This is a genomic window from Streptomyces erythrochromogenes (assembly GCF_040684695.1).
GTDB classification, from domain to species: domain Bacteria; phylum Actinomycetota; class Actinomycetes; order Streptomycetales; family Streptomycetaceae; genus Streptomyces; species Streptomyces erythrochromogenes_C.
In genome coordinates, this window is record NZ_JBFBGM010000006.1 from 1 (window position 1) to 57,671 (window position 57,671).

General features: G+C 71.3%; 48 protein-coding genes and 1 pseudogene (1 of these 49 running past the window's edge). 30 read left to right on the plus strand and 19 right to left on the minus strand.

Features of this window, described 5'->3' with window-relative positions; genetic code table 11:
- Positions 1 to 426 precede the first annotated feature (426 nt).
- The 15 genes from AB0O53_RS11915 (at position 427) to hypE (ending at position 15,585) form a co-directional block, all read left to right on the plus strand.
- Entirely contained in the window at positions 427 to 2,196 is a 1,770-nt protein-coding gene (locus AB0O53_RS11915) for an enoyl-CoA hydratase-related protein (protein ID WP_365194859.1), read from the plus strand.
- A gap of 76 nt (positions 2,197 to 2,272) precedes the next feature.
- Positions 2,273 to 3,328 carry an NADH-quinone oxidoreductase subunit B family protein gene (locus AB0O53_RS11920; protein WP_350992481.1) on the plus strand — a complete coding sequence of 352 codons (1,056 nt, stop codon included), beginning with the start codon at positions 2,273 to 2,275 and terminating at the stop codon, positions 3,326 to 3,328.
- A 71-nt stretch (positions 3,329 to 3,399) separates the two neighbouring features.
- The gene (locus tag AB0O53_RS11925) at positions 3,400 to 5,184 is read left to right on the plus strand and encodes a nickel-dependent hydrogenase large subunit (RefSeq protein WP_365194862.1); all 1,785 of its coding nucleotides are present in this window, start codon (positions 3,400 to 3,402) and stop codon (positions 5,182 to 5,184) included.
- Complete coding sequence (locus tag AB0O53_RS11930; RefSeq protein ID WP_365194865.1) at positions 5,181 to 5,708, plus strand: NifU-related iron-sulfur-binding protein; 528 nt, start codon at positions 5,181 to 5,183, stop codon at positions 5,706 to 5,708. Before AB0O53_RS11925 ends, AB0O53_RS11930 begins: the two co-directional genes overlap by 4 nt.
- A complete protein-coding gene (locus tag AB0O53_RS11935; protein ID WP_350992475.1) occupies positions 5,705 to 6,364 on the plus strand; it encodes a DUF5947 family protein in 660 nt (219 codons plus the stop codon). Before AB0O53_RS11930 ends, AB0O53_RS11935 begins: the two co-directional genes overlap by 4 nt.
- Positions 6,361 to 7,062 carry a DUF6084 family protein gene (locus AB0O53_RS11940; protein ID WP_365194868.1) on the plus strand — a complete coding sequence of 234 codons (702 nt, stop codon included), beginning with the start codon at positions 6,361 to 6,363 and terminating at the stop codon, positions 7,060 to 7,062. The genes AB0O53_RS11935 and AB0O53_RS11940 overlap by 4 nt, the downstream gene beginning before the upstream one ends.
- Complete coding sequence (locus AB0O53_RS11945) at positions 7,059 to 8,477, plus strand: hypothetical protein (protein WP_365194871.1); 1,419 nt, start codon at positions 7,059 to 7,061, stop codon at positions 8,475 to 8,477. Before AB0O53_RS11940 ends, AB0O53_RS11945 begins: the two co-directional genes overlap by 4 nt.
- Positions 8,474 to 9,052: a hydrogenase maturation protease gene (locus tag AB0O53_RS11950; RefSeq protein WP_365194873.1), complete on the plus strand. Its 579-nt coding sequence runs from the start codon at positions 8,474 to 8,476 to the stop codon at positions 9,050 to 9,052. The genes AB0O53_RS11945 and AB0O53_RS11950 overlap by 4 nt, the downstream gene beginning before the upstream one ends.
- Positions 9,049 to 9,153, plus strand: coding sequence for a DUF6893 family small protein (locus AB0O53_RS38345; protein WP_403137193.1), 105 nt, complete (start codon positions 9,049 to 9,051; stop codon positions 9,151 to 9,153). Before AB0O53_RS11950 ends, AB0O53_RS38345 begins: the two co-directional genes overlap by 4 nt.
- Positions 9,154 to 9,270: 117 nt before the next feature.
- Complete coding sequence (locus AB0O53_RS11955) at positions 9,271 to 9,666, plus strand: hydrogenase maturation nickel metallochaperone HypA/HybF (RefSeq protein ID WP_350992467.1); 396 nt, start codon at positions 9,271 to 9,273, stop codon at positions 9,664 to 9,666.
- Between the two features lie 3 nt (positions 9,667 to 9,669).
- Positions 9,670 to 10,620 (plus strand): hydrogenase nickel incorporation protein HypB, encoded by a 951-nt coding sequence (gene hypB / locus AB0O53_RS11960; RefSeq protein ID WP_365194876.1) that lies wholly within the window; start codon positions 9,670 to 9,672, stop codon positions 10,618 to 10,620.
- Positions 10,620 to 13,058, plus strand: a complete 2,439-nt coding sequence (hypF, locus tag AB0O53_RS11965) for a carbamoyltransferase HypF (protein ID WP_365194879.1) — start codon at positions 10,620 to 10,622, stop codon at positions 13,056 to 13,058. Before hypB ends, hypF begins: the two co-directional genes overlap by 1 nt.
- Complete coding sequence (locus AB0O53_RS11970) at positions 13,027 to 13,386, plus strand: HypC/HybG/HupF family hydrogenase formation chaperone (RefSeq protein ID WP_365194881.1); 360 nt, start codon at positions 13,027 to 13,029, stop codon at positions 13,384 to 13,386. The genes hypF and AB0O53_RS11970 overlap by 32 nt, the downstream gene beginning before the upstream one ends.
- Positions 13,383 to 14,525: a hydrogenase formation protein HypD gene (gene hypD / locus AB0O53_RS11975; protein ID WP_350992457.1), complete on the plus strand. Its 1,143-nt coding sequence runs from the start codon at positions 13,383 to 13,385 to the stop codon at positions 14,523 to 14,525. The genes AB0O53_RS11970 and hypD overlap by 4 nt, the downstream gene beginning before the upstream one ends.
- 70 nt (positions 14,526 to 14,595) lie before the next feature.
- Positions 14,596 to 15,585: a hydrogenase expression/formation protein HypE gene (gene hypE / locus AB0O53_RS11980; RefSeq protein WP_350992664.1), complete on the plus strand. Its 990-nt coding sequence runs from the start codon at positions 14,596 to 14,598 to the stop codon at positions 15,583 to 15,585.
- Between the two features lie 95 nt (positions 15,586 to 15,680).
- On the opposite strand, the gene AB0O53_RS11985 is transcribed toward hypE, so the two are convergent.
- From AB0O53_RS11985 to AB0O53_RS11995, 3 genes are all read right to left on the minus strand, one after another.
- Entirely contained in the window at positions 15,681 to 15,884 is a 204-nt protein-coding gene (locus tag AB0O53_RS11985) for a hypothetical protein (protein WP_350992455.1), read from the minus strand.
- Positions 15,885 to 15,961: 77 nt separating this feature from the next.
- Positions 15,962 to 16,369 carry a hypothetical protein gene (locus AB0O53_RS11990; RefSeq protein ID WP_350992453.1) on the minus strand — a complete coding sequence of 136 codons (408 nt, stop codon included), beginning with the start codon at positions 16,367 to 16,369 and terminating at the stop codon, positions 15,962 to 15,964.
- A 56-nt stretch (positions 16,370 to 16,425) separates the two neighbouring features.
- Entirely contained in the window at positions 16,426 to 18,033 is a 1,608-nt protein-coding gene (locus tag AB0O53_RS11995; protein ID WP_350992451.1) for a hypothetical protein, read from the minus strand.
- A 178-nt stretch (positions 18,034 to 18,211) separates the two neighbouring features.
- Between AB0O53_RS11995 and AB0O53_RS12000 the strand changes: the two genes are divergently transcribed.
- Entirely contained in the window at positions 18,212 to 18,454 is a 243-nt protein-coding gene (locus tag AB0O53_RS12000; RefSeq protein WP_350992449.1) for a hypothetical protein, read from the plus strand.
- Between the two features lie 51 nt (positions 18,455 to 18,505).
- Here the strand turns inward: AB0O53_RS12000 and AB0O53_RS12005 are convergent, their stop codons facing one another.
- The 9 genes from AB0O53_RS12005 to AB0O53_RS38350 all read right to left on the minus strand — a co-directional run bounded on the left by AB0O53_RS12005 (position 18,506) and on the right by AB0O53_RS38350 (position 27,369).
- Positions 18,506 to 19,462 (minus strand): MAB_1171c family putative transporter, encoded by a 957-nt coding sequence (locus tag AB0O53_RS12005; protein WP_350992447.1) that lies wholly within the window; start codon positions 19,460 to 19,462, stop codon positions 18,506 to 18,508.
- Positions 19,463 to 19,468: 6 nt separating this feature from the next.
- Positions 19,469 to 19,963, minus strand: a complete 495-nt coding sequence (locus AB0O53_RS12010) for a hypothetical protein (RefSeq protein WP_350992445.1) — start codon at positions 19,961 to 19,963, stop codon at positions 19,469 to 19,471.
- Positions 19,960 to 20,418, minus strand: coding sequence for a hypothetical protein (locus tag AB0O53_RS12015; RefSeq protein ID WP_350992444.1), 459 nt, complete (start codon positions 20,416 to 20,418; stop codon positions 19,960 to 19,962). The genes AB0O53_RS12010 and AB0O53_RS12015 overlap by 4 nt, the downstream gene beginning before the upstream one ends.
- Complete coding sequence (locus AB0O53_RS12020; protein WP_350992442.1) at positions 20,415 to 21,260, minus strand: aldo/keto reductase; 846 nt, start codon at positions 21,258 to 21,260, stop codon at positions 20,415 to 20,417. Before AB0O53_RS12020 ends, AB0O53_RS12015 begins: the two co-directional genes overlap by 4 nt.
- A gap of 88 nt (positions 21,261 to 21,348) precedes the next feature.
- Positions 21,349 to 21,696 (minus strand): ArsR/SmtB family transcription factor, encoded by a 348-nt coding sequence (locus AB0O53_RS12025; RefSeq protein WP_350992440.1) that lies wholly within the window; start codon positions 21,694 to 21,696, stop codon positions 21,349 to 21,351.
- A gap of 194 nt (positions 21,697 to 21,890) precedes the next feature.
- The gene (locus AB0O53_RS12030) at positions 21,891 to 22,817 is read right to left on the minus strand and encodes an alcohol dehydrogenase catalytic domain-containing protein (protein ID WP_365194890.1); all 927 of its coding nucleotides are present in this window, start codon (positions 22,815 to 22,817) and stop codon (positions 21,891 to 21,893) included.
- Positions 22,814 to 24,064 carry an MFS transporter gene (locus AB0O53_RS12035; protein ID WP_365194893.1) on the minus strand — a complete coding sequence of 417 codons (1,251 nt, stop codon included), beginning with the start codon at positions 24,062 to 24,064 and terminating at the stop codon, positions 22,814 to 22,816. Before AB0O53_RS12035 ends, AB0O53_RS12030 begins: the two co-directional genes overlap by 4 nt.
- Complete coding sequence (locus AB0O53_RS12040) at positions 24,061 to 26,286, minus strand: prenyltransferase/squalene oxidase repeat-containing protein (protein WP_365194896.1); 2,226 nt, start codon at positions 26,284 to 26,286, stop codon at positions 24,061 to 24,063. Before AB0O53_RS12040 ends, AB0O53_RS12035 begins: the two co-directional genes overlap by 4 nt.
- Positions 26,287 to 26,427: 141 nt before the next feature.
- On the minus strand, positions 26,428 to 27,369 hold the full coding sequence (locus tag AB0O53_RS38350; protein WP_435886647.1) for an acyltransferase: 942 nt from the start codon (positions 27,367 to 27,369) through the stop codon (positions 26,428 to 26,430).
- Between the two features lie 424 nt (positions 27,370 to 27,793).
- Here AB0O53_RS38350 and rfbB point away from each other — a divergent pair, with 424 nt between their 5' ends.
- The 7 genes from rfbB (at position 27,794) to AB0O53_RS12085 (ending at position 36,569) form a co-directional block, all read left to right on the plus strand.
- Positions 27,794 to 28,846 carry a dTDP-glucose 4,6-dehydratase gene (gene rfbB / locus AB0O53_RS12055; protein WP_350992662.1) on the plus strand — a complete coding sequence of 351 codons (1,053 nt, stop codon included), beginning with the start codon at positions 27,794 to 27,796 and terminating at the stop codon, positions 28,844 to 28,846.
- A gap of 87 nt (positions 28,847 to 28,933) precedes the next feature.
- Positions 28,934 to 29,803, plus strand: coding sequence for a glucose-1-phosphate thymidylyltransferase RfbA (gene rfbA / locus AB0O53_RS12060; protein WP_365194898.1), 870 nt, complete (start codon positions 28,934 to 28,936; stop codon positions 29,801 to 29,803).
- A 151-nt stretch (positions 29,804 to 29,954) separates the two neighbouring features.
- On the plus strand, positions 29,955 to 31,265 hold the full coding sequence (locus AB0O53_RS12065) for a glycosyltransferase family 28 protein (protein ID WP_365194901.1): 1,311 nt from the start codon (positions 29,955 to 29,957) through the stop codon (positions 31,263 to 31,265).
- 110 nt (positions 31,266 to 31,375) lie between these two features.
- Positions 31,376 to 33,076 carry a 3-deoxy-7-phosphoheptulonate synthase gene (locus tag AB0O53_RS12070; protein WP_365194903.1) on the plus strand — a complete coding sequence of 567 codons (1,701 nt, stop codon included), beginning with the start codon at positions 31,376 to 31,378 and terminating at the stop codon, positions 33,074 to 33,076.
- A gap of 158 nt (positions 33,077 to 33,234) precedes the next feature.
- Positions 33,235 to 34,557, plus strand: coding sequence for an MFS transporter (locus AB0O53_RS12075; RefSeq protein WP_365194906.1), 1,323 nt, complete (start codon positions 33,235 to 33,237; stop codon positions 34,555 to 34,557).
- Between the two features lie 111 nt (positions 34,558 to 34,668).
- A complete protein-coding gene (locus tag AB0O53_RS12080; protein WP_350992422.1) occupies positions 34,669 to 35,322 on the plus strand; it encodes a DUF6357 family protein in 654 nt (217 codons plus the stop codon).
- A complete protein-coding gene (locus tag AB0O53_RS12085) occupies positions 35,319 to 36,569 on the plus strand; it encodes a DUF6357 family protein (RefSeq protein WP_365195224.1) in 1,251 nt (416 codons plus the stop codon). Before AB0O53_RS12080 ends, AB0O53_RS12085 begins: the two co-directional genes overlap by 4 nt.
- 18 nt (positions 36,570 to 36,587) lie before the next feature.
- Here the strand turns inward: AB0O53_RS12085 and AB0O53_RS12090 are convergent, their stop codons facing one another.
- The 3 genes and pseudogenes from AB0O53_RS12090 to AB0O53_RS12100 form a co-directional block, all read right to left on the minus strand.
- Positions 36,588 to 37,289: a hypothetical protein gene (locus AB0O53_RS12090; RefSeq protein ID WP_365194909.1), complete on the minus strand. Its 702-nt coding sequence runs from the start codon at positions 37,287 to 37,289 to the stop codon at positions 36,588 to 36,590.
- Positions 37,286 to 37,882 carry a hypothetical protein gene (locus tag AB0O53_RS12095; RefSeq protein WP_365194912.1) on the minus strand — a complete coding sequence of 199 codons (597 nt, stop codon included), beginning with the start codon at positions 37,880 to 37,882 and terminating at the stop codon, positions 37,286 to 37,288. The genes AB0O53_RS12090 and AB0O53_RS12095 overlap by 4 nt, the downstream gene beginning before the upstream one ends.
- 129 nt (positions 37,883 to 38,011) lie before the next feature.
- Positions 38,012 to 38,197 (minus strand): annotated as a pseudogene (locus AB0O53_RS12100) (CorA family divalent cation transporter); the annotation flags it as partial.
- A 319-nt stretch (positions 38,198 to 38,516) separates the two neighbouring features.
- Here AB0O53_RS12100 and AB0O53_RS12105 point away from each other — a divergent pair.
- From AB0O53_RS12105 to AB0O53_RS12115, 3 genes are all read left to right on the plus strand, one after another.
- Positions 38,517 to 39,125, plus strand: a complete 609-nt coding sequence (locus tag AB0O53_RS12105; protein ID WP_365194915.1) for a hypothetical protein — start codon at positions 38,517 to 38,519, stop codon at positions 39,123 to 39,125.
- On the plus strand, positions 39,119 to 40,546 hold the full coding sequence (locus AB0O53_RS12110) for a hypothetical protein (RefSeq protein ID WP_365194918.1): 1,428 nt from the start codon (positions 39,119 to 39,121) through the stop codon (positions 40,544 to 40,546). Before AB0O53_RS12105 ends, AB0O53_RS12110 begins: the two co-directional genes overlap by 7 nt.
- A 348-nt stretch (positions 40,547 to 40,894) precedes the next feature.
- On the plus strand, positions 40,895 to 42,421 hold the full coding sequence (locus AB0O53_RS12115) for a serine/threonine-protein kinase (protein WP_365194920.1): 1,527 nt from the start codon (positions 40,895 to 40,897) through the stop codon (positions 42,419 to 42,421).
- A 794-nt stretch (positions 42,422 to 43,215) separates the two neighbouring features.
- Here the strand turns inward: AB0O53_RS12115 and AB0O53_RS12120 are convergent.
- Entirely contained in the window at positions 43,216 to 48,447 is a 5,232-nt protein-coding gene (locus tag AB0O53_RS12120; protein ID WP_365194923.1) for a sacsin N-terminal ATP-binding-like domain-containing protein, read from the minus strand.
- A gap of 1,069 nt (positions 48,448 to 49,516) precedes the next feature.
- On the opposite strand from AB0O53_RS12120, the gene AB0O53_RS12125 reads away from it, so the two are divergent.
- A complete protein-coding gene (locus AB0O53_RS12125) occupies positions 49,517 to 50,410 on the plus strand; it encodes a DNA-processing protein DprA (protein ID WP_365194926.1) in 894 nt (297 codons plus the stop codon).
- A 497-nt stretch (positions 50,411 to 50,907) separates the two neighbouring features.
- Here AB0O53_RS12125 and AB0O53_RS12130 read toward each other — a convergent pair whose 3' ends face one another.
- Both AB0O53_RS12130 and AB0O53_RS12135 read right to left on the minus strand, forming a co-directional pair.
- On the minus strand, positions 50,908 to 52,158 hold the full coding sequence (locus AB0O53_RS12130; protein ID WP_365194928.1) for a hypothetical protein: 1,251 nt from the start codon (positions 52,156 to 52,158) through the stop codon (positions 50,908 to 50,910).
- A 333-nt stretch (positions 52,159 to 52,491) separates the two neighbouring features.
- On the minus strand, positions 52,492 to 53,118 hold the full coding sequence (locus tag AB0O53_RS12135; protein WP_365194931.1) for a hypothetical protein: 627 nt from the start codon (positions 53,116 to 53,118) through the stop codon (positions 52,492 to 52,494).
- Between the two features lie 13 nt (positions 53,119 to 53,131).
- Here AB0O53_RS12135 and AB0O53_RS12140 point away from each other — a divergent pair, with 13 nt between their 5' ends.
- Positions 53,132 to 53,497: a hypothetical protein gene (locus AB0O53_RS12140; RefSeq protein ID WP_365194934.1), complete on the plus strand. Its 366-nt coding sequence runs from the start codon at positions 53,132 to 53,134 to the stop codon at positions 53,495 to 53,497.
- A 474-nt stretch (positions 53,498 to 53,971) separates the two neighbouring features.
- On the opposite strand, the gene AB0O53_RS12145 is transcribed toward AB0O53_RS12140, so the two are convergent.
- Positions 53,972 to 55,135, minus strand: coding sequence for a magnesium and cobalt transport protein CorA (locus AB0O53_RS12145; protein ID WP_350992406.1), 1,164 nt, complete (start codon positions 55,133 to 55,135; stop codon positions 53,972 to 53,974).
- A 153-nt stretch (positions 55,136 to 55,288) separates the two neighbouring features.
- Here AB0O53_RS12145 and AB0O53_RS12150 point away from each other — a divergent pair, with 153 nt between their 5' ends.
- Complete coding sequence (locus tag AB0O53_RS12150) at positions 55,289 to 56,407, plus strand: winged helix DNA-binding domain-containing protein (protein WP_350992404.1); 1,119 nt, start codon at positions 55,289 to 55,291, stop codon at positions 56,405 to 56,407.
- A 67-nt stretch (positions 56,408 to 56,474) separates the two neighbouring features.
- Positions 56,475 to 57,671, plus strand: the 5' portion of a protein-coding gene (locus tag AB0O53_RS12155) for an AMP-binding protein (protein WP_350992402.1). Its footprint extends 507 nt past the window's final position; the window shows 1,197 of its 1,704 coding nt (coding positions 1-1,197); the start codon lies at positions 56,475 to 56,477; its stop codon lies beyond the right edge, outside the window.

The window sequence follows — 57,671 nt, forward strand, 5'->3', positions numbered from 1 at the left end:
TGTCCCCGCAGGACGAGCGCGCAACCACCGGGTACAGCCGAGACATGCCCGCACGCGCCGAGCCGAGGAGACACCCCTCGGCGGCACCGCGACCCGGCCGCCACCGAGCCCATCCCGCCCCGCCTCCCGCGAGGGGAACCGCACCGCGACCCACCCGCACGATGCCGGATCCCCCCCGGCCAGGGCATGGCCCCGCAGCCGGATCCCGTACCGCCCGGCCAGGGCAGCCGTACCGCCCGGCCAGGGCAGAGGTAGGGCCGAGCGGCCGTGCCCGTCGGCGCTTTCGGGTGACATCGCCGCTCCGCTTCGGCCGCCCCCCGCCCCGAGGGGACGAGCATCGCAGGCGGCCGGCGTGCTCCGGTCACCAGCCGCCGAACAGGCCCGGCCCCGCGACGCGGCGGCTCCGGTCCGCCGCCGGGAGACCACGTGTACGTCCTGCTCGTCGCGAGCGCGTTCAACAGCCTCACCCAGCGAGTGCACGCCGAGCTGCGCGACCACGGCCACCGGGTGGCCGTCGAACTGGCCCTGCCCGGCGTCGCCCTGGGCGACACCGTGCGCCGCCACCGGCCCGACCTCGTCCTCGCGCCGATGCTGCGCACCGCCCTCCCCGAGGACGTCTGGGCCGCGTACACCTGCCTCGTCGTCCACCCGGGGCCGGTCGGCGACCGCGGCCCCTCCTCCCTCGACCACGCCGTCCAGGACGGCGAGACCCGTTGGGGGGTCACGGTCCTGCAGGCCAACGCCGAGATGGACGCCGGGGACGTCTGGGCCGCCGCCGACTGCCCGGTGCCCCCCGTCGGCAAGAGCGACCTCTACCGCGGCGAGATCGCCGACGCCGCGCTGGAGGCCGTCCTGCTCGCCGTGGAGCGCTTCGCCTCCGGTACGTACGTCCCGCGCCCCCAGACCGCCGGCCGGGCCCGGCCACCCGTGCGCCAGGACGAGCGCCGGATCGACTGGACGCGGGACGGCACCGAGCGCGTCCTGCGGATCCTGCGCGCCGCCGACTCCCGGCCCGGCGTACGCGACCACCTGCTCGGCGCCGACTGGTACCTGCACGGCGGTCACCGCGAGGACGGCCTGCGCGGCCGCCCCGGCGAACTCCTCGCCACCCGGGCCGGCGCGGTCTGCCGGGCCACGGCCGACGGGGCCGTGTGGATCCCGGAGCTGCGCGCCCCCCGGGTGGCGGGCCGGCCCGCCACCCCCCGGCTGCCCGCCACGCTCGCCCTCGCGGACCGGCCCGGCGGACTGCCCGCACTGCCTGCGCTGCCCCCGCTGCCGGAACTGCCCGCACCGCCCGACGCCGGCCCGTACCGCCCCGCCTGGTCCGACATCGGCTACCACGAGCAGGGCCGGACCGGCTTCCTGACGTTCTCCTTCCCCGGCGGAGCCATGAGCACCGCGCACTGCCGCCGGCTGCTGGACGCGTACCGGACCGCCTGCACCCGCCCCACCTCCGTCCTGGTCCTGGGCGGCGGCCGCGACTTCTTCTCCAACGGCATCCACCTGGGCGTCATCGAGGCCGCCGCGGATCCGGCCGAGGAGTCCTGGGCCAACATCAACGCCATGGACGACCTGGTCGAAGCGGTGCTGACGACCACCGACCGCCTCGTGGTCAGCGCCCTCGGCGGCAACGCCGCCGCCGGCGGCGCCATGCTCGCCCTCGCCGCCGACGAGGTCTGGTGCCGCTCCGGCGTCGTCCTGAACCCGCACTACCGCCTGATGGGGCTGTACGGCTCCGAGTACTGGACCTACACCCTGCCCCGCCGCGTCGGCCCCGTCCTCGCGGACCGCCTCACCACCGAGGCCCTGCCGCTGGGCGCCGCCGCCGCGCACCGGCTCGGACTCGTCGACCGTACGGTCCCCTGCGCGCCCGGCGACTTCTCCCGCGAGACGCAGCGCCTCGCGGTCCGTCTCGCGGCCCTGCCCGCCACCGACTCCCGGATCGCGGCGAAGAAGGCCGCACGCGAGCGCGACGAGGCGCGGCGCCCGCTGGCCGCCCACCGGGAGGCCGAGCTGGCCCGGATGCGGCGGACCTTCTTCGACCCGCACGCCCCCTACCACGCCCTGCGCCGCGCGTTCGTCCGCAAGGAACGCCCCGCGGCGACCCCGCCCCACCTCACCCGGGCCGCCGCGGACCGGCGCGGCGTCACTGGACTGGCGGAACCGGACGCGGCACCCGGCCCCGGCACCTGTTAGCAAGAAATGTGGAGCCGAGGCGCACCGCCCCGCCGCCCCACCCCCCACACCTGATCCCTCCCCGAGGAGGCAGCGCATGGCCGCAGTGACGAAGGACCCGGTCGAAGACCCCGTGATCCACATCCTCTGGATCAACGCGGGTCTCAGCTGCGACGGCGACTCCGTGTCCCTGACGGCGGCGATGCAGCCGAGCATCGAGGAGATCGTCACCGGCACCCTGCCCGGTCTCCCCAAGATCGCCGTGCACTGGCCCCTGATCGACTTCGAATGCGGCCCGGTCGGCGGCGCGGACACCTTCATCGAGTGGTTCTTCAAGGGCGAGCGCGGCGAGATCGACCCGTTCGTGCTCGTCGTCGAGGGCTCGATCCCCAACGAGTCGATCAAGCCCGAGGGCTACTGGTGCGGGTTCGGCGACGACCCGGCGACCGGCCAGCCCATCACCACCAGCGAGTGGATCGACCGGCTGGCCCCCAAGGCCCTCGCCGTCGTCGCCATCGGCACCTGCGCCACCTACGGCGGCATCCACGCGATGGAGGGCAATCCGACGGGCGCCATGGGCGTGCCCGACTACCTGGGCTGGGACTGGAAGTCGCAGGCCGGCATCCCCATCGTGTGCGTGCCCGGCTGTCCGATCCAGCCGGACAACTTCTCGGAGACCCTGACCTACCTGCTCTACCAGGCGGCCGGTTCGGCCCCGATGATCCCCCTCGACGACAAGCTGCGCCCCACCTGGCTGTTCGGCGCGACCGTGCACGAGGGCTGCGACCGCGCCGGCTACTACGAGCAGGGCCAGTTCGCCGAGACCTACGACTCCCCGAAGTGCATGGTCAAGCTGGGCTGCTGGGGTCCCGTCGTGAAGTGCAACGTCCCCAAGCGCGGCTGGATGAACGGCATCGGCGGCTGCCCCAACGTCGGCGGCATCTGCATCGCCTGCACCATGCCCGGCTTCCCCGACAAGTTCATGCCCTTCATGGACGAGCCTCCCGGCGCGAGGGTCTCCGTCACCGCGAGCGGGGCGTACGGGGCGCTGATCCGCAAGCTCCGCTCGGTCACCGCCCACACCGTGGACGAGGAGCCGAAGTGGCGGCGCGCCGGCCGCAGCCTGACCACGGGCTACCGCCCGCCCTGGTGACGGCCCGCCCCTCCCGCCCCCTCCCGCAGACAACGCCCCGCACGCACCGAAGAAGGGTCACGGCAGACACGATGGCACCGAACACGAAGGCGGCCGGAGACGGCAGCGGCCTGGTGGAGATGGCCTGGGATCCGATCACCCGGATCGTCGGCAGCCTCGGCATCCACACGAAGATCGACTTCAAGCAGAAGCGCGTCGCGGAGTGCTACAGCACCTCGTCGGTCTTCCGCGGCTACAGCGTCTTCATGCGCGGCAAGGACCCCCGCGACGCGCACTTCATCACCAGCCGCATCTGCGGGATCTGCGGCGACAACCACGCCACCTGCTCCGTCTACGCGCAGAACATGGCCTACGGGGTGAAGCCGCCGCACCTCGGCGAGTGGATCATCAACCTGGGCGAGTCCGCGGAGTACATGTTCGACCACAACATCTTCCAGGAGAACCTGGTCGGGGTCGACTACTGCGAGAAGATGGTCCGCGAGACCAACCCGGGCGTCCTGGAACTGGCCGAGCGCACCGAGGCCCCGCACGCCGGCGAGCACGGCTACCGCACCATCGCCGACATCATGCGCTCCCTCAACCCCATCGAGGGCGAGTTCTACCGCGAGGCCCTCCAGGTCAGCCGCTACACGCGCGAGATGTTCTGTCTGATGGAGGGGCGCCACGTGCACCCCTCCACGCTCTACCCGGGTGGCGTCGGCACGGTCGCCTCCGTCCAGCTCTTCACGGACTACATGAGCCGGCTCATGCGGTACGTCGAGTTCATGAAGCGCGTCGTCCCGCTCCACGACGACCTCTTCGACTTCTTCTACGAGGCCCTGCCCGGCTACGAGGAGGTCGGCCGCCGCCGGGTGCTGCTGGGCTGCTGGGGCGCGCTCAACGACCCCGAGCACTGCGACTTCACCTACGCCAACATGACCGACTGGGGACGGAAGATGTTCGTCACCCCGGGCGTCGTCGTGGACGGCAAACTCGTCACCAACGACCTCACCGAGATCAACCTCGGCATCCGCATCCTGCTCGGCAGCTCGTACTACGACGACTGGCAGGGCCAGGAGCAGTTCGTCACGCACGACCCGCTCGGCAACCCGGTCGACCCCCGCCACCCGTGGAACCAGCACACGATCCCGGCCCCGCAGAAGCGCAACTTCGACGACAAGTACAGCTGGGTGATGTCGCCCCGCTGGTTCGACGGCAAGGACCACCTCGCCCTCGACACCGGCGGCGGCCCCATCGCCCGCCTGTGGTCCACGGCCCTGTCCGGCCTCGTCGACGTCGGCTACGTCAAGTCCACCGGGCACAGCGTCGTCATCAACCTGCCCCGCACGATGACCAAGCCCGAGACCCGCTTCGAATGGAAGATCCCGAAGTGGTCCAACGCGCTGGAGCGCAACCGCGCCCGCACCTACTTCCAGGCGTACGCGGCCGCCATCGCCCTGCACTGCGCCGAGAAGGGCCTCGCCGAGGTCCGCGCCGGACGCACGCAGACCTGGGAGAAGTTCGAGGTGCCGGACGAGTCCATCGGCGTCGGCTTCACCGAGGCCGTCCGGGGCGTCCTCTCGCACCACATGGTCATCCGCGACGGCAAGATCGCCAACTACCACCCCTACCCGCCGACGCCGTGGAACGCCAGCACCCGCGACACCTTCGGCACGCCCGGACCGTACGAGGACGCCGTGCAGAACACCCCGATCTTCGAGGAGAACACCCCGGAGAACTTCAAGGGCATCGACATCATGCGCGCCGTGCGCAGCTTCGACCCCTGCCTGCCCTGCGGCGTCCACATGTACGTCGGCGGCGGCAAGACCGTCAAGACGATGCACGTGCCCACCGGCCTGAGCGGACTGGGCGGATGAGCGCCGCCGTCGACGCCCGGGAGGCGGGCCGCCGCGTCGAGGAGGTCCTCGATCGGCTGGCCGCCACCGGGGACCGCGAGGCGTGCGCGGCTGCCGAGGAACTGGTGCGCGTGCTCATGGAGTTCTACGGCGCCGGGCTCGCCCGGATCGCCGAGAAGCTGGGCGGCGGCCCGCTGGCCGCGGCCGCGGACGACGAGCTCGTGGCGAGCCTGCTGACCCTGCACGGCCTGCACCCCGAGGACGTCCGCACCCGGATCGCCCGCGCCCTGGCCGGCGCGGCCGACCCGGTGGAACTGCTCGGCTTCGACGAGGCCACCGGAGTCCTGCGGCTGCGCCCCGCGGCAGCCCCCACCGGCTGCGGCTGCGGCCCCGGCGGCGAGGAGGCCGGGCGGCGGACCCTGGAGGACGTCCTGACCTGCTTCGCCCCCGAGGTCACGAGCGTGGAGATGGAGCCCGCCCCGGCCCCGCAGCCCGCGCTCCTGCAGATCGGCACCCGGCCGCACAGCCCGGCACGGGTTCCGTGACCGGGCCCGCCCTGCGCCCGGGCCCGCGCGGGCTGCGCCGGTTCGCCGGCCCGCGCCCGCCCCGCCCCGAGACCTGCGAGCTGTGCGGGGTGGCGGTGCCCCCGGACGGGCACCGCCACCTGGTGGAGACCGAGAAGCGGACCCTGGTCTGCGCCTGCACCGCCTGCTCGCTGCTGTTCGACCGGCCCGGCACCCGGACCGGCCGCTACCGGGCCGTCCCCGACCGCTACCTGACCGACCCGGAGCACCGGCTCGACGACGGGGTGTGGGAACGGCTCCAGATCCCCGTCGGCGTCGCCTTCTTCTTCCGCAACGCCGCCCTGGACCGGCTGGTCGCCCTCTACCCCAGCCCGGCCGGCGCGACCGAGAGCGAACTCGATCCGCAGACCTGGCAGCAGGTCCTCGACGGCGGCCCGCTGGCCGCCCTGCTCGAACCCGACACGGAAGCCCTGCTCGTGCACCGCTGGGAAGGCCGCTCCGGCTGCTACCTCGTGCCGATCGACGTCTGCTACGAACTGGTCGGCCGGATGCGGATGCTGTGGCAGGGCTTCGACGGCGGGGCCGAGGCCCGGGCCGCCCTCGGTGCCTTCTTCGACGACGTCGAACGGCGGGCCAGGCCGGTGGCCCCCGCAGCCCCCGCGGGGGAGCGGTCATGACGCACTTCGGCTTCACCTGCACCGGCGTGCGCGCCGACCCGTACGCCGCCGGCCCCACCCTCGTCTTCCGCCTGCGCGTCACCGCCGACCCGGACACCCGCGTGCACGCCCTCGCCCTGCGCTGCCAGATCCGCATCGAACCGGCCCGGCGCGGCTACGGCCCCGCCGAGGCGGAGGGACTCACCGACCTGTTCGGCGAACGCTCCCGCTGGGGCACCACGCTCCAGCCCGTGCAGTTCGCCCAGGTGTCGGTCATGGTGCCCGGCTTCACCGGGGAGACCGAGACAGACCTCACCGTGCCCTGCACCTACGACATGGACATCGCCGCCACCCGGTACTTCGAAGCCCTCCAGGACGGCGAAGTCCCGCTGCTGATGCTGTTCTCCGGCACCGCCTTCACCGGCGACGCCGGCTTCCGGGTCGAGCCGGTGCCCTGGGACCGCGAAGCCGCGTACCGGATGCCCGTGGCCGTCTGGCGCGAGATGGTCGAGCAGCACTTCCCCGGCTGCGGCTGGCTCCGGCTGCCCCGCGACACCATGGACGAGCTGCTCGCCCACCGCTCCCGCCACGCCCTCGGCTCCTGGGAGGCGACCGTACGCTCCCTGCTGGACGCGGTGGATCCCGAGCAGCCGCCCCCGCCCGGGGCCGTCCGCCTCGGTGCGCTGCGCCCGCGCCTGACCGGGAGGACCGCCCCGTGACCACGACCACCACCGCGGACCCCCGCTTCGCCGCCGCCCGGCAGGTGGCCGACGCGGTCCTGCTGGAGGGGTACGTGCTCTACCCCTACCGGGCCTCCGCCGCCAAGAACCGGATGCGCTGGCAGTTCGGGGTCCTCGTACCCCCGGCCTGGGGCCCGGACCACGGCGAGCACGCCTTCCAGCGGACCGAGGTCCTGATGGAGCCCAAGGGCGACGCGACGCTCGCCCTGGAGCTGCGGTTCCTGCACGCGCAGCGGCGCACGGTCCAGCAGGCCCTGGACGGCGGCGGTTTCGCCGACGTCGACGAACTGCACCTGGCCGACCGGGTCCTCGTCCCCTGGGACGAGGGGACCGAGGAACACGTCGAACTGGCCGTCCCCGTGAGCGGGCTGGCGGGAGAGGGCATCAGCGTGCCGTTCACCCGCCCCGCCCGCGACGACACCGAGACCGTCCTCGACGCCGACGGCCGGACGGCGGGCCGCCTGGTGCGGCGCACCGAGGCCGTCGAGGGCGTCCTGCGGCTGCGCGCCGTCGAACTCGACGGCGCCTACCGGGTGTTCCGGCTCACGGCCGTCGTGGAGAACACCAGCGCGTGGACCCCCGCGGCCGGAGCCGGCGCCGACCGGGAGGCGGCCCTGCCCCGCTCGCTGGTCGCCGCCCACCTGCTGCTCGGCCTCGACTCCGGTTCCTTCCTGTCGATGACCGACCCGCCCGAATGGGCCAGGGAAGCCGTCGCCGCCTGCGACAACCGCCACACCTGGCCGGTGCTCGCGGGCGGGGAGGGCCGCGCCGACGTGGTCCTGTCCTCCCCGATCATCCTGGAGGACCACCCGGCCATCGCCCCCGAGAGCGCGGGCGCCATGTACGACGCCACCGAGATCGACGAGATCCTCGCCCTGCGCACGGCCGCCCTGACCGACCAGGAGAAGCGCGAGGCGCGCGGCACCGACGCCCGGGCGGCCGCCGTCATCGACCTCGCCGACTCCCTGCCCCCCGAGGTCCTGGAGCGGCTGCACGGCGCGGTGCGCTCCCTGCGGGAGGTCACCGGTCCGGACGGACCGGAGCGGATCCCGGAGATCCCCGACGAGGAAGCGGTGTTCAGGCCGGACACCCCCTGGTGGGACCCGGCCGGGGCCGGCGCCGTCGACCCGGCCCGCGACCGCGTCACCGTCGACGGCGCCCCCGTCGGCCCCGGCAGCCGCGTCCTGCTCCGCCCCGGACCGCGCCGCACCGATGCCCAGGACCTCTTCCTGCACGGCCGCGCCGCACAGGTCGAGGCGGTCCTGCACGACGTCGACGGGGGAGTGCATCTCGCCGTCACCGTGGAGGACGACCCCGGCGCGGACATCCGCCGCGAACAGGGCCGCTTCCTGTACTTCCAGCCCGACGAGGTCACCCTGCTGGAGGACGCGTGAGCCCCAAGGTCCTGATCGCGGGCATCGGCAACGTCTTCCTCGGCGACGACGGCTTCGGTGTGGAGACCGTGCGGGCCCTGTCCGCGCACCCGCTGCCCGACGGGGTCGAGGTGGTCGACTTCGGCGTGCGCGGGGTCCACCTCGCCTACCAGCTCCTCGACGGCTACGACACGCTCGTGCTGGTCGACGCCACCGCCCGCGGCGGCGCACCGGGCACGCTCTACCTCATCGAGCCGGAGGCGGAGGCGGCGGCGGGCGCTGATACGGCTGCGGCTGCGGGAGCCGGAACGCAGGCCGCGGGCCCCGGCGAAGGGCCCGTACTCGACGGCCACCACATGTCGCCCGACACCGTCCTCGCCCTGCTGGGCGCCCTGTGCGCCGGAACCGGCGCCACCCCTCCGCGGCGCACGCTGGTCCTCGGCTGCGAACCGGCCTGCGTCGAGGAGGGCATCGGACTGAGCGCGCCCGTGGCCGCCGCGGTACCGGAGGCCGTCCGCACGGCCCTCGACCTGCTCGACCGTCCGGCTCCCGACGAAGCCGGCGCACCCCGCCGTGAACTGAGGAGAACCCCATGAAGAAGGCCGTCATCAGCGGGGCCGCTCTCGCCGCCCTCGCCGCCGTCGTACTCCAGGTCCTTCCCGACCTCAGGCGCTACCTGCGCATGCGCAGCATGTGACACCGCTGCCGCCGCGCCCCCCCGCCGAACGGCGTACGGGGGGTGCGGCGCACCGGCGTGCCCGCCCGCCGCGCCCCCGTCCCGCCGGTGTAATGAGCCCCGGCAGGACGGAGTCCGATGCACGAGATGTCGATCGCCATGGCCGTCGTGGGCCAGGTGGAGGAAGCCGCCGGGGCGGCCGGCGCGCGGAGCGTCACGTCCGTACGGCTGCGGGTGGGCGAGCTGGCGGGGGTGGTGCCCGACGCTCTGGCCTTCTGCTTCGAACTGGCCTGCGCCGGAACGGTCCTCGACGGCGCCGAGCTCGTCACCGAACCCGTGCCGGCCCGCGCCCGCTGCGGCACCTGCCCCGGCACCTGGGCCGTGGGGATGCCCCCCGAGCTGTGCTGCCCCGGATGCGGCAGGGCCACGGACGTGGAACTGCTGTCGGGCCGCGAGCTGGAGATCCTCAGCGTCCGCTGGGAGGACGGCCCCGCCGGTGCCCGTACCCGCGAACCGATTCCCGAGGAGGCCTGAACCATGTGCCGAGTGGTCGATCTGCGGCAGGCGGTACTCGCCAAGAACGACGACGCCGCCCAGGCCCTGCGCACCGGACTCACCGCCCGCGGTACGACGGTGGTCAACCTGCTCTCCAGCCCCGGCAGCGGCAAGACGGCGCTCCTGGAGCGCGAACTGCTCCTCGCCCGGGAGCGGGGGGTGGCGGTCGCCGCGCTGACCGCGGACCTGGCCACCGAGAACGACGCGCTGCGGCTGGCCCGTTCGGGAGTACCGGTCAAGCAGGTCCTCACGGACGGGCTGTGCCACCTGGAGGCCGGGATGCTCGGCCGGCACCTGGACGGCTGGCTGCCCGAGGACACCCGCGTCCTCTTCGTGGAGAACGTGGGGAACCTGGTCTGCCCGGCGAGCTACGACCTGGGGGAGTCGCTGCGGGTGGTGCTCGCCTCGGTGACCGAGGGCGAGGACAAGCCCCTGAAGTACCCGACCGCCTTCGGGCTGGCGCAACTGGTGGTCGTCACCAAGACCGACATCGCGCAGGCCGTCGAGTTCGACGAGGCCGCCTTCCGCGCCAACGTCGAACGGGTCAACCCGGGTGTGGAGATCGTCATGACCTCGGCCCGCAGGGGCGAGGGCCTCGGGCTCCTGCTCGACCGGGCGCTGGCCGCCGGGGACGGGACCGGGACGCACACCCCGGTGATGGCGGGCCGGCAGCGGGCGCAGGGCCACGACCACGGACACGACCACGGACACGACCACGGACACCTGCACGGTCACGGGCACGGGCATGACCACGGGGCCGACCACCATCACCACCACCACGGCGCCGGCCACTCCCACGGGCCCGAGCACGGCCCCGGCCACGACCAAGGCCCCGGTCCCGGTCCCGGTCCCGGTCCCGGTCCCGGTCACGACGACGACCACGGCCCCGGCCACTCGCAGCCGCTCGTCCGGCCCGCCGCGCAGCCCCGCTGATGGAGGCGGTCCAGCGCCGCCGCGTCACCGTCCGCGGCGTGGTCCAGGGCGTCGGCTTCCGCCCCTACCTCTACACGCGCGCGACCGGGCTCGGCCTCGCCGGGCACGTCACCAACACCCCCGAGGGCGTCGTCGCCGAGGTCGAGGGCGCCCCGGCCGCCGTCTCGCGGTTCTGCGAGCACCTCGCGGCGGACGCGCCCCCGCTGGCCGTCGTGGACGCCGTCGACCACCACGAGGTCCCCGTCGCGGGCGGCGCGGGATTCACCATCATCGCCTCCCGCACCGGCGGCCCCGCACGAACGCTCGTCTCCCCGGACGTGGCCACCTGCGCCGACTGTCTCGCCGAGCTCGCGGACCCGGCCGACCGGCGCCACCGGCACCCCTTCATCACCTGCACGCACTGCGGGCCGCGGTTCACCATCGTCACCGGGCTGCCCTACGACCGCGCCCACACCACCATGGCCCGCTTCCCCCTGTGCCCCGACTGCGCCCGCGAGTACGGCGATCCCGCCGACCGCCGCTTCCACGCCCAGCCGGTCGCCTGTCCTGCCTGCGGCCCCCGCCTGACCCTGCTCACCGGGAGGGCCGGGCGGCCCCCCTGCGAGACCCCCGACGGGGACCCGATCGCCGGAGCCCGCCGGCTGCTGGCGGCCGGGGCGATCCTCGCCGTCAAGGGCCTCGGCGGCTACCACCTCGCCTGCGACGCCACCCACCCGGGCGCCGTGGCCGAGCTGCGGCGCCGCAAGGCGCGCGGCGACAAGCCCTTCGCCCTGATGGCCCGGGACGTCCGCGACGCCGAACGGTACGCGCACATCGGCCCCGAGGAACGCGCCCTGCTGGAGGGCGGAGTACGGCCCGTCGTGTTGCTGCGCCGCCGCAGCGCCGCGGATTGCGACCGCGGGGATTGCGACGGCGCGGCGCCGGGGCCACTCGCCGAAGGGGTCGCCCCGCGCTGCCCCGACCTCGGCGTGATGCTCCCGTACACCCCGGTCCACCACCTGCTGCTCGGCCTGCCCGGCGACCCGCCGGGCCCCCGCCTGCTCGTCATGACCAGCGGGAACCTCTCCGGAGAGCCCATCGTCACCGACGACGAGGAGGCCCTGGAACGGCTCGCGGGCCTCGCCGACGCCTGGCTCACCCACGACCGCCCCATCCACGTGCCCTGCGACGACTCCGTCGTGCGGGTCTGCGACGGCGAGACGCTGACCGTACGGCGCGCCCGCGGCTACGCCCCGCTCCCGGTGACCCTGCCGGTGCCGGTCCCCGCGACCCTCGCCGCCGGGGGCGACCTGAAGAACACCTTCTGCCTCGGCGAGGGGCGCCGCGCCTGGCTGTCCGCCCACATCGGCGACATGGACGACCTCGCCACCCAGAACGCCCTCGAACGCGCCGAGCAGCAGCTGGAGTCCATCACCGGCGTCCGCCCCGCACTCCTCGCGGCGGACCGGCACCCGGGCTACCGCTCCGCCCGGTGGGCGCGGCGCACCGCCGGAACCCGCCCGCTCGTCCACGTGCAGCACCACCACGCGCACATCGCCTCCGCCCTCGCGGAACACGGCCTCGACGGCGGACGGCCGGTGATCGGCGTCGCCTTCGACGGCACCGGCTACGGCGACGACGGCGCCGTGTGGGGCGGCGAGGTCCTCATCGCCGACTACGCCGGCTACACCCGCTTCGCCCACCTCGGCTACGTGCCGCTGCCCGGCGGGGACGCGGCCGTGCACCGGCCGTACCGGATGGCCCTGGCGCACCTGCGGGCCGCGGGCCTGGCCCGCACCCCGGACCTGCCGTGCGTCGCCGCCTGCCCGCCCGACGAACTGCGCGTACTGGAACGCCAGCTGGAGCGCGGCCTGAACTGCGTGCCGACCTCCAGCATGGGGCGGCTCTTCGACGCCGTCTCCTCGCTGGCCGGCGTCTGCCACCACGCCGGCTACGAGGCCCAGGCCGCGATCGAGCTGGAGGCCGCGGCCCTCGGCGCGGGCGCGGCCCGCCCCGGCTACACCTTCGCGCTGAGCCTCCCGGAGCCCCCCGGCGCTCCCGGCGCCGGCCCGGTGGTCGCCGACCCGGCGCCGCTGCTGACGGCCGTGGTGGCCGACGTACGCGCGGGCACGGACCCGGGGCTGATCGCCGCCGGCTTCCACGCCGGTGTGACCGCCCTCGTCGCCGAGCTCTGCGTGCTCGCGCGCGAGCGGCACGGCCTGGACACGGTCGCGCTGACCGGCGGCGTCTTCGCCAACACCCTGCTGTCCACCGGGTGCGCCCGCGCCCTGCGGGCCCGCGGTTTCACCGTCCTGCGGCACGGACGGGTCCCCCCGAACGACGGCGGGCTGTCCCTGGGCCAGCTCATGGTGGCGGCCGCCGCCACCCCCGAACAGCACCCGCACCACCCACAGCGAGGAGAAGCCCATGTGCCTGGCGGTACCCGGCAGAGTGCTTGACATCGGGGAGAAGGACGGCACCCGCATGGCTACCGTCGACTTCGGCGGCGTGCAGAAGGAGGTGTGCCTGGAGTACCTGCCGGACCTCCGGGTGGGGGAGTACGCCATCGTCCACGTGGGATTCGCCCTCCAGCGCCTCGACGAGGAGTCGGCCCGGCAGACCCTCGCCCTCTTCGAGGAACTCGGCATGCTCCAGGAGGAGTTCGGCGACCCGTGGGAGCAGGCGGCCGCCCAGGCCGGCGCCGACTCCCCCTGGCCGTTCGCCGACGGGCCCGCCTCCGGAGAGGTCGCCGCACCCCAGCACGTCCAGGAAGAAGGCCGGCCGTGAAGTACATCGAAGAGTTCCAGGACCCGGCCCTCGCGCGCCGGCTGCTCGACGACATCCACGCCACCGTGACCCGCCCCTGGGCCCTCATGGAGGTGTGCGGCGGCCAGACCCACACCATCATCCGGCACGGCATCGACCAACTGCTCCCGGACCAGGTCGAGTTGATTCACGGCCCGGGCTGTCCGGTGTGCGTCACCCCGCTGGAGGTCATCGACAAGGCCCTGGAGATCGCCTCCCGCCCCGATGTGATCTTCTGCTCCTTCGGGGACATGCTGAGGGTGCCCGGCACCGGCCGCGACCTGTTCCAGGTGCGCAGCGAGGGCGGTGACGTACGCGTCGTCTACTCCCCGCTCGACGCCCTGCGCGTCGCCCAGGAGAACCCGCAGCGCCAGGTGGTGTTCTTCGGCATCGGCTTCGAGACCACCGCCCCGCCCAACGCCATGACGGTCCACCAGGCCAAGAAGCTCGGCATCCGCAACTTCAGCCTGCTGGTGTCCCACGTCCGGGTGCCCCCGGCGATCGAGGCGATCATGCAGTCGCCGAGCTGCCGCGTCCAGGGCTTCCTGGCCGCCGGGCACGTGTGCAGCGTGATGGGCGTGAGCGAGTACCCGGAGCTGGCCGCGCGCCACCGCGTACCCATCGTGGTGACGGGCTTCGAGCCGCTGGACATCCTGGAAGGCGTACGCCGGGCCGTGCGGCAGCTGGAGCGCGGCGAGCACACCGTCGACAACGCCTACGCGCGGGCCGTCCGGCCGGAGGGCAACCCGGCGGCCCTCGCCATGCTGGAGGACGTCTTCGAGGTCACCGACCGGGCCTGGCGCGGCATCGGCGTGATCCCGGACAGCGGGTGGCGGCTCTCCGCCCGCTACCGCGACTTCGACGCCGAGCACCGCTTCTCGGTCACCGGGATCAACACCCGGGAGCCGGCCGAGTGCCGCAGCGGCGAGGTGCTCCAGGGGCTGCTGAAGCCGCACGAGTGCGAGGCCTTCGGCACCCTGTGCACCCCGCGCAGCCCGCTCGGCGCCACCATGGTCTCCAGCGAGGGGGCCTGCGCCGCGTACTACCTCTACCGGCGGCTCGACCTGGGGACCGTCCCCGCCGCCGCGACCACCCCGCTGGAGGCGAGCCCCGTTGTCTGACGCCGGTACCACCCTCGACATCACGGGCTGGACCTGCCCGGCCCCGCTGCGCGACCGCCCGCGCGTGGTGATGGGCCACGGCGGCGGTGGCGCGCTCTCCGCCGAGCTGGTCGAGCACCTCTTCGCCCCCGCCTTCGGCGGTGACGTGCTGGCCGGGCTCGGCGACTCGGCGGCCGTCTCCCTCGGGGGCGTCCGGCTGGCCTTCTCCACCGACTCCTACGTGGTGCGGCCGCTGTTCTTCCCGGGCGGCGGCATCGGCGACCTCGCGGTCAACGGCACCGTGAACGACCTCGCCATGAGCGGAGCGCGCGCGGCGTACCTGTCCTGCGGGTTCATCCTGGAGGAGGGCATCGAGATGTCGGTGCTGGCGCGCGTGGCCGAGGCCATGGGCGCCGCCGCACGGACGGCGGGCGTGGAGATCGCCACCGGCGACACCAAGGTCGTCGAGGCCGGCCACGGAGACGGCGTCTACATCAACACCGCGGGCATCGGGGTCATCCCCGACGGGGTGGACCTGCGCCCGCAGCGGGTCGTCCCGGGTGACGTCGTGATCGTCAGCGGCGAGATCGGGCTCCACGGAGTGGCGATCATGAGTGTCCGGGAGGGCCTGGAGTTCGGCGTGGACGTCGAGAGCGACTGCGCCGCCCTCGGCGGCCTCGTGCAGAGCATGCTCGCCGTCACCCCCGACCTGCACGTCCTGCGCGACCCCACCCGGGGCGGCCTCGCCGCCGCCCTGAACGAGATCGCGGCCGCCTCGGGCACCGGTGTGGTCATCCAGGAGCGCAGCGTCCCCGTGCCCGCGGCCGTCGCCAACGCGTGCGCGATCCTCGGACTGGACCCGCTGTACGTGGCGAACGAGGGCAAGCTGGTGGCCTTCGTGCCGCGCGAGCACGCCGAGGCCGTACTGGACGCGATGCGCGCCCACCCGCTGGGCCGCGGCGCGACCGTCATCGGCGAGGCCGTGGACGCCCACCCCGGCATGGTCGTGGCGCGTACCGCCCTCGGCGGCACACGCGTGGTCGACCTCCCGATCGGCGAGCAGCTGCCGCGCATCTGCTGACGCCTGCCCGCCTGCCCGCCTGCCTGCCCGGCCGGGCAGGCAGGGTCAGTGGTTGCAGCCGGTCGGCGGTCGTGGCCGGTCAGTGGTCGTGGCCGTCAGCGGTCGTCCCGCATGTCGTCCAGGTCCCGCTCGCCCAGGTCCCGCATCACATCCCGCATCGTCGCGTCCTCCCGGCCCCGCTCGTGCGCGACCTCGTCCGGGGTGCGCGGCCGACCGCCCGTCCTCGTCCGGCCCGGATCCGGCGACCGCCCGCGGATCCGCTCCGGCCCGGTGCCCCTGCTGCCCCTCTCGCCACCCATGACCGTTCACACCCCTTCCGTGCGTACCGGTCCCTGTACTGCGCCTACCCCTGCGCCGCGGCCCAAACGCGTTCCCGCTAGGGGATCTCCTCCTCGCGCGGCGCCCGCTCCGGCTGCCCTGGAGCGGCATCCCCGGACGCCATGGCCGCACGCACCTCGCGCTCGGCCCGCTCCGGATCGTCGACGGAGACGGCGATCCGGCCGAAGGGCGCCCCGCCGGCCAGTTCCAGGCAGAGCACGGTGCTCTCGGCCCTCACCGCGACGAAGTCCTCCCCGGCGGGCCTGTCCCGGACCCCGCTGCACCGGCCCGGGGACCACCGGCCCGAACCGGGCCGGCCGCGCAGCACCCGCCACCAGCTCCGCTCGACGCGCACCTCACGCAGCGACGACACGGGTACGCGCACCTGCCGCCGCCGCGCCGCCAGCCCCTCCCGCACCCCCAGCCGTACGACGACCTCGCCCCCTTCCACCGCCACCCGCGCCATGGACGCTCACCGCCTTCCTGGAGTGCGCCTCCCCAGGAACGCCGCACCCATGCCTGTCAGCGCCCCGGCCCGCGCCGGCCCGTGACGGTGGCGAGTGCCTTGACGGCGAGGTCGAGGGCGGCCGCGGCATTCGGTACGAGGTAGCTCGGATGCAGCTGTCGCCCGTTCGCCGGGCGCAGGTCGGCGTCGAGCCGCAGGCTCCAGTGGCCCGGCTGGCTGGTGGAGCGGTGCCGCACCGCCTGCGGCGTCTGCGCGTACTCCCAGCCGAACCGGAAGGGCCGGCGCTGCCGCAGTTCCTGCCGCAGCCAGTCCACGTCGTCGATGACGAGGAGCAGGCAGATCTCGGGCCGCAGCGTCAGCAGGTTCACCGAGACCCCGGTGTAGTACAGCTGCGCCGTCGCGCCGAGCATGGATTTGAGGCGCAGCACTTCCGGTTCCGCGGCCGGATCCGGTGGGCCCACGAACCGGGGACGCTCGTGCTCGTCGGCAGCGTAGATCTCCTCGACCCATTCCCGGTAGAAGTTGCGTTCCACCGAGAATTCCGTCTCGGACGGAAAGGGCTCCTCCGTCTGGGGCGCGAAGATGCCGGAGGGGGCGATGTGGTTGAAGTGGCTGTGTGTGGCGACGTGCTGGGACCGGTGGGGCAGGAGCACGTCGTACGACCCTCCGCCTGCCGCCAGCATCACGACGGTGCCGTGGGAGACGGCGGCGGCGTGATGCCGTCCGTCGGTCACGGGGTCGCCGACGCGGTCGTGCAGCCATCGCCGCCTGTCCAGCCGCTCCAGGGGCACCGGCCTGCCGGGGTCCTCGGCGAGCGCGGCCATCAGTTCCGCGTCGAGGTCCTCGGACGTGGCGAGCGAGGTGAAGTAGCGGCCGAGTTTGCAGTCGAGCCGGGGGCCGCGCTCTCCGCCCAGGCGCAGTTCGTGCAGTGCGTACGTGGAACCGGGAAAGAACGACCGGCGTTCGGCGTCCGTGCCGGCCTGGTACCTCCCCACGTACCGGTCGAACGCCTCACGGCCTTCGCCGGGGTCGAACTCCCCGTCGTACTCGGCCCACTCCGGCAGCTGCGAGCCGTGGAGGCGGCCGAGCACGGTCTCCAGGTCCGTGGTCGGAGCCGCCGGGTAGGCGCAGATCGGCATGGTCTGGCCCCACAGCTCGATCAGGGGGTGCCGGGGGTAGAGGGAGCGCAAGGTCTCCACGACTCCCGCACGCCCCAGGATCTCGGACCGCATCCGCTCCCTCTCCGCCTTCGCGGACACCGCCTCCGCGGTGGGGGACGGGCCCTTGTCGGGAGGGCTCGGCATCGTGAACGGCAGGTCGACCACCTCGCCGCGTTCGGCGCGGTGGTGCAGCCTGCGCCAGACCTCCACGCTGCCCAGGTCGGCGATCGCGTTCGCGCGGGCGGGTGATCCCGGAGCCGCCGCCCGTTTGAGACACGCGGTGATGAGGGGGCGGCAGAACCCGTCCCACTCCGGGAACTTGGCGGGCTTGCCGGCGTAGGCGTCGTAGAAGGTGGTGCGCGAGATCGCCACCGCTGTGGCCGCGTCGGCCTGGATCGCCCTGTAGAGCTCATCCGTCGTACGGAATCCGGCCATGTCCTTCAACTCGCGCAGCATTCCGATGAAGTTGGACTTGGCGTCCACGCCACGGCTCCGGTCCCGCATGTCGCGGCCCCTTCCTGTCAGCGCCGGGGCCCCCGATTCTCCCGCAGCAGGGCCGCACGGATACGGCAATCGCAGGATCCGTCCGGATCCGTCCGGGACGATCCGGAAACCGCCTGCCGGGCCCCGCCTGCCGGGATCGTCGGGAGCACGACCCGCCACGACGAAGGGACCGATGGTCATGGGGACGAACTCGCAGCGCGGCGACCGCCGCGCCCGCGTCACCGCTGTGGTGAGCGCGCTGGCCGTGGCCGTGGCGGCCGTCGCGGCGCTCGTGCTGGCCGTTGTCGAACCCGAGCTCGCGCAGGCCCTGGGATTCGCCCTCGCGGTACTGGCGGTCGCGACGCAGGTGCGCGAGCGGCGCACCCGCACCGCGGCCCGCGCCGACCGGGAGCAGGACGCCGCGGACGAGGACCCGGCGTGACCGGGGCGTCCCCGCTCCGCCCCGGCCGCCGCGGCCGCCCGGGCCGTCACCTCACGCGCGGCCCGGCGGCCGCCCGGCCGGACGGGCGCCGGTCAGCAGCAGGGCGTCCTGGCATTCGATCTCCCGCCGGTACCTGCGGTACGAAGGGTCCATCCGGTCCCGCAGGCCGCGCAGGCCCGGCTCCCGGGGCAGGACCACATCGGGGCGGAGGGCCGTCAGCCGTCGCCACGCGGGCCCGAGGACGAGGAAGCCCCGGAGGTCGTCGAAGAGCCGCCGGCAGGCCACCGTGAACCGCCAGGCGGCGGTGAAGTGCAGGCCGAGCACACTGGCCAGGACCGCGGCCTCGGTGAAGACGAAGTTCAGCACGCTGTACCAGGTGAACCAGTCTCCCTCCAGCAGCCGTTGACCGGACACCAGGATCAGCCGGTTCACACAGGTGACCGCGTAGGCCACCATCCCGACGGCCCCCACCGCCACCCCGACCGCGATGTGGCCGCGCACCATGCGGACGATCCGGATGCAGGCGACGGCCGAGGCCCCGGAGCACACCAGGAAGAAGAGGTTCCCGATCACGTAGACGCCGACGATCCGCCAGTCCCCGGTGTACTGGTTCTGGAGCGGATTGGTGCGCAGGGCCGGCGGGGTCGACGCCATCAGAGCGGCCAGCAGCCCGCTCACCGCCCACGCGGCCAGGAAGAGCCGCCCCCGCCACCAGGGAACCGAGCCCGCGCGCCCCAGGGGCGTCCACAGGTACGTGGCCAGCAGGGCCAGGCTCACCGAGACACCGGTGTCCATGACAATGGAGGCGATCCCGGGCACGGACGCGAACGGGATCCGTGCGCGGACCGCGGGGATGCCCACGAGCGCGGCGACGGTGAAGCTGCCCAACGCGGTCAGCAACATCGGGGCCTGCGGGGCGGGCCGCGAGCCGACCCGCAGGGCCACCATCTTGGCGAGCAGGGCCAGGCACAGGAACGCGGACAGCAGGGACTGCAGCAGGGTGATCACGTCGGCTCAGGCCCCGCCGAAGTACCGCTGCACGTCCCAGGCCACGCGCGCCTCGGCCCGGTGGTCGATCGCGCACTCGGCGAACGCGGCGGCCAGCAGCTCCGCCTCGCGCTCGGCCGCGGAGTCGTGGACCGAGCGGAACCGGACCACGGCGCCCCCGTCGGGGACGCCGTCGAGCGCGGACAGCGCGGGCTCGTCGGCCCGGTACCGCTCGCCCTCGTGCCCGCACAGGATGTGGGCGAGTTCGTGCAGCACGATGTGGTCGCGGTGCGCCCCGGTGGCCAGGTCCTGGACGATCACCACGTCGTCGCCGGTCCGGCAGACCCAGACCCCCATCGGGCCGGGTACGGGCAGGCGCGCCTCGATCACCCGGATGGGCCGGCCGCGCGCCGAGCCGATCTGGTCGCACAGCTCGTGGGCGGAGGAGTACGGGTCGAGCCGCAGGGAGCGGACGTACCTGCGGCAGTCGCGCATGGTGCGGAGCGGGCCGGGGGCGGTCACGGGGTCTCCTCCATGGTGTCGAGGATCGCGATGAGCCGGTCCCGCAGCTCGGGCGTCATGCGCCCGGCGCGCAGGGCGATGTGCTGCACCTGTCGGTCCGCCAGCGTGCCGAGTCCTTCGGCCGTGCCGGCGTCGACGGCAGCGGCCCGGCCCGGTGCGGGTGCGCTCTTGCCGGACGTGAGCCAGTCGACGGTGATCTCCGGATGGCCCTGGGCGAGGTGGTCGTTGACGAACCGGACGAGGGCGACGACCACGGCGATCGAGGGGTTGGTGTAGCGCCCGGACCGGAGCATCCCCAGGTAGCTGCGGGAGACCCGGACCCCGTAGCGGTCCTCGGAGCGGCTGATCAGGTCGGCGACCTCACCGGTGCCGAAGGTCTGCCACCGGCCCCGGTGGTCGCTGAACCCGGCTATGGAGAAGAGGTGGTTGATCCGGCCGGTGAGGCTCGTGCTCATCGGCCGGACCTCGCCCCCAGGACCGACCGGGCGTGGCCGGCCACGGCTGAGGCCTCCGCCGGGCCGAGCGGCCCCGACCGGACGGCTGCCGCGTTGGCGAGGAAGTGCTCCGGCCGGGAGGTCGCGGTCAGGACGGTGGTGACCTGGGGGTGCGCGAGGACCCAGCGCAGCAGGGCCTCGGACCAGCTCGCACAGCCCAGTTCGCGCAGGAGGCCGGCGGGAGGCGGCGTCGCCAGCAGCTCGCCTTCGCCGAAGGGCCGCATCACCACCACGCCGATTCCGGCCTCGGCGGCTGCGGGGAGGATGTCCTCGGCCAGGGCGGGTTCCGCCGCGTTCAGGTTGACCTGGACGAAGTCCACCAGGTCCTCGGCGAGGACCCGGGCCAGATCGGCGCGGCTGCCGCCCGTGCCGAAGGCGTGGTCGAACTGGTAGGTGACACCGGTGAACCGGACCCGCCCGGCCGCCTTCTGCCGCTCCAGCCAGGCCAGGTTGGACCGCCATCCGTTGAGGTTGTGCACCTGGAGGAGGTCGATGGAGGAACGCCCGTAGCCCGCGAGCTGGCGTGCGAACACGGCCTCGACCGCCTCCGGTTCGGTGTCCCAGATCTTGGTGGCGACGAAGAACGACGGGTCCGGACGGAGCAGCTCCGCCAGCCGGGGTTCCGCGTCGGAGTAGACCGGGGCGGTGTCCACCAGCCGGGCGCCGACCGCGCGGGCGGCCCCGAGCAGGTCGGCCAGCCGGTCCGGGCCGACCCGGTCGATCGTCCGCCAGGTGCCCAGTCCGAGCACCGGGAGGTCGACGTCGGCCTTGCGGGCCGCGCGCCGGGGCACGGTCGAGTTCATCGGTGATCCCTTCACTGCAAGCGGCCGGCGCAGGAGTACGCGCCGGATGTCGAGGCCCGAGGGGATCGTGAGCGGACGGGAAGGTCCCTCAGGCGGAGGCCGCGCCCGCGCCGACCGGTTCCGCCTCCGGCGCGGGGCTGGTGATCTGCGTGGCGTCGAGCAGCCCGGGGAAGCGGGCCTCGAGGTCGTCGCGGCGCAGGGTGATGATCCGGGTCGTGCCCCGGACCTCGGTGTGCATGACACCGGACTCGCGCAGCACCTTCAGGTGGTGCGAGAGGGTCGACTTGGCGATCGGGTAGACGAGCTGGCCGCAGGAGCGGGAGCCCTCCAGGAACATCACGCGCGCCACGTCCCGGCGGATGGGATCGCTGAGCGCGTGCAGCACCCGGTCCAGGGAGATCTCGGACCGATCGGGGTGGTGGAGCGGGCTGCGCATGGGCGACCTTCTTCGTGTGGTGGGCACCTGGGCCGCGCCTTCCCGGCGAGTGCCTCCGGGTGCCTCCGGGCTCGACAGATTCAACGTTCTACGATGATAGAAGATCTGAGCCTGCCGGAGGAGGGGCCGCGGAGCTGCGGAGCCGGGGAGCCGTGGAGCCACGGGGTCGCGGCCCTCGGAGCCCGGGCACCCGCTCACCCGCCGGGCACGAGCACGATCTTCCCGCCGACGCCGCCCCGCTGGGAGTGCGCCAGTGCTTCGCCCGCCCGCTCCAGTGGGTACCGGGCGGCCACCGGAAGCTCGAACGGCGCCGTGCCGATCAGGTCCAGGGTGCTCGCCAGCTCCAGCGGGATGTGTTCCAGGAAGGGGACCCCGCGGGCGTGGGCCGCCGGGTCCGGGACGATCGTGACCCGCCGGGCGGCGCCCGCCACGAGCCGGACGGCCGCCCCGGTGGGCCCCGGCCCGCCCGCGCAGTCCACCGACGCGTGGAACGGCCCGTGCTCGGCGAGGCGTTCGCACAGCCCGTCCCCGTAAGCGACCGGGGTCGCCCCCGCGGCACGGACCGTGCCGTGGCGGGCGGGCGAGGCCGTGCCGACCACCTCGCCCGCACCCAGCAGCAGGGCGAGCCGCGCCACGGCGAGGCCCACCCCGCCGGAGGCGCCGTGCACCAGCAGCCGTTCTCCCGGCCGCAGCCCCACCTGGTGCAGGGCCGAGTAGGCGGTACCGACGGCCACCGGGAGGACGGCCGCCTGTTCGTCGGTGAACCGGTCCGGGCGGAGGGTGAGTTCGTCGGCCTCCTGGGAGGCCGCCACGGCTTCGTACTCCCGGAACGCGCCCGGCCGGCCGTGCCGGATGACGTGGTCACCGGCCCGGAAGCGGCGCACCCCGGCGCCGACCTCCACGACCACGCCCGCCGCCTCGACGCCCAGGCAGCCACCGGGCAGGTCCATCGGCACGTATGCGCGGACCTCTCCGGAGAGGATCTTCCAGTCGATCGGGTTGACCCCGATCGCGGTGTGCCGGACCACCACCTGGCCGGGCCCGGCCACGGGATCGGGGACCTCGGCCGGGTACAGCACCCCGGGATCCCCGTACCGGTCGAAGAGGACGGCGGTGCTCATGCGCCCGCCTCCCGCTCCCGCGTGCGGAAGGCGCCGGCCGCCGCGTACACGCAGAGCGAGAGCAGGTAGGCGGCGACGGTGAACCCGGCCACGCCCCAGAACCCCCTGACGTTGTCCAGGAGCACCCCGCCGACGGCGCCGCCGACAGTGGTGCCGACGTACATCGCCGAATTGGAGAGCGAGGAGACGGTGCCCCGGGCGGTCTCGGTCTGCGACTGCAGGATGCTCATGAACACCGGGAAGACGCATCCGCCGGTCATCATCACCAGGGCCAGCAGGATCAGCGCGACCGGCAGGTTCGGGGCGAGCGGGACCAGGCAGTACAGGGCGGCCATGGTCAGCACGCCGGTCAGCAGGGACCGGTTCAGGCCCAGGCGCGTGACCATGCGGCTGCCGAGGAAGAGGGAGCCGATCACGTTGCCCGCGCCGACGGCCATCATCGCGGTGCCGACTGAGGCGACGTCCAGACCGAAGTCCTTGGTGAACCAGGATCCGAGGAAGGAGATCGCTTCGAAGTTGCCGGTCTGGAATACGAGGTAGCCCAGCAGGTACCAGCGCAGCCGGCCCGCGCCCAGCACGGACTTGTACGTGCCGAGGATGGCCTTGGCCCCGCTGCCGGCGCCGGGCCGGCCCGGGACCGACGGGAAGAGGCGGGCGAGCAGCAGCCACAGTGCCGCCGAGAGACCGCCGATGGCCCAGAACGGCAGGTGCCAGGAGCCCGCCGCGAGCCAGCTGCCGAGCGGGATGCCGGCGAACTGGGCGATGGACAGGCCCGCGGTGGCGAACCCCATGGTCCGGACGATCTCCTGGGGCTTCACCAGCACCGGGATGGAAGCCCAGATCTGCGGGGAGACGAACGCGGCGCTCACGCCGGCGAGGAAGCGGAAGAGGATCATCGTCCAGAATCCCTGGGCGAACCCGCACAGCGCCGTCATGACGATGAACCCGGTCAGCCCGGCCAGCAGCACCCTGCGCCGGTCCCGCCCGTCCGAGATCGGTCCGGCGATCAGCGCGAAGACGGCGTAGCCGAGGGCGTAGGCGCTGACCATCCAGCCCGAGATGTCGGGGGAGACGTCGAAGGCCACGGTCAGGGTCGGCAGCAGGGGGGCAACGAGGAAGGTGTCCGTCCCGATGACGAACATCGTGGCGAATGCGAGGAAGGCGACGGTCCGCGGCGAAGGGGCGGCCGGAGCCTGCCCGGGCGTCGCGCCGGCCGCGGAGGAGGAGAGGGATGAGGTGGTCGTCATGTCATCATCACCGCCCAGGAGCGGTTGAGTTTCCCTTCGAGCATGTGCAGTGCCTGTACCGCGATGAACCCCTCGTCGGTGGTCTCCGAGGGGGCGCCGGGGGCGCGGGAGAACCCTCCGTCGGCGCTCTGGCGGGCGGTGATCCACCGGACGCAGGCCCCGGTGTCGGCCGGCAGCGCACCCAGCATGTAGAGCCCGCCGATGGCGTGGTAGGAGCCGACGAAGCTCTCCGCGCCGTCCGTCCGGTAGCGGAAGCCGCCGGCCGCGGTCTGCAGGCCGCTCAGCCAACGGACGGTCTCGTCCGGGTGGGGCGGGCGCAGGCCGAGCGCGATCAGGGCGCCGATCGCACGGAAGGTCGCGAAGGTGTCGGACGGGGAGCCGGGCCGGTTTCCGTAGCCGCCGTCCGGGTTGCGGCAGGCGAGCAGGTAGGCGACGAGGTCGTCCTCGCGCTCGGGGCGGGCGCCCAGGGCGACGAGGGTCAGGGTGGCGAGGTGGGAGTGCCAGGCGTCGCAGGGGAATCCGGGAGCGTTGCCGAATCCGCCCTCCGGGCGCTGGCAGGACCGGAGGAAGGCCACGCAGGCGTCCCGGTCGAAGCCGGGGTGGTCCGCGCCGCCCAGTACGACGGCCGTCAGGACCGCGCAGTAGGTGGTGAACGTCTCGGAGGGCAGGGAGGGTTGTTCGCCGAATCCGCCGTCCGGGTTCTGCGTGGCGAAGACACCGGTGAGCACCCCGGGTGTGTCGGGCACCGGTTCGTCCAGGGCCAGCAGGTCGGACACCACGTGGAGCACCGAGAAGGTCTGGGCGGTGCGGTCGGAGCGCAGGCCGAGCGGCGACCGGTACGGGGTGAGGCCGTAGCCCAGGCCGGACGCGGTGGAGCGCAGCCAGCGCAGGTAGCGCGCGGTGTCGATGAGCCCCTCGGACAGCCGCCCGGTGGTGACGTGTCCCAGGTCGTTGTCGAACGGCTCAGGCTCCGGGCGTTCGAGGAGTTCCGGCGCGGCGCGGGGGCCGACCACCCGGTCGCCCAGTGCGGCCAGGGCCAGCAGCTGGGTGCGGGCGTGCTTGCCGTGGAAGGGGACGTACGTGGTGTTGCCGACGGCGAACGAGCCGGTGGTGCGCGGGGGCACCATGACGTGCCGGGCGAGCGGGACCGTCGGGTCGACGGGGGTGGAGAACCAGCTGCCCTGCCCGTGGAAGACACCGCCGGCCACCGGGTCGGTGTGCTGCTCCAGTTCTGCTTCTGCCTCCTGGGCGAGGGCCTTCAGGACGGCTACGGTCTCCGCGTCCGGTCCGTCGAGCGCGGCGACGGACCGCGCGGCCAGGGCGAGGAGGGCGTGGTCGGCGACGAACTTCGCGGGGAACGGCGAGTCGGGCCGTCCGTGCAGGGCGGCGACCGCGTCGACGCGCACCACCGAGTCCGCGGAGCTGCGGTCCCAGTAGCCTCCGGTGCCGATGTGGCGGTGGTGGGCGTGGACGTGGGCCAGGGTGCGGCGGGCCCGGTCCGCGGCGCCGGCGCGACCGCGCCGGTGGAGCGCCGCCCAGGCCAGTGCGGCCAGGGCCGTCGGGCCGGTGCGGTGGCCGCGGAGCGCGTCCGGAACCCCGCGCGGGGTCAGGCGGTCCCAGACGGCGTCACCATGTGCGTAGCGGTCCAGCCGCAAGGCCGCCGCGTCGAGGAAGGCCGAACCGGCGGCCGGGGTGAGGGCGTCGGCCGCCAGCACCAGGACGGCGGTCTCCTCCAGCGGGCCGGACTCGTCCAGGACCACGGTCGCGGAGCGGTCGAGCCGGGCCGGCCAGTCGTGGGTGAGGACCGCGCCGGTGACGTGGTCCAGGCGGCCCACGGCCTCGGCGAGCAGGGTGTCGTCGCCGGTCAGCGCTCCGGCCCGGTGCAGGGCCCAGGCGGCGAGTGCCTGCACGGAGGGGGTGCGGACGTCGCCGATGGGGTGGGGTGCTCCGGTGACGTCGAGCAGTTCGCGGAAGCCCTGGTGGTCCGGGTCCGTGAACTCCCGCAGGGCGCCGAGCAGTCGGCGTACGAGGTCGGTGTCGTCCGGGCCGGGGAGGGTCAGGAGGGCGAGGGAGGCGTCCCGCAGGGTGCGGTCGGGGGTGATCACATCGGAGGAGTCGCGGCCGAGGACGGCCGGGACGCGGGCCGCGTCGTCCAGGACGTGTTCCCGGACGAACGTGCGCAGGGAAGGCGGAAACGTGCGGAAGGAAGGAGGACTGGTCATCGGGTTCCTTTGGATCCGGAGCGCGTGGTCGGGCGCCCGCCCCGAATTTCGTTATTCGAAGAAGTTCGAAGTATAGGGAGCGTAGCAGACGACACGCTCGGACGGCAGTGGAGTGAGGGGGAGTTGGGGCGGACGGCGGTGTCAGGCGCGCGGTGGCGCGTGGGGGGTCCGGCTCGCGGACGGGATCACCCCGGTGGTGAAGCCGCCGGCGGGCACGTCGCGGACGACGACGGAGTCGGGGGCGACGACCGCGCCGTCGCCGAGCCGGCAGGGGCCGACGATCGTCGCCCCCGCGCCGATCGTGACTCCCGCGCCGATCCGGACCGGGCCGTCCTGCCAGGGCAGGGAGCGGCGCCCCGGGTCGTGGCCGCTGGAGACGACCAGGACGCCGTCACCCAGGTCCGACTCCGGTCCGATGTCGATGCCGCCGGATCCCTCCAGGATCGCCCCGGCGCCGATCCGGGTGCGCGTACCGACGCGTACGCCCCCGCGTGCTGACGGTCCGTCGGGGCGGCCCATGGCGACCACCCCCGGACCCAGGCTGACGCCGGGGCCGCCGGAGAGGGCGGCGTCGAGGAAGCCGCCCCCGGCCGAGATCCAATGGGCGGGCAGCGGCGCCCGGCCGGCGTCGGTGCGGGCGCGGACCCGGTCGATGGTGGCGGTGAAGTCGGGCGCCTCGTCCTCCGTCACCACGCGCCGGCGCAGTGCGCGTGCCGGCCGCCCCACGACGATCGTGTCGGGGGGAACGTCCGAGACGGCGTGCGCCCCCGCCGCGACGACGGCGCCGGGGCCGATCCGGACCCCGGGGTCCACCACGGCCCGCGCGCCGATCCAGGCGCCGGCGCCGATCGTGACGGGGGCGCCGCCCGGGCGCCCTATCCGGGCCAGCGAGGCGATCTGGCAGCCGCTCGCCGCGCTGACCCGGTCCAGCCGGGAGCGGAAGCCGACGAAGACCCCGCTGGCGAGGGCGGATCCGCTCAGTGAGGCCCCGAACCGGATCCAGCTGCCGGGCCCGACCGTCGTGCCGGGCGCCACGTCGGTGTCGCCCTCAATGAGCGCCGACGGCGCGAGGGAATGTTCCATGTAGCCGGAAACTAGTGTTCGGAGGGCGGGTTCGCAACTCACCTTCCGGGTTTCCGCGCCCGCTTTCCGGTGCGGCTGTCCGGCGTGAAAACTTTTCCAATGGGCATTCCTTGGGGGAATGCTGAATTCCGCTTGCACTTCTCAAGTGCGAACTTGACGAAGCTATTGCCCTTTGCGTGACCGCCGCCACGCCCCGCTGACCTTGGCGTTGGCTAGTATAGTGTTGCGCAGGCATGTTCGACGTTCTACGATCTTTGGACATCGCCTCCGAGTCGCGGTTGTGTCCGGGCTCGGGTGCACGGGGGCAACGGGGGGATCGCCATGTGGGCGATATCGACCCGTCCCTTCTTCCTGCCTCATTTATCCGGATGGCGCCATGCGCCTCGGAATAACGAGTGACACCGTCGAAGGGCGGATATATTTCATGCACGTATTGGTGACCGGTGGTGCTGGATTCATCGGCGGAAATTATGTGAGAAGACTTCTCGACGGCCGGTCGGGCCTCGCGGTGGACCGCGTGACCGTGCTCGACAAGCTGACGTACGCGGGCAACCTCGCCAACCTCGCCCCGGTGGCGGACCATCCCGGTCTGCGCTTCGTCCGGGGCGACATCGCCGATGCGGACCTCGTCCCGAAGCTGTTCGCCGACGTGGACGCGGTCGTCAACTTCGCCGCCGAGACCCACGTCGACCGTTCCATCCGCGACCCGGCCGAGTTCATCCGCACCAATGTCCTCGGCACCCAGAACCTGCTGGACGCCGCACTGGCCGCCGGCCTGCCGAGGTTCGTCCACATCTCCACGGACGAGGTGTACGGCTCCATCGACGAGGGCGCCTGGACCGAGGAATGGCCACTGGCCCCCAACTCGCCCTACGCGGCCGCCAAGGCGGGAGCCGACCTCCTCGCCCTGGCCTGCGCGCGGACCCACGGACTGAACCTCTCCATCACGCGCTGCAGCAACAACTACGGCCCGTACCAGTTTCCCGAGAAGGTCATCCCGCTCTTCGTCACGACGCTGCTGCGCGGCGGATCGGTGCCGCTCTACGGCGACGGCCTCAACATCCGCGACTGGCTGCACGTCGACGACCACTGCCGGGGCATCGACCTCGTCCTTTCCGAGGGCGAGGCCGGGGAGGTCTACAACATCGGCGGGGGACGGGAACTGACGAACCGTCGCCTGACGGAACTGATCCTGGAAGCCTGCGGTGCCGACTGGTCCGCCGTACGCCCGGTCGCGGACCGCAAGGGCCACGACCGCCGTTACGCCCTGGACGACTCCAAGCTGCGGGCACTCGGCTACCGCCCCGAGGTCGCCTTCGAGGACGGTCTCGCCGAGACCATCGCCTGGTACCGGGAGCGCGCCGACTGGTGGCGCCCCCTCCTCCCGGCCGCCCGCGGCATGGCGCACATCGATCCCACCGGAACGCCCGCGGACGCGCCCGGCCGCGGCACGGGCGTGAGCGCCGACATCGGCTGACGGCCGGCCGTACCACCCACCGCCACCCGCACAGGGCCCGGATCCGGCCGACCGGCTCCCCGTGCCAACCGTCCCGAAGGGGGAACCATGCGCGGCATCATCCTCGCCGGCGGCTCCGGCACCCGCCTGCGCCCGCTCACCAGCGTGCACTCCAAGCAACTGCTGCCGGTCTACGACAAGCCGATGATCTACTACCCGCTGTCCGTGCTCATGCAGGCCGGCATCACCGAGATCCTGCTCATCTCGACCCCCGAACACCTCGACAGCTACCGGGCGCTCCTCGGCGACGGCGAACGCCTCGGCGTCTCGCTCTCCTACACCGAGCAGCAGAAGCCGGGCGGCATCGCCGAAGCCCTGCTCCTCGGTGCGGAGTTCGCCGACGGCCAGGACATCTGCCTCATCCTCGGGGACAACATCTTCTACGGCCACCGGCTGCCCGACATGCTGCGCGCCGAGGCTGCCCGCCTCGACGGCTGCACCCTCTTCGGGTACCCGGTCAGCGACCCGGAACGGTACGGCGTGGCCACCGTCGACGAGACGGGCACCATCCTCAACCTGGAGGAGAAGCCCGCCGCCCCCCGCTCCAACCTCGCCGTCACCGGCCTGTACATGTACGACGGCGACGCGGTGCGCCGGGCCGCCGCACTGGCCCCCTCCGGCCGCGGGGAGCTGGAGATCACCGACCTCAACCTCACCTACGTCCGCGAGGACCGGGCCCGCCTGGTCAACCTGGGGCGCGGCTCGGCCTGGTTCGACACCGGCACCCACGACAGCCTCCTCGAAGCCGCCTTGTTCGTGCAGGTGCTGGAGAAGCGCCAGGGCATCCGGATCTCCTGCCTGGAGGAGGTCGCCTACCGGATGGGCTACATCGACCGCGAGCAGCTGACCCTGCTGGGCAAGGAGCTCTCCGCGTCATCCGGATACGGCCGGTACGTGATGGAGCTGGCGCGCGCCTGAGCCGCCCGGCGGATCCCGCCCTCCGCCTTCACTTCCCTCCCTTTCCCTCTCCTTCCCTTCTCTTCTCTGCTCTTCCTCTTCTCCTCCGCCGTGTCCGTGTTCCACAGCCGGCCCGAACCGGCCCCCGTACCCACCTCGAAAGGTGCCACAGATGAAGGTCCTCCACCTGCCGGCCGAGACCGGCACCGGCCACAACATGCGGGCCCTCGCGGTGGCCGCGAAGGTGCGCAGGCTGTTCCCCGGAGCGGAGCAGCACGTGTACCTCGGTTCCAAGAGCGCACTGTTCACCCCGATGTTCGAGGCCCTGGGCGTGCACGTGCACACCGCCTCCGACCAGCGGGACCACGCCAACACCTCGCAGCTCGCACGGCACTTCGACTGGGCCTCGTACGTCACCGGCTACCTCAACCACACCTTCATCAGCGGCGACCGGATGCTCGCCGCGATCGCGCTGATCGGCTCCGTACGCCCCGATGTGGTCGTCAGCGACTACAACGTCGCCGCATGCCTGGCCGCCGAGATCTCCGGGGTGCCGTACGTCCTGATCACCGAGCGCTACGACTTCACCCTGGGCCAGATCGACAACGCCGCCCTCCTGGAGGCAGGTTTCGTCCTCGACGACCCCGAAGAGGTCGACGCCATCCGGACCTCGCTCACCACCCTGTTCGCATGGGTGACCCGCCGGGCCCGCGCCGTCCTCACCGACAAGCCGAGCGTCCCCGAACTCGACCGGGGAACGCCCGTGTTCGAGGCCCTCGCGGCCGGCAACGGGCACGTCGTCGGCCCGATCGTCCGCGACGAATGCGCGGCGGACCCGGCACCCCGCGCCGAGATCGACGACCGCTTCGGCCTGCACGGCGCCGAGTACGCCATCGTCGGTTTCGGCGGCACCACCATGTTCACCGAGAACAAGGAACGGCTGCTCCGCGAGTACCTGACCGCCTTCGAGAAGCTGCGCGCCGACCGCCCCGATGCCCGGCTCGTCGTGATCGGCCGCCAGACCTTCAGCGAGGAGATCGACGGAGTCCTCCTCGTCGACTACGTCGCCGACTGGCACTCCCTGGTCAAGCACGCCAAGGTCATCCTCTCGCCCCCCGGCTGGCTCTCGGTCACCGAGCTCGCCGTCATGGACGCCCCCGTCGCCTACGTGCTCAGCGGACGGGACGAGTACCACGAGAGGGAGGCCATGACCCGGCTCGGCCACCTCGGATACACCACGGCCACCGAGCCCGACGCCGAGACCCTGCTCGCCGTCCTGCGCACGGCCTTCGAGGAACCGGACGCCTTCCGCGCCCGGGCCTCGGAGGCGTCCAGGGCCATCGCGCCGACCGGTAACGGGGCGGAGGCGGCCGCGAAGTTCATCGGCCAGGTGGTGGCCGAGGCGTCCGCCTACCGCAAGCCCGTCCACCTGGAGCCGGTCCACCTGGAGCCCGTCCACCCGGAGCCGGTCGAAGCGGTCTGACCACCCCTGCGGCCTCGTCCCGTCCGCCCCGCCCCGCCCCGCCTCGCCCGTACGTGTCACCACGCCCACGCCCACACCACGAGACCATCACCGACCCAAGGGTGTTTCGATTGTCCACGTACCCCGCATTCGCCGAGCCTCCCTCGCTGCCGTCGGCGACCCGCATGATGCTGTGCAACGAGGGCTCCACCACCGTGCTGCTGCAATCCCTCATGGACTCCTCGCTCTTCGCCGAGGTGCTGCCGGGCCCCGACCCGGCCGCCCTGCAGGACTCCGCCCACGTCACCGACGTCTTCGGCACCGGCCCCCACCCGGACCTGCGGATCCGCCGCTCCCGCCTGCGCGACCGCACGGGCGCCGTGGTCAGCGAGAACCTGATCACCTTCCGCCGGGGCGACGCCGCCCACGTCATACCCCGGGGCGCCACCCCCTTCGGCCTGCACACGCGCAGGCTGGGCCTGTACGAACGCCGCCGGATCCTCGCCACCGGCCTCACCGTCGAAGCCTTCGGCCTGCTTCCCGCCGACGCGCCCGGCCGCGCCTACGAGATCGCCTTCTCCAACGACGTCGTGGTCCTCGTGCACGAGGTCTTCAACCCCCGGTTCGTCACGACCACGGCCATGACCACGAGCACGAGCACGACCGAAGCCGGGGCGCGGTCCCGCGCCGGTCTCCCCGACCACCAGCCGCGCTGGCCCGACCCCCGGGAGACGGCCCACGTCCGACGGGTCCTCGCCCACGCGGACCCGCTCGTCCCCAGGCAGGAGGTCGCCGCCCTGCGGTCCGAACTCGCGGGCCACTCCTTCCTCCTCCAGGGAGGCGACTGCGCCGAGACCTTCGCCGACAACACCCCCCGCTCCGTCCGCAACCGTGTGGACCTGCTGCGTGCCATGTCCGCGCGGATCGCGCAGGCTTCGGGGGCCCGGGTCGTCACGGTCGGCCGGATCGCCGGCCAGTACGCCAAGCCGCGCTCGTCGGCCGTCGAACGGCGCGGCGGAAGCTCACTCCCCTCCTACTTCGGCGACGCGGTCAACAGCCCCGCCTTCACCGAGGCCGACCGCACCCCCGCCCCCGGGAACCTGCTGCGGGCCTACCGCGAGTCGGCCAAGACCCTCTCCTTCCTGTCCGGATCGGAGATCTACTCCTCCCACGAAGCCCTCCTCCTCGACTACGAGCTTCCCCAGGTCCGCGTCTCACCCGTCGACGGGGCCCGCTGGGCCCACTCCGGCCACCTGCTGTGGATCGGTGAGCGCACCCGGTCCCTCAGCGGCCCGCACATCGCGTTCGCGTCCGGCGTCGCCAACCCGATCGGCGTCAAGATCGGCCCGGGCTGCACCCCCGACGAACTCCTCGCCCTGCACGCGGCCCTCAACCCGGACAACGTCACCGGCCGCCTCACCTTCATCCTCCGGATGGGCCGGGCACTGGCCCACGAACGGACCCGGGACCTGCTCACCGCCGCGTCCACGGTGGGCCTGGCCGACCGCTTCGTCTGCGACCCCATGCACGGGAACGGGGTCACCAGTCCGGGAGGGATCAAGACGCGCACCATGCGAGCGATCGAGGAGGAGCTGCGCGGCTTCTTCGCGGCCTGCCGCGAGACCGGCACTCCGCCCGGTGGCGTCCATCTGGAGCTCTCCGGGGACGACGTCACCGAGTGCGTGGACGTGGACATCGACGACGCCTGGCTGGGACAGCGCTACCGCACCTCGTGCGACCCCCGCCTGAACCCTTCGCAGTCCCTCCATCTGGCCGACCTGATCGCGACGCTCCTGGTCACCACGGCTCCGGCCCTCAGCCTGACCGCCTGACTGCGTGACGACCTGACCGAAGGGCGGGGGCGGGGACGGGGGAGCAGGCACGTCCGGCGCCCCCGCCCCGCCCCTGCCCCGCTCTGCCCGGACCCTGCGGCCCCGGCCGACCCGGGCCCTGCCCTCCGCCCCGCCCCGACTCAGAAAGGCGCCAGCCCGTGCGCGAAATCATCCATGCCGGAGCACCGGGGACGGCGGCCCTCCGCCAGCCGACCCCCCGTCGCCCCCTCCTCGTACTGGCCCTGTGCTGGCTGGTCGTCCTGTTCGACGGCATGGACGTCAACATCTACGGGGCCGTCATGCCACGGATGCTCGCCGACCCCGCGATCGGGCTCACCTCCGCCACCGCCGGGACCATCGGCAGCTGGACCACCTTCGGCATGCTCGTCGGGGCCCTGGCCGCAGGCAACCTCACCGACTGGACCGGACGCAGGCCGGTCCTCGTCGGCGGCACCCTGCTGTTCTCGGCCGGCTCGGCCCTGTGCGCCGCCGCCCCGGGGGCAGAGGTCTTCGGACTGGGGCGGTTCGTCACCGGCCTCGGCCTCGGCGGCGTCATGCCCGTCTGCCTGAGCATGGTGATGGAGTTCGCGCCGGGCGCCCGCGCCGCCCTGACCGCCGGCGCGCTCATGACCTCGTACCACGTCGGCGGCATGCTCGCGACCGTCCTGGGCCTCACCCTGGCGGACGACAGCGGCTGGCGCCCGGTCTTCTGGGCCGGAGCCGTGCCGGCCCTGGTGGCCGCGCCGCTACTGCTGTGGCTGCTGCCCGAGTCCCCGGCCGTGCTGCTCGCCAGGGGGCGCACGGCCGAGGCCCGGAAGCTGGCCCACCGCTACGGCCTGCTGCCCCCGCACGCCGCGACGACGGCGCCGCCGCCGGCCGGGGCCCGGGCCCGCCTGCACGCGGCCCGCGCCCTCTTCCACGGCCCCGGCCGCAGGACCACCCCGCTGCTGTGGGCCGCCTCCTTCTGCGGACTGCTGCTGGTCTACGGCGTCAGCACCTGGCTGCCGCAGCTCATGCGGGCCTCCGGGTACGGACCCACGTCCTCCGTCGCCTTCCTCCTGGCCATCAACGCGGGCGGCATCGCCGGCATGCTGATCGCGGGCGCCGTCGCCACCCGGTTCGGAGCCGCCCGCGTCTCGGCCGACTGGTTCCTGCTGACGGCGGCCGGTGCGCTGCTGCTCGCCCTGCCGCTGCCGCTCCCCCTCACCTACGTGATCGTCACCGTCACCGGCATCTGGCTGTTCAGCGCCCAGGTCATGGTGTACGCCACGGTCCCCACCCGCTACCCGGCCCCGCAGGTCTCCGCCGGGCTGGGCTGGACCACCGGCGTGGGCCGGCTCGGCGCGGTCGTGGGCCCCGCGCTGGGCGGAGCCGTCGTTGCCCACGGCGCACAGCAGTGGGCCTTCGTCACCTTCGCCGCCGCCGGGCTGACCGGAGCCCTGGCCATCCACCTCGCGGGGAGGACCGCGTGCACGGCCTGAGACGCGGGGCGCCGAACGCCCCGGTTCCGAGTCCGGGGGAGGAGCGCCGGGCCCGCTCCACTGCGATGCGACTACGCTGGCGGTGCTGTCGCACGCGAACGAAGGACACCCATGGCGCGCCCCTACCGCCCCGGACCACAACAGTTCGTCTTCGCCGTCGGTGACGGCAACGACCACCAGGTCACCGTGAGCGACCCTCAGGAGGCCTACGTGGCCTTCTCGGCGTTCTTCCGGGACCGGGACTCCGACACCTACACCATCAGTGATGAACCGGCGGGCCAGAGTCTGGTGCTCATGCCGGGGCAGGGCGTGATCTCCCGGATCACCGGCGCGGACCGACCCCGGTCGGAGTACCTCCGGGTCGACAGGGCCAACCGCTACCTCCCGAGCGCGATGCTGTTCTTCGAGAACGGATACGCCGGCCTCGACCACTTCGGCCAGTGGTTCTCCGACCTCGCCGACCTCGACGCGTCACCGGAGACCCGCGGTGCCGCACGCGCCGCCACGTTCACGACGGAAGCGGCGGCGATCGAGGAAGTCGGCCGCATCTGGGGAGACTCGGGCATCGTGGACCCGAGCGACCAGTACTACGTCTTCTTCGACTCCCACGATGCCGACGACGACCGCGCCGAACGGGCCGAACTGCTGCAGCTGATCGCATTCCTCGGGATCGAACGGGTCGACGCCCCGGCCGGCGCCGCCCGCGGCGAGGTCTGGACGCGCACCGACGCACGCCTCGACGCCGAGTTCGCGCGGTGGTCGTGAAGGACATCGTCTTCACGCGCGGGAGCGGCTGGATCCCGAACGTCATCCATGAGGACGGCGGGCTCAAACTGATGCTCGGCGCCGGAGCGGACGCCAACCACGACCCGCGTACGTTCACGTTCCCCATCGGGGAAGCCCATCTCGCGGTGATCCGGACGGACCTGGGCCGGCACCTGCTGCTGTGGAGCGCGGTCCTTCCCCTCTGCGACGACGCCGGCACCGGGGGCCCGCTCGACGAGGACGCCGCCGTCGCGCTCCTGGACCCCGTGCTCCTCTCCCCGCCCGCGGACGTCGACTCGCTCTTCCGGCACATCCGCTGGGACAGGAGCCGGCTCGTCGCCCACGGCGCCGACATCGGCCTGCTGCAGCGCGGCCAGGTCTGCGCGGCGATGCGCTCGGCGACGCAGACCCCGAACGAGAAGCGCGCTCAGGAACATCGCGCGGACCGCCGGCGCGCCGAGCGCGGAACGGTACTCGGCCCCCTCGACGCCGCACTCCTGCGGTTCACGGGCCAGTACGCGCACGGCTCGACGGTCCCCAGGCGGCTGCCCGACGCCGTCGACGCCGCGCTGCTGCCCGAGGTGATGCGCGTGATCGCCACCGCGGAGCAGGCGTGCGCGGGGATGCGCATCGGCCTCGATCCGCGCCGGGGACGCCGCGCCACGGACAAGCAGGCCTGGGACACGATGGCGACGGCGGTCGACACGGCCGTGCGCCGCGCACATCCCCGACTCGCCGACGACGCGGTGCGCACGGTGAGCTTCCTGATGTGCTCCGAGGCCGCGGCACAAGCCAGGAACACCCCCGCCGCCGCCGACGAGGAGCCGGCCGGCCCCGGGGCTGCGGCAAAGACAGCCCTGTCGTTCACCGACGACAAGGGCGCCGAGAAGAAGTGGCGACGCGGCGGCCCGCGCAGCGCCGCCGCGGAGTTCTGGGAGTTCGTCGCCGACCGCTCGGCCGCGGACAACGAGGTGTTCACCATCGAGGACGAGGAGATGGGCGAGGGGATCCAACTGCACTTCTACGCGGACTCCCTCGCCCGGGTCACGACGGTCCGGCCGGGGAGGGGCGGGTCCGATCCGGAGTACCGGGTCGAGTACACCCTGGTCGACGGGCTCGCCGGATACCGCGACCTGGTGAGCACCTACGCCCGCGGCGGCTGCGCCGCCCTCGACCGGCACGGCCCCTGGATGTCGGACGTGGCCGACCTCGAACGCGCCCGCCGAAACCGCCGCTCCACCCGATAGCAACGTCGGCCACGGCTCTCACCAGTGAGTCAGGTCGTAGACGCCGGCAGGGGCACAGGGGTCTTCGGCGGGGGAGCGGTTGCCGTCGAGTTCGTCGGGGACGAGTGAGGGCAGTGCGGCCATGAGGGCCGTGTTGCCGGCACGGACCCGGCCGTCCGGGCCGAGGAGGGAGACGTCGAGCCCGATGCGGCCCGCGGTGTCGGGCGCGGTGACGTACAGGCGCGCGGTGGTCTCGTCCAGCAGGAGGAAGCCGTCCAGTCGCAGGTCGCTGCCGTCCTCCGGCTCGCCTCGGGGCTGAAGCATCGCGGCGGAGGCGTGAAGGGCGTCTCCGAGCTCGAACGTGACCTGGTCGAGGGCGTCGAGCACATGCGGACGGGCGTCCACGAGCGGGATGCCCGCGGGGTCGGTGCCGTCGGGTGCGGGGGGACGGACGAGGACCTGTCGGAGAGCTGCGACCAGGTGGCTCCAGGGGATGTTGTCGCCTCGTGGACGGACCAGAGGCACGTCGTACGCGACCGAGCGCTCCGGGCGACGGCCGTCCCAGAGCACGACACGGGTGACGCCTCGTCGTTCCGGTGGCAGCAGTACACCGCGGACGAGCATCACGTCGGTGGGCCCCGAGAGCGGCGATGACGTGAAACGGAGCAGGTGCCACATCAGGATGCGGTGCAGGTCCGCCAGTTCCTCGTCGTCCCACTCGGGTGACGGCTCGTCGGTCATGCCTGGTTGACCTTGTCGGGACAGCGGTTGCGGGGGACGCTGCGGCAGTAGGCCGTGATGACGCCGATCTTGGCGTTCCTGTCGCTGAGGGCGTATCGGTTGTCCGCCGTCCGCCAGTGGTGCTGGACGATGATGCGGATGTCGGCGATCTTGCGGGGCGGATCCAGCAACCCGCCTCTCGCCACGAGGGCGCCGTCGTAGACGAGCCGGTGCGGTTGGTCCTTGCTCGTCGTCGGGTTGCTGGTGCCACCGATGATCTTCTTGACGACGTCGGGGTTCGTGATGTTGTGCGGACCGGAAAAGTGCTTCCAGCCGAGTTCGCTGTTTCCGACCCGGGTCGGTACCACCTTGCCGCGTCGGTCTGTGCTGGTGAACTTCACCGTGGCCCAGCCCGGGGCCGCCGGGGCAGCTGCCGGGCTCTCGGTGCGGGGCGTCGCCGGAGGCGGCGAGGCGGCCCGCCCCCGACTGCCGAGCAGCTCCTCGTACTGCTCGTTCGACATCACGGCCAGCTCCTCCGGGCCCTCCATGGCCTGGGCGGGAGTGCCGCCGAGGAAGAGGGCCGTAGTGGCGGCGAGTGCGCTGAGACGGAGCAAGGGCAACCTCCGGACGAACGTGAGCCAAGGCGAACCGCTGACGCCTCACCGTAGCCGCTCGTCACGCAGAGTTCCCGGAGGAGAGCCCCAAGGTGCGGGAGCTGGATGAAGAGGGTCCGGCGCGAGTGGCTACAGCCAGTCGCGCTTCTTGAAGATGACGTACAGGCTGACGCAGACCACCGCCATCAGCAGGATTGCGAAGGGGTAGCCGGCTGCCCACTGCAGCTCCGGCATGGTCTCGAAGTTCATGCCGTAGATGGTTCCCACGAGTGTGGGTGCAAAGAGGATGGCGGCCCAGGCGGAGATCTTCTTGAAGTCGTCACCCTCGCGCCGCTGACCTGCGGAAATAGCCCGAACAGGCGGTCCGACCTACAACGATCAGCCTTTCCGCCTCTTTCACCGTGCTGCCAGTTTGTACGGCCGATCCTCCCCAGCCACTCCCCAACGGGGCTTCATTCTCCCCAGATTCTCCCCAGCCGAGGACACCGCAGCGAACAGATCGTGGTTGGTTAAGGCATGGTTCGGATACGCGGCCCCGCTACGTGCAGTGCGCGCAGGTGCCGACCGGTGGCCGACAGAGGGTGGCCGGTTTCAACCACTTGAAGCGGAAACGTAGCTGAGGCACCCTTTCCCGGTGCCGGGTGAAGAAGCGCACCTCATAGGTGCAGAGGCCGTCCAGCGGGCGAAGAGATGGCTCGAGGGCACCATGCGGGTGGCCCAGTCGTACACCAACACGGACGGTGCCTGGGCGAAGAAGCTCACCCTCCACTGGCCGCACGGTAATGAGAAGCAGTTCTCTTACGACCTCGGCGGGGTCATGCGTGGCGGGGACTGGGATGGCCAGATGTTCTGCGCCGAGGTCAAGTGGCGCCGGAACTCGAGTGATCAAGGTACGGAGTACAAGAGCTTTCTGGCCAAGTGCTACGTCGCGCTCAGCAAGGACTACATGCTCGGCGATCACTACATGTGGATCAGCTGGGCGCCGTTCCGTGCACGCGATTGGGACGTGCTCACAGCACCGGACACGATCCGGGAAGCCGTCCTGGCCGAAGCGGTTCGCGCTTTGGGCACGGAAGATCTCGACGAAGCCCGAGAACTGATCAAGGACGAGATCGTCAATGAGCTGTCGGCGCGGCTCTGGATCGTGGTCATGTCGGAGAAGCAGGAGAAGCTCGTTCCACTCGACGACTGGCGTGGAGTCGTCGCCCGCTTCTACAACAGCCAGGGGAAGACATCATGGTGACTCCCGTCGCGCCTGAGATCGATCGCGCGCTCGACCACCCCGACCCCCGTGAGGCGGTCGAACGGGTGAAGGACGTGGTGCAGCGTCGGCTGCTTGCGGTGTATCCCTCGGCCAAGATCGTCCGGACCACCTTCTTCAACCACACCTACGTTCCTGACCTGTTGATGACATGGAAGAGCGGCAGCCGGGCGGCTGAACGGCGGGTCTATCTGCGGGCTTCCTCCGATCCGGTTCTCCTCGCCAACGACGTGTTGTTGCTCGAACGAGAGCAGCATCCGCTCGTCGTGCCGCTGGGGCAGGTCGGAGAAGGTCCTGCGTGGACTCGACTGGACAACATCGCGGGGGAGCGGCAGACGCTCGTTCTGGATCCCTTCGGGCTTGGGGCCCTGCCTGCCCACTCGGCGACCCGCTCGCCGGTTGCACTCGCTTCCGACGCGATCGTCGAAGGCGGTCGCGGGATCATGGGACAGGACCAGGTGGAGCAGTTCCTCGCCTCGGTGGACCTGGGAGTGGGTGCGGCCCGCGAGGGCCGGGAGGCCCCGACTCGTGCCGCCCTGACCACGCTCGGCCGGCGCACGAGCCCGGGTGTGGCGCATCGGCTTTCCAGTTTCATGGCCGCAATGTGGCAAGGCAGCGGCCGGTCGATGACAGACTTCCCTGGCGAGGTGCCGCTGCGCTCGTCCCTCGACGCCACCTCTTTAAGCCTGCTGTTGTCCTCGGAGGAGATCGGCGACGAAGACTTCTGGCGGCGTATCCAGCCGCTTGTGGACATCAAGCCGCTGCTCGACAGCGGCATTACAAGCACCGAGAATCTGCAACACCTCATGCGCAGCGCCGTCGGCGCGTGGAAGGCCCATGTCTGCATGGTCGTCGAAGGGCGCAGCGCGGGCACCGGTACGGGTGGCAGTTGGCGCTGGATGGTGGACCGAGGGCGACTGGCTTTGCAGGGGCCCGATTTCATTGCGTACATCGCTGGCAGTCGCAAGGATCTGGAGTTCCCCGAGGAGCACGAGGTTCCGTTGTTGGCCGAGGTACGTGAGCGGGCGAACAGACACGGCATCACGCTCACGTCGATTCGCATGATGACGCCGAACCGGAGTATCGGATACGACTCGCCTGGCGAAGATGTCACCAACGACCCGCAACTGGACGGCATCAGCGCGGCACTGGGGCAGGAGGAGGGGGTCGTCGAGGCCCTGGCTATGACGCCTGGGGGGTACGCCTTGAGGTGTAACTTTTCCACACAGACAGCTGGCCCGCCCGGCGCTCGGGCGTTGCTCGTCTACGCCGATCTTTTGGGGACCGCGCTCCGCCTTCTGCGGCCATTCGGTGAGGAGAACGCGGCCGTGCTGCGCGACCTGCTGGGTGGAGGGCCTGTGCCGTCGGCACAGTGGTCGCAGCCGCCCCTGCCAGAGGCGTAAGCAGAGGACAGCGGGAGGGCCGAATTCCGTTGATCGGAGCCGTGTTCCCAATCACCTCCTGGCGCCGCCGATGGACTCGCCGTCTGTATTGCGAGCTACGCCGAGCTCTGGACCTGCGAGGCAGGACTGAGCCACAAAGGGCGTGGAGCACACCCCAACGGAGCGCTTCGCTCGGACGAGGCGCGCTTCTGCGGGTCGTGTATTTCAGCTTGTCGGCAGCCGAACCGGTCCCGGCACCAGCACTGCCAGACTGCCGGGCCAGCCGCGGGAGGTGGCGCGGCGGCGGGTTCGGATGTTTCCTGATCAATCGCGGACGGGTCGCATACCCTGATCTGTATGCATAGGGGGATGGAGTTAGCAGGCCGCTACCAGCTCGACAGCCGGTTGGGGCAGGGTGGCATGGGAGAGGTGTGGGCGGCGTCCGATCTGCGGCTGCGTCGTACCGTCGCCATCAAGATGGTGCTGGCCACGCATCTCCGTGATGACCGGCTCGCCGCCCAGGTCCTGGCACGCTTCCGCCGTGAAGGCGAGGCAGCCGCCCGGCTGAACCACCGCAACATCGCCGTCGTCCACGACCTCGGTGAGCACCGTGAGACGAGAGGCGATGGGCAGGAGGAAGTCTCTCCGTTCCTCGTCATGGAGTTTCTGGAAGGGCGTGATCTCGCGACGGTCCTACGTGAGGACCACCCCGGCGGGCTTCCCCTGGAGATGGTGCTGGAGTATGGCGCTCAAGTGTGCGACGGGCTGGCCGCCGCCCACGCGCGGAGCATCGTCCACCGCGACATCAAACCGTCCAACCTCATGCTGCTCGACGACGGCACCGTCAAGATCTGTGACTTCGGGATCGCCCAGATCCAGGACGGCACGCTCGGCTTGACCACGACCGGAGCGCTGCTCGGCAGCCCTCTCTACATGGCTCCTGAGCAACTCCGTGGACAGACACCGACGCACGCGGTCGACCTATATGCCCTGGGCGTCAGTCTGTACGAGCTCCTCACGGGGCGCGCCCTGTTCACAGCGGACTCTGCGTACGCCGTCATCGCCATGCACCTGTCTACTGTTCCCGAACCGCCCAGCACCCGCCAGCCCGCCATCCCGCCCAGCATCGACACCCTCGTCACCTCTCTTCTTGCCAAAGAGCCCGCCGGCCGTCCCTTCACTGCCGAAGACGTTGCCGCACTCCTGCGCTCCGCCCGCCTTGCCCCCGGGGCCATCTCCGATCCGGCAGCGGAGGTCTCTGAAACCGAGGAGGAGGAGCAGCACCACCTGCAGGCCGCCGAAGCCGGAGACACAGAGGCCATGTTCAGCCTCGCGCTGCTGCTGGGCGACACCGGGCGCATCGATGAGTCGGAACCCTGGCTCCGGGGCGCCGCTGAAGCCGGACATAGCGGGGCTATGTTCAGCCTCGCGCTGCTGTTGGAGGACACCGGGCGCACCGCTGAGGCGGAAGCCTGGTACCGGAAAGCCGCCGACACCAGAAACGCCGACGCCATGAACAACCTCGGACTGCTGCTGGAGGGCACGGGGCGCGGGGCCGAGGCCGAAACCTGGTACCGGAAGGCCGCAAGTGCGGGGAACATCAACGCCATGCAGAACCTCGGACTGCTGTTGCTGAACTCCGGGCGCAGCGGCCAGGCGGAAGCCTGGTACCGAAAAGCCGCAGACGCCGGCAATGCCGTCTGCATGAATAACCTCGGAGTCCTGCTGCACAACAGCGGGCGCAGCGGCCCGGCGGAACGCTGGTACCGGAGAGCCGCCGACACCGGCTACATCGACGCGATGTACAATCTCGTAGTTCTGCTGCAGGACACTGGGCGCGCCGCCCAGGCGGAGGCCTGGCACCGGAAGGCCTCCGACGCCTCTGACGGCGCATAGCCTGCGAGGGTTCCCAACCCTACCGCCGCGAAAGTGGGAGCACGGGACACCGGCAACGCCGAGGGGCATCGCCGCTCACCGGCGACGGGTCACCAACCCCGAAAGCAATGGCTAATGCCCGCACAGACCGCGCTCCGAGAATCGTCGTATCCGATCAGGGTCTTCTGGCCGATGCGCGGGCCAGGGAACCCCGCCGGTCCCGCTATGGGGCCGAGGCGAATTCAACCTCGGCGCTGCCACGGCCGGCCGCGATGTCCAGCAGGCGGACTGGTGGCCTACCCGGCGACACCACGCGTCAGTGAAGTCGTCGCCCTCACGCCGCTGACCTGCGGAAATCGGGTATGCAGGCGGTCTGGCCTGCAGCAATCGGCCTTTCCGGCTCTTTCTTCCTGCTGCCCGTTTATGCAGCCGATTCCCCCCCAGCGGCCCCCCAACGAGGCCTCATTCCTCCCCAGCTTCCCCCAGGGCAGGCAGCTTCTGGCGGTGGATTGCCGCTGAGTGACACTGCAGGATGTGGAGGTTGTGGTCCCTGTGGCCGATGAGTCTGAGCGACCTGTTGCCACCGCCGTTGTGGTGGACAAGGGGCGGTTGCTATTGGTGCGGCGTCGCATCGCGGAAGTTCAACTGATCTGCCGGGACCCGACGATTCCCTGTCGTCGTGCCCCCAGGCGAAGCCGGGCTGCAGGTCACCAGGCGATTCCGATGAGGAGGCACGCTGGTCGTCTCTGATGTGGTGCAGGGCCTCGATCTACCGGTGTTCGTATATGGGTTCGACGAGCATCAGCCGGGGCCCTCTACCTTGAGAGGGTGAAGCGGAGCCGCATCCTCGTGCTGACCAGTTCGTAACCAGCCAGGCCTGGTGCGCCGAAGGGATTAGGTAGCGAGGTGATGCGGCGGCGGGTGCGGTCCAGGACGTCAGAGACGTACACGATGATGTATGTCTCGTCCGGGCCCAGGTGAGAGGCCCGTTCCACCTCGGAGTCTCCGAGGATGAACTCGCCGCTGTTGCCGACCGAGGCCTTGACCTCGTACAGGTACGTTCGGTCTCCGTCGTGGATGCGGAAGTCGTAGCCCAGCCTGTCGTCCCCCAGTCCGCCGGCGATGACATGGGAACGCAGGCTGGATTTCCAGGAGGTCTCCTCGGGGACACCGAACTGCTGACGCAGCCAGGCACCCACGACCGTCTCACCGGCGAGGCCGATGGCTGTGGTCTTGTCCTGGTCGGTGGTGGGGGCGCGGTAGCCGCCGGATCCGCCGCCTGACCCCGGTGCTCGACGGGGTTTGCCAACGACCGGGGCCAGGACCCCTGTCGGCTGGGCGGGCGTGGCCAGTTGCTCGGGGGTCAGATCGCCAGCGACCGCCTGGGCAAGTTCCCTCAGTTCGTCCGGCTGAGTAGGCAGGGGCATCCCGTTGAGCAGGATGTGCGGTCCCGGTCCCCCCGCCACGGGGTTGGACCCGGAGGGTGAGCTGCTACCGGAACGCTGCCCGGGCAGTGGCACGTGGGACGTATCCAGACCCAGTTCGGCGCGTCGATCCGTCGCGGGCATCCCGTCGGGCCAGTAGCCGTGGCCCTTTAGCCAGCCGATGAGGACCGCAGAGGTGAGGGCCTCGAAATCGAGCAAGCCCTCTTCGTCCAGCTTCTGGACGAGGTCGGCGGCACCCGGCAGGGAGGGAGCCGATGCGGTACCTGCGCGTCGCGTCCACTCCTCGATGAGGCCTCGTAGCCTAGGCAGCGATCGGTGGACCACGCCGATGGACGTCTCGCGGACCTCCTCCAGGGGGCGCAGGGTGATCTGTCGACGGGGCGGAGCCGGAAGTCGGGCCGCGGCCCAGGCGTCCGCGTGGAACTGGAGCAGCTCGGGTGACAGGTCCCACAGGGTCGTGTGCCACAGGGGGTCGGGCTCGAATCCCGGCAGCGAGCGCAGCCTCAGGTATCCGGCGAGGGAGCGACCTGACCGGTGCACGCCGGCGTGGGCGTCGCGGACCCGCGCGGCGAGGGCCGGCTGGTTCCGTTGCAGCCACGCTTCGAACTGCTGTCGGTGCCTGGCCTGGTGGTCGAGCGTGGGCAGCCCCAGGGTCCGCCACGCCTGGTTGGCGTCGGCCAGCGAGACCGACAGTTCCGCCAGTTGCCGCTGCCGGTCGTCATCGTCGAGCAGCCGCAGCAGCACGTCCGCACGGTGGATATCGAGCCTGCCCGTAAGCCAGTCACGCAGTTCGGCACGACCGTGGAAGCTCTCCAGGCTCCGCTGCAGCTCCTCCGCGAGGTCGATGTCGACGCAGGCGAGGAGGGGGACGAGCAGGGCGCTTCCGGAGCGCCGCGAGGCCCGGTCCGCGAGGACGAGTTCCAGCCTGCGCAGGGGCACGTCGAGCGCGGCCGCGATCTGCTCGTCGTTGATCTCCTCCGTCTGCGGGCAGCGTTCCTGTAGCTCGATGAGCGCCGCGCGCAGGCCCTTGGCCAGGTAGGGCGCGCCGACGAGACCGGCGAGCCCCGCCGCCGCGTTCCGCAGCAGCCGCCACTTCGTGGGCTCTCCCGTGTGCAGGATGACGAGGCACGGTTGCGTGGGGTCCTGGTGCAGGAGCGAGTGATCGGCGGCCGATTCTTCGACTCTGTGCCCGGCGACCCAAACGACGGCCTCGCGCGCCACGGTGAACTCGCACGCCTGCAAGCGCCGGATTACTTCCGGCAGCGCTACGGGGTCCGGGCGCGAGGACCTTTCCTCATCGAGCTCCACCGCCGCGGCCACGAACGTGCGGAGCCATGAACCCGCGTATGTCAGCAGCGATTCGCGCGGTGCCTGGCCCAGGGGCAGGACCCCTGCGCGGATGTCGGTGTCGGCCTTGCTTGCGCGGCGGACCGCGAATCCCCCTCGCGCCTTCAGGTACCTGTGGATCCGCAGGCCGAGCATTCTGTCCTCGACAGGCAGGAGGGGAACCGGGACGCGTTCGAGTAGTTTCTGGTTCTGTGCCCCCTGCGGGTCGGGTACGTAGACGGTCTCGCCCTCCGGCACGCTCCGATGGGCCTCCAGTACGCCAGCCCGTGCGACGAGCAGGAGGTCCGGCGCTGCCAGGGAGGTCGCTGCGCCCTCGGGTGCGGAGAGCATTTCCGACCAGGCCTGCTCGTATGCCCGGCTCAGCGCGTACCGGTGAATCCCTTGGCGAAGGTACCCGTGCTCCTCCACGAGGGCGGGGAGATGACGGAGCCGGTCGGATGCGCTCCGCAGATCGTCCCAGGCGCGGATGCCCAGCAGACGCAGCCGGTCGGGCACCCCCGCGGACTGCCGCCGACGCAGCGCAGGGGGAACCACGGTCAGGTAGTCGGGTGGAGTCTCGTGGGAGTACCACCACCATGCCGTGGCGGCCGGGGCGAAGATGACCCCGCCTCCCTGAGCAGGTATCTGGGGGATCCAGGGTGCCTGGGCGAGGAAGGCCGACAGCGGTGTCGGCCACGGAGTGCCGTAGCTGTCCGACACGGGACGGACGAACCTCGTCTCGAGATCGCTGTCCTGCCAGGTCCCAAGACCGTGCACGATGAGTTCCGCGTACAACCGGCGGCTCTGCTCATCGAATTCGGCGTAGTCGTACTGGCCGGGGAGTACGGCCAGCGCCTTGCGGGACGGGTGGTATTCGACGGTGGCGTGGGCGACGGGCCGTCGATTGGGCCAGTGTTCGGCGGTGTCACGCCACTGCTTGGGGAAGTCGCCGCCCGCGTCCTTGTGCCACATGCCAGAAAACCACCATTCCGGCCTGTTGAGCCCCTCCCCTCTGACGCCGCCCAAGAACGCCTCGTAGCGGGGCCGCAGGCCATGGCGTACGCCGTTGCGTTCCAGGAACCGCAGCATGGTCTGGGGAGTCAGGCCCGATTCCCCGCAGATCTCCTCGGGTGTCAGCACGAGCCGGCCGGCGGTCGTCGCCAGTACGGGGATGCCTTGCACACCATCCAGGAAGCGGGTCAGGGTCTCGTCCACTGAACGGTGGTCCCCGGGCCAGCCGGGCCCGAACATGGCCCGGCTCGCCTCCAGCCACCCACCCCGGGTCGGTACGGTCAGTCCCTGCAGCGCGGGTGCCCTACGGCCAGCTCGCTCCAGCGCGGTTGATACCGAGCAGAGGTACCGCAGGCACTGGAACCGCAGGCTCTCGTCCTGGCCGTCGGCTCCCATGGCCGCCGTGACCACACGGAGAACGGCCTCGAACCCGTACTCCTGGACCAGGCGCTCGGACTGCAGCCAGCGCCGCCCGGAGGTCCGACGCTTGGCGCGCTTTCCGGACCAGTCAACCGACTCATGGACAAAGAGGACGTGACCGATCAGCCCTGCGGGCAGGGCCGGGAGGGCGGACGCGGAATCGGTGCCTCGTTCGAGGAAGACGCTCTCCGCGCCGGCGGGAGCGAGGGTCATCGTGGAACTAAGGATGATCTCCTTGCCGTGCAGCGCCGAGGCATTCGGGAAGTCGACGGACAGGTCGTAGTAGAAGTCGGCCCACCAGCCCGGGTCGAGGGGATCCTTGAGGGTCTTCTGCGCCAGCCGTTCGGCCCACCCGGCAACATGAGCCGGCCCCGGGGTGAGGGCAAGCCGGCGTGCGTCGGCCAGCACGGCGAGGCGCCGCAGCCGGACAGGGTGGAGCCCGGGGTCGATGAGGTGTTCCAGGCCGGTGGCGGCGAGGGCGTCCGGGGTGAACACCTTCGCGGTGTCCTGGCCGGTCCACAGGTATCCGTACCTGAAGGAGGTACGCCCGCCGGCCGGGGCGAGCACCGGCATGAACGGCACGTAGTCCAGTTCGTGGCCGAGCGCGTCGAACGCCGCTTCCAGCCGCTCCACCTGGTCCGGGCTCCAGCACATCATGTCTGTCAGTGCCCCGGCGGGCAGCGGGAGACGCCCCCGGCCGCCGAGCAGGACCGCACGAGCGCAGGCCGTCGCGAGGGTGTCCAGCAGAAGGTCGTTCCAGGGCATGGCTTCGTTGAAGGACCGCCGGTTCAGTTCGGCGAAGAACGGCGCGTTGACGAAGCCGTTGAGCGGCGAGGAGATCTGCTCCCCCATGGGGAGGAACGTATAGAGCCGGCCGCGGTCCAGCGGATCGCCGACCGGAACGGCAACGCTGACCTCGGCCTTCTTCGCCCACACCGCCCAGTCGGGGCGCAGGGTTCCCTCATCAACGGAGGTTGCGATGGCGGTCCGCGCCAGTTGCTCGTCGACCTTCGCCCGCACCAGGATCAGGCGCACCCCCCGGCGCAATGTGACCTCTTGGACCGTGAGGCCCTGGTAGCGGTAGAGCTGGCGCACCGTGCGGTCGTAACTCTTTCGCTGGGTCCTGCCTGCCGTCCTGCGGCCGAGGGTCACCCGTTCCAAACGGTTCAGGAAGAGCTCGAAGGGGGCGGCGCCGTCCATCAGTTCACCGAGCTGATCCCGGGCGGCCTTGGCCGCTTCCGGCGAGCGCAGCGGAAGCCGGACGACGGTGACGAAACCCCGCCGCCCGAAGCGCTGGGTGGCCTCCGGCACTTCGTCCAAGGGGATCGGCACTTTGAGCCGGAAGAGGTTGTCCTCCAGGTGGGCAGCCAGGCCTTCCTGGTCGGGGTCGACTTGACGGGCCAGCCAGGCGAAGTCGCCGGGCAGGGCGAAGCGGAAGCAGAAGCCGTCGAACGTCTTCGAACCGGCCCGTGACACGCTGTACAGCTCGGGGGACTCGGTGAGTTGGAGAACGCTCTTGAAGCCGACGCCCTTGTGCCCGATGCCCTCGTCGGGGCGCTTGCTGGAGAGCCCGATGTTGCACAGGTCGACGAAGTCCCCAGCACCCAAGGGCCTTCCGCCGTTGGCGACGTACAGGGTGCCGTGTTGGCCCTCGTCTTCGTCGAGGAGGATCTCGAGGCGCCCGTCTAGGGCACGTGAGGGGTGCGCGTCGTGGGCGTTCTGCAACAGCTCGATCAGAACACGCCCCTGATACTCGGGCGCGATGATCCTCTCGGCGACGGCTTTGAGTTCCTGGGCCGACTGCCGGCCGTCTTGCCAGTCTCGCAGGCAGCCACGGGCCTCCATGAGCGCCCTGTCCGTGACCGTCTTGCGCCAGGTGGCGGACTTGCGAGACCGCGCCTGCGCGGACCGACTACGTTCAGCACCCGTCACGTCGTACCCCCCCGAGACAACCGCAAGATGATCCTATCAGCGGGTAAGGGACTCGGCGGGGCCTTCCTGCCTGAGTGACCACGGATGAGACTTCGGTGCCTCCTCACCGCGCAACTCCATGGAATCCATGCAGGTGATTCCCGGGCCGCGCTGGCGCCGATTGCGCGGTCTCACTGAAGGCGCTACCCGGCGTCGAGCGTCGCTCCCGCGCCCACCTCCCCGCAGAGCTGTGCCCAGCGGGGCTTTGTTCTCCCCGGAATCTCCCCGTCGGAGAGCATTCGGAGACGACCGGCTGCTGCTTAGCGAGGCATCTGTGCACGTTGGGCTACGCCACATTGACTCCGTGCGCCCTGACCGAGCCGTCGATCCCGTTTACCTACTTCTGCCCGAATGCTCGGAGCTTCCAGATCGGCTCCGGCCCCTCAGGGGACCTGTGTCGGTACGGCTCCGCGATGACCATTGCTCTGGCAGCAGGCTCGGCGGGTGGCTGGAAGGCTCAGGCGAGGGCAGCGCATTCCCCAACCCCCCGGTGGCACCAGCGAAGCGGGAAGGCTGGTTGCGTCACTCTTTGACCAAGATCTTTATGGCCTCCCCGGCAACACGTTGGACTTGGGAGGAGAGGATGGTCGCCTTGCTATGCGCGACTCAAGGTCAGCGGGCCAGCAGGTATGGGACCAGGCCGTCGCGCTTCTCTCGCCGTCAAACCGAGGCCGAGGCTTCGTCTGGCTGGCCGTCCCCTGCGCATGCGCGGAGACAGGTCAGGTCGGTGTGCTGGCTGGAGCCTTGTGGGTGGGGTGGGCCATGATGGCAGTAGGCCCAAGTAGTAGCGCACCGCCCTTCGAACAGTTTCGGGCCGCGAGTAGAAGGAATGATCATGGCGCCCCCTGTATCCGACGCCCTCCGAAGCGGGCTGCCCGGCGAACTCCCTCAGACCCATCGAGACCTACTTGCTCTGTGTGCGCTTCGCGTCAATGACAAGTCCGTGGACTGGAGCCTGCTGGCCCGCACATGCGATAGCCCAGCGGGCATCGCGGCAACGCTCGAGGGGAACATCCGGGAGCAGTCCGAAACGGCCCGGGATAGCCTGCCGATCCTGCGTACTGGCCTACCCCACCTTGCGGAGGCTCGTGCTCGCGTAGCCGTCGAGCTGGAGGCTGCGGAGCTGGCCGGTGCGCGGATCGTCACCGTGCTGGACGCCGCCTACCCCGCGAACCTGCGGCTTGTGCCGGACAGGCCCCCATTCCTCTTCCATCTAGGAGACCTGTCGGACGCTGACCGCCGTTCGGTGGCCGTCGTCGGAACGCGCGGCGCGAGTGAGGACGGAATCAGCCGCGCGATGCGGATGTCGAAGGGGCTGGTCGCGGCAGATGTCGCCGTGTACTCCGGCTTGGCGCTGGGCATCGACTCCGCCGCGCACGCAGCGGCGCTGAACGCCGGGGGCCGGACGGTGGCAGTCCTGGGCCACGGCATCGCGTCGAAGGTCTACCCTGCGGCGAACGAGGGACTGGCCAAGCGAATCGTGCACGAGGGCGGGGCGCTGTTCTCGCAGTTCTGGCCCCTGTCGAACCCGGCAAGGTGGACCTTTCCCAGGCGTAACGTCGTCACCTCAGGAAGCGCCCTGGGAAGCATCGTGATCGAGGCGTCCAGGACCTCCGGCGCCAAGATGCAGGCGAGGATTGCGTACGAGCATGGCAAGCGCGTGTTCCTCCTGCGGTCGCTGGTCGCGCAGGAGTCCTGGGCTGCCAAGATGGTCGCCGCCGGCCGGGCTGTCGAGGTGGCCACGCTTGACGATGTTCTTGAGCGGTTGGACACGGCACCGGCTTCGCCGACTCGTGCAAAAGAGCCTTACCATCAGCTCTCGATCGCTGATCTGTAACGAAGCCTCGTCCCGCCGACTGCAGGGCTACTGCCCCCGCTTTGTCTCGCGGCACTCGGTTGGGATGACGTCGGAATGAGCTGGTTCAACCGTCCGTTTTCGACAGAGCCCTTGGAGGCGCTGGAGGTTCCGGTGCGGTAACCGGTGCGCTAGACCGCCGCAAGCTGCTCGGCCTGGCTGTAACTAGGCTGCATGGGCTCCCAGATGATGCCCTTCGTGAGGGTACACCGGAAGGAGTCACTCTGCGGCCTCCTAGTTTTTGCATCGTTGCTCGACCGCCCCAGCGGAGATGGACCACACCACAATGTTGGAGCTCCTCCTCGTGAGGCAGAGGTACGCCCAGCACCTGGTGACGAACTGGTCGGCGGCGAGCTCGTTCAAGAAGTCGCGGATGCGGCGCTGGTCGCGTCCTTGTAGATGTGCATCGGGTTAGCGGTGACCGGTCAGCAATGGGCCAGTCCCCAGTTGCCGGAGCGCAGCACGGTCGGCACTGCGATCTACCGCGGGCTGTCGGCACCTGGCCCGATGCCGGGAATACCGGTGTCTCCAGTGATGATCTTGCTCATGGTCTCTCGGAGCAGGTCACCGGGCCCTGTACCAAAACCGGGGGAGAGGTACTCGGTGGTGAAGTCGGCCGACGTCAGAGCATTGGTAGCGAACGCGCTTATCGTGACGCCGGGCCGCGGGGTGAAGAGCGTGTAGGGCTTGCGGTACTTGCCGATGGTCACGCCAATGACCTGCCGGGCGCCAGCCTTGGTGAGCAAGTTCCTGGCCCAGTCCAAGCTCATGCCCTCGGTGGTGAAGTCGTCGAAGACGATTACGGTCTTTCCCCTGACGGTGCTTCGGTACTTCGGGTTGAGGTGAACGGTGTTGGCCTGGGTGGCGATTGAAACGGTGTCATGGCGCCCGGTGGCGCGGGCCAGGCTGGTGTCCGTCGCCTTGCTTGCCCGGACGAGCAGGTCTCCCTTGTAGTACGAGCCCACCATGACCTTGGCGGGCTCAAGAAACTCGGCGAGTTGGTCGTTGACCCGACCAGGCGTGCTGCTTGGGTAGACGCAGAACCAGGCTCGGTGAGGCAGCGAGCCGTCCAGGTAGGCCGAGAAGAGCAGGTGCAACATCAGGATGTCGCGCGCACTCCCGTCCCCAATGGTCACTTTGTGGTCGTAGGTGAAGACGGTCTTCAAGTTGAAGGACGTCGGGCTGGTGCCGGGGAAGGACTCGTCAGGCTGGAAGAGCGAGCGCACCCGGAGCGCACGCTTCTCATCGTCAAGGGCGAAGATCCACTGCGGCTCGTGAAGGAGGTGCCGGTCGAGCAACCAGTAGAGGTCCGCCGGGTCGTCCGCCGTCAGGGCGGTTATTTGCTTGCCTAGAGCGCTCGCCCAGCGGGCGTGGATGTAGAGCACGCCGGCGTTGATGCCGGTCATCCAGTCCCACTCCGTGGTACCGACGATCACCAGCTGGTTCTTGCGGAGGTGGAGCCGTTCGGCCACCTGGTCCAGCCAGAGTCCACTGCCTCGAGCCTTGCGGCCGGGGATGTCTTCCTGGGAAAGGTGGAGTACAGGCTGTGGCAGCCCGACCGCGCTGCAGATCTCGACGGCGTCAATCGACTGATTTGTCAGCAGTACCCAGTCCACCCCCTGCTGGTCGAGAAGGTGGAGAAGCTGGTACATGTCCGGGTGGGGGGTTGTTGTTCCGGCTTGGAACACGGCCTTGTAGTCGAAGACCGCCGCATGCACTTTGCTTGCCACCGCACCCGCCCATCCTGCCCTGCTGCCGCGGGGCGATAGATCCGCTTGGTGCTCACATGATCCCGCATCAATCGGGGGTTGGGGGCGGGATTGGGGCGTCCTGGCCCACCGGGCACGCCCAGTCGTGCGGGAACCGGTGTGCGTTCACAGCCCAGCCGCCGGTCGCCGGACATCTACGGAGTCGGAGTGCGCATGCAGCGCAGGGCTGCGTGGACGGTCACCACGCCGCCGTACCGGCCTTCTCCAAGCCGGGCCCCGACGGATGCGAGTTGGTTAGCGAGCGGTCGCCCTAGCGGAAGATGGAGGCGCGGAGCGGACCTTTCGGTGCGTCCGTCAGCATTTCCGGGTCGCGGCGCTCGCCCGTGAGGCGTTTGCGGCTGCGTTGTCGCGTGCGATATATGCCCTCTCCTGCACATTGGCGCCGAATTCAGCCCACCCGTAGAAGAAGGCCACCAGGGCAGCCGTCGTTGCCACCCCGGAGGCAGTGGTTGCCAAAGCTCGAGCCACGCATGCGGGTAGGAGTGCAGCTCTGCCACCCCTGGTTTGGACGGTGATGTCGGCGCACCTTCCTGCCCATACTTCTAGGCCCTGCGCGGCCCGCGCGAGGAACGCTGCGGCGCAGGCGAAGAAGGCGTATGTGAACAGGATCCCAACCATGACCCGTTCTGCTATGCCGGGAGTTGGTCCTACGCCGGAGAAAGGCAAGCCTCGGATGCAATAGACGATTGCGGTTCCGGAGATGGCTGCCAGGAAGACGGCCCCGACGAGCGACCCGCTGATGTCTTCGTAGTCGTCCTCGGGTGCGTCAGTGTGGGTGGTCGATGCAGGGCGGCTCCGTCGTTGGGTGGGTACGAAGAGGTTCACGATGCTGCCGAGAACGTTGCCGGCTACGAACGTGCCCGAACCGTGGTTCGTCTGGTTTACGACCTTCTGCTCGGTCTCAGGGGGCTGGTCAGTCACGCTCGCGACCACCATGGTTGATCGTCAGGCTGCCGTGGTTGTCACCGCCGATGAACAAGCCGTTGCCGGTGTTGTGCTGGTTGTAGGTGGTGGGTCCGATGACGGTCAGCGTCTTGAACTCGGGGATCGCCTCCGGATGCGAGTCGAGGTGCGCTCGAATCAGCGGCGTCAGGCGGGCTACGAGTTCCTCCTAGGTGGCCCTTCGATCGTTGAGAACCGTGATCAGAGCATCCCGCTCAGCAGGGGTGCCTCGATGTACAAGCTCGCGGATCTTCAGTGCAACCCAAGCCGCGCCGCCTGTGACCGCTCCACTGACCAGCGCGACGGCCGATCCGGTCGCAACCTCTCCAACAACATCGGGCAGGCTCAAGGTCGTTGACTCCTATGAAGAGACGAAGGGAAGCCCAACGTACTGCCACGGGCGCGATCGGGTGGCATCTTTCGCGGTCGTGTCCATCACCTGCAGGGGTGCCCATTCTTGTAGCTGGGTGAAGCGGCGTGCCTCGCAGAATGAGCTGTCCGCCCATGACCTCGACGCACATGTGGAGTGGGCAGCGAACCCGATCAGCGATGGGTTGGGCAATCGCTGGCAGGTCTGGTGCTGGCGGGCAAGGTTCATATGTTGGGAGGGCCGCACTCTGGGGCAGTTCCGCCCTCTCTCGCTGAGTGACGTCCGGTGGGCGGCGCGTCGTATTCTGGGTGTTGGTACTGGGCGCCGCCTCTCGGTGGGTGGAGGAATCGCGCCCGGTCGGCCCTCTGTCGCGCATTCTCCCCAAATTCTCCCCACGGGGCCTCTGAGTGTGTGATCTAAGGTTCGCTTGCGCTAAGTTGATCAAGCCCGTGCGGCGAGTCGCTACAGCCAATCCCGCTTCTTGAAGATGACGTACAGGCTGACGCAGACGACGGCCATCAGCAGGATTGCGAAGGGGTAGCCGGCTGCCCACTGCAGTTCCGGCATGGTCTCGAAGTTCATGCCGTAGATCGTGCCGACCAGGGTGGGGGCGAAGAGGATGGCGGCCCAGGCGGAGATCTTCTTGATCTCCTCGTTCTGTTCGAAGCCGGCTTCGGCCAAGGCGCGCATTTCCGCGTTCTGTTGTTGGGAGACCAGGGTGGCGTTCACCGTGAGGATCTCGGTCAGGGCCTGGCGGAAGCCGTCGACGCGTTCGCTCGTGTGCGTGACGTGGTCCGCCACGTCGCGGAGGTAGCGCTGGAGTTCCTCGTCCGTGCCGTACTTCGCGAAGCCCGCCATCAGGCCGTGGAGCATGCCGACCAGGGGGCGGGTCGCGCGCTGGAACTCGACCATCTCGCGGGAGAGTTCGTAGATGCGGCGGGAGACCGCCGGGTCGCCGCGGAAGACTTCCGTCTCGATCTCGTCGATGTCCGTCTGGACGCCCTCCACCACCGGGGCGTAGCCGTCGACCACCGCGTCGAGGATGGCGTACAGCGCGGCCTCCGGGCCCAGGGAGAGGAGGTCCGGGTTGGCCTCCATGCGGCTGCGCACCGCCGAGAGGTCCGGGGTGCTGCCGTGGCGGACCGTGATCAGGAAGTCCGGGCCGACGAATACGTGGAGCTCGGTGAACTCGACCTCCTCCTGGGCGTCGAGGTAGCGGGCGGCGCGCAGGACGACGAAGAGGGTGTCGCCGTAGCGCTCCAGCTTGGGGCGCTGATGGGCTTCGAGGGCGTCCTCGACGGCGAGTTCGTGGAGGTTGAACTCGGCTGCGAGGGAGTGCAGTTCGCTCTCCGTCGGCCGGTGCAGGCCGATCCATGCCATCCCTTCGGGCTCCTCGCGCAGCTGCCGGAAGGTCTCGGCCAGGGTGGCGGGGGAGGCGACCCGGCGGCCGTCGCGGTAGACCGCGGAGTCGATCACACTGCGGTGCTCCGGGGGCGGGGGAGCGGGGGAGGCCGGTGCCGGTGCCGGAGCGGGCGGCGGCGCCGCGTCCGGGGAGGCGGAGCGCCGCCATCCCGCGCGCTTCGCGGCGGACGGCGGCGAGGGGCGGCGGTCAGGACGCTCCGGCATCGCAGGTCAGCTCCCGGTCGAACGTGTGTTTACGGGCAAGGGGCAGGATATAGGGGGAAAAGGATCCCGGTGCCGGCGCGGGAGCGATTCCGGCCGACCTTCGCCGTCGAGTTGCGGACAGTAGGTGTCCGCAAAGGTGGATAGCTTGCTGTCATGGCTTCCAGGACGACACATCCCGTACTCGACACCCGCGCGCTGAACCGTGCCACGCTCGCGCGCCAGCTCCTGCTGAGCCGCGCCGAGATGTCCGCGCGGGACGCCGTCGCCCACCTGCTCGGGCTGCAGGCGCAGAACGTCAAGCCGCCCTACTTCCAGCTGCACGCCCGGCTCGCCGGCTTCGACCCCGCCGAACTGGCCGGTCTCATGGAGTCCCGCGAGGTGGTCCGGATGGTCACCATGCGCTCCACCATCCACACCCACACTGCGCACGACGCCCTCACCCTGCGCCCCCTCGTCCAGCCCGCCCGCGACCGCGAGGTCGACTACTTCCGCAAGGGCCTGGTGGGAGTGGACCTGGACCGGCTGGCCGACCGGGCCCGCGACCTCGTCGACCGTGCGCCGCGCACCATGGCCGAGATCCGCGAGGACCTGCTCCGGGAGTGGCCCGACGCGGACCCGCAGTCCCTGTCCGTCGCCGCGCGCTGCCGGCTGCCGCTGGTCCAGGTCACGCCCCGCGGGGTGTGGGGCCGCAGCGGGCAGGTGCGGCTCACCACCGTCGAGAACTGGCTCGGCGAGCCCGCCGGAGCCGCGCAGCCCGTGGACGACGTCGTCCTGCGCTACCTCGCCGCGTTCGGGCCCGCCTCGGTCAAGGACATGCAGACCTGGGCCGGGCTGACCAGGCTGCGCGAGGCCTTCGAGCGGCTGCGCCCCGGGCTGCTCGTCTTCCGCGACGAGAGCGGCGCGGAGCTCTTCGACCTGCCCGACGCGCCCCGCCCCGACGCCGCCACCCCGGCGCCGCCCCGCTTCCTCCCCGAGTTCGACAACCTGCTGCTGTCGCACGCCGACCGGACCCGCGTGGTCGCCCCCGAGGTCAAGGGGCGCAGCTGGACCGGGAACCAGGCCCACTGCACCCTGCTCGTCGACGGGTTCCTCGCCGGCCTGTGGAAGCTGGAGGGCGCGGTACTCACCGTCGAGCTGTTCGACGGGGTGACGAAGGCGGCCGAGGAGGAGATCGTCGACGAGGGGGAGAAGCTGATCGCCGGGATGGGGGGTCTGCCCGACGGCCCCGGCCGGCCCGCCCCGACCGTACGGTTCGCGCCGATCCGCCCCTGAGGCACAGTCAACTCACGGCTGACGCCGCCCTGGTGGTCCGCGCACCGGACGCGGCACGATACCTGCCATGACGACCGAAAGTGCCCGGAACAGCGCCGCCGCCCAGTTCCTCGCCGCGCGGGACTTCCTGCTGGAGCGACGCGGCGACTACGAAGCCGCCCACACCGGATTCACCTGGCCCCGCCCGCACCGCTTCAACTGGGCCCTCGACTGGTTCGACCACATCGCCGCGGGCAACGACGCCGACGCCCTGCGCATCGTCGAGGAGGACGGCACCAGCGAGGCCCTCTCCTTCGCGCAGCTCTCCGCGCGCTCCGACGCGACCGCGAACTGGCTGCGCGCCCGGGGCGTCGCGGCCGGCGACCGGATCCTCGTCATGCTCGGCAACCAGCGCGAACTGTGGGAGGTGATGCTCGGCGCGATGAAACTGCGCGCCGTCGTCATCCCAGCCACCCCCCTCCTCGGACCCGCCGACCTGCGCGACCGGGTCGAACGCGGCCTCGTGCGCCACGTCGTCGCCCGCGCCGAGGACACCGCCAAGTTCGACGAGGTGCCGGGCGACTACACCCGGATCGCCGCCGGGGAGGAGGCCCGGGTTCCCGCCGGCTGGCTGCGGCTCCCGGACCCCGCCGACGCCGACGCCGAGGGTGGTTTCACCCCCGACGGGGAGACCCTCGCCACCGACCCCCTGATGCTCTACTTCACCTCCGGTACCACCGACCGCCCCAAGCTCGTCGAGCACACCCACGCCTCGTACCCCATCGGCCACCTCTCCACCATGTACTGGCTCGGCCTGCGCCCCGGCGACGTCCACCTCAACATCGCCTCGCCCGGCTGGGCCAAGCACGCCTGGTCCAACCTCTTCGCCCCCTGGAACGCCGGCGCGACCGTCTTCGTCCACAACTACGCCCGCTTCGACGCCGAACGCCTGATGGCCGAGATGGACCGGCACGGCGTGACCACCTTCTGCGCCCCGCCCACCGTGTGGCGGATGCTGATCCAGTCCGACCTCACCCGGCTGGCCAGGCCCCCGCGCGAGGCCGTTGCCGCCGGCGAGCCCCTCAATCCGGAGGTCATCGAGAAGGTCCGAGAGGCCTGGGGCGTCACCATCCGCGACGGCTTCGGCCAGACCGAGACCACCCTCCAGGTCGGCAACTTCCCCGGCGTCCCCGTCAAGCCCGGCTCCATGGGCCGCCCGGCGCCCGGCTACGAGATCGTCCTGCTCGACCCGGTCACCGGCAAGGAGTCCGCGGACGAGGGCGAG

Bases quoted from the DNA above. Each gene is read 5' to 3' on its own strand.
- AB0O53_RS12080 (WP_350992422.1), top strand. From the start codon at position 34,669: ATGGCGCGCCCCTACCGCCCCGGACCACAACAGTTCGTCTTCGCCGTC.
- hypE (WP_350992664.1), top strand. From the start codon at position 14,596: ATGGGCCACGGCGGCGGTGGCGCGCTCTCCGCCGAGCTGGTCGAGCAC.
- AB0O53_RS11985 (WP_350992455.1), bottom strand. From the start codon at position 15,884: ATGGGTGGCGAGAGGGGCAGCAGGGGCACCGGGCCGGAGCGGATCCGC.
- rfbA (WP_365194898.1), top strand. From the start codon at position 28,934: ATGCGCGGCATCATCCTCGCCGGCGGCTCCGGCACCCGCCTGCGCCCG.
- AB0O53_RS12115 (WP_365194920.1), top strand. From the start codon at position 40,895: ATGGAGTTAGCAGGCCGCTACCAGCTCGACAGCCGGTTGGGGCAGGGT.
- AB0O53_RS12150 (WP_350992404.1), top strand. From the start codon at position 55,289: ATGGCTTCCAGGACGACACATCCCGTACTCGACACCCGCGCGCTGAAC.
- AB0O53_RS12145 (WP_350992406.1), bottom strand. From the start codon at position 55,135: ATGCCGGAGCGTCCTGACCGCCGCCCCTCGCCGCCGTCCGCCGCGAAG.
- AB0O53_RS12065 (WP_365194901.1), top strand. From the start codon at position 29,955: ATGAAGGTCCTCCACCTGCCGGCCGAGACCGGCACCGGCCACAACATG.
- AB0O53_RS12020 (WP_350992442.1), bottom strand. From the start codon at position 21,260: ATGAACTCGACCGTGCCCCGGCGCGCGGCCCGCAAGGCCGACGTCGAC.
- AB0O53_RS12110 (WP_365194918.1), top strand. From the start codon at position 39,119: ATGGTGACTCCCGTCGCGCCTGAGATCGATCGCGCGCTCGACCACCCC.
- hypB (WP_365194876.1), top strand. From the start codon at position 9,670: ATGTGCCGAGTGGTCGATCTGCGGCAGGCGGTACTCGCCAAGAACGAC.
- AB0O53_RS11940 (WP_365194868.1), top strand. From the start codon at position 6,361: ATGACGCACTTCGGCTTCACCTGCACCGGCGTGCGCGCCGACCCGTAC.
- AB0O53_RS12025 (WP_350992440.1), bottom strand. From the start codon at position 21,696: ATGCGCAGCCCGCTCCACCACCCCGATCGGTCCGAGATCTCCCTGGAC.
- AB0O53_RS12030 (WP_365194890.1), bottom strand. From the start codon at position 22,817: ATGAGCACCGCCGTCCTCTTCGACCGGTACGGGGATCCCGGGGTGCTG.
- AB0O53_RS12000 (WP_350992449.1), top strand. From the start codon at position 18,212: ATGGGGACGAACTCGCAGCGCGGCGACCGCCGCGCCCGCGTCACCGCT.
- AB0O53_RS12120 (WP_365194923.1), bottom strand. From the start codon at position 48,447: ATGGAGGCCCGTGGCTGCCTGCGAGACTGGCAAGACGGCCGGCAGTCG.
- rfbB (WP_350992662.1), top strand. From the start codon at position 27,794: ATGCACGTATTGGTGACCGGTGGTGCTGGATTCATCGGCGGAAATTAT.
- AB0O53_RS11995 (WP_350992451.1), bottom strand. From the start codon at position 18,033: ATGCGGGACCGGAGCCGTGGCGTGGACGCCAAGTCCAACTTCATCGGA.
- AB0O53_RS12015 (WP_350992444.1), bottom strand. From the start codon at position 20,418: ATGAGCACGAGCCTCACCGGCCGGATCAACCACCTCTTCTCCATAGCC.
- AB0O53_RS11970 (WP_365194881.1), top strand. From the start codon at position 13,027: ATGTGCCTGGCGGTACCCGGCAGAGTGCTTGACATCGGGGAGAAGGAC.
- AB0O53_RS38345 (WP_403137193.1), top strand. From the start codon at position 9,049: ATGAAGAAGGCCGTCATCAGCGGGGCCGCTCTCGCCGCCCTCGCCGCC.
- AB0O53_RS12040 (WP_365194896.1), bottom strand. From the start codon at position 26,286: ATGACCAGTCCTCCTTCCTTCCGCACGTTTCCGCCTTCCCTGCGCACG.
- AB0O53_RS12035 (WP_365194893.1), bottom strand. From the start codon at position 24,064: ATGACGACCACCTCATCCCTCTCCTCCTCCGCGGCCGGCGCGACGCCC.
- AB0O53_RS11990 (WP_350992453.1), bottom strand. From the start codon at position 16,369: ATGGCGCGGGTGGCGGTGGAAGGGGGCGAGGTCGTCGTACGGCTGGGG.
- AB0O53_RS11955 (WP_350992467.1), top strand. From the start codon at position 9,271: ATGCACGAGATGTCGATCGCCATGGCCGTCGTGGGCCAGGTGGAGGAA.
- AB0O53_RS11930 (WP_365194865.1), top strand. From the start codon at position 5,181: ATGAGCGCCGCCGTCGACGCCCGGGAGGCGGGCCGCCGCGTCGAGGAG.
- hypF (WP_365194879.1), top strand. From the start codon at position 10,620: ATGGAGGCGGTCCAGCGCCGCCGCGTCACCGTCCGCGGCGTGGTCCAG.
- AB0O53_RS11920 (WP_350992481.1), top strand. From the start codon at position 2,273: ATGGCCGCAGTGACGAAGGACCCGGTCGAAGACCCCGTGATCCACATC.
- AB0O53_RS38350 (WP_435886647.1), bottom strand. From the start codon at position 27,369: ATGGAACATTCCCTCGCGCCGTCGGCGCTCATTGAGGGCGACACCGAC.
- AB0O53_RS11925 (WP_365194862.1), top strand. From the start codon at position 3,400: ATGGCACCGAACACGAAGGCGGCCGGAGACGGCAGCGGCCTGGTGGAG.
- AB0O53_RS12090 (WP_365194909.1), bottom strand. From the start codon at position 37,289: ATGACCGACGAGCCGTCACCCGAGTGGGACGACGAGGAACTGGCGGAC.
- AB0O53_RS12140 (WP_365194934.1), top strand. From the start codon at position 53,132: ATGGTTGATCGTCAGGCTGCCGTGGTTGTCACCGCCGATGAACAAGCC.